Source organism: Micromonospora sp. DT201 (assembly GCF_049841575.1).
In the GTDB taxonomy this organism is placed as follows: domain Bacteria; phylum Actinomycetota; class Actinomycetes; order Mycobacteriales; family Micromonosporaceae; genus Micromonospora.
This window is the reverse complement of the sequence record NZ_JBNCKP010000016.1, coordinates 1-57,203: the sequence shown is the minus strand read 5'-3', so window position 1 is coordinate 57,203 and position 57,203 is coordinate 1. Positions and strand designations below refer to the sequence as shown.

Below are 57,203 nucleotides of genomic sequence, written 5' to 3'. Positions count from 1 at the left end.
GCATCTGGTGTGCTCCCTCCCCGAAGTGGCTTTCCACAAGGACGTCGGTCCGCGCCGATCGTTTGTGACAAAGCACAGGTCGCGGTGGTCCGACCGTTCGCGGTGGCGTTATCCGCCGGCCAACTGCGGGAGCGGCGTGGGGGCGTGCGCATCCACATCCACGCCGGATGCCGGTAGCGGCGGTCAGCCGAGCCGGGCGGCGATAGCGCGGCCCAGGTCCCGGCCGGAACGCCAGGCGCTCTGCACCCGGGGCTTGCCGAACACGTCGCCGGCCAGGCCGATGCCGTCGGCATCCAGGTGGTGGGTGGGACCGGCACTGTCACTGGTCGGCTTCGCGTACGTCCAACGATGCACGTGCACGTCGACGGCCTTCGCGGGCAACCCCAGTAGGTCCCGTACGGCCTGCTCGACCGCCGGGCCGGCAGCGCTGGGCTGGGCCAGGTGTCGGGCGGCGAACTCCGGCACGGTGTGCGCGACGAGCACCGGCGCGCCGTCGCCGCGCCGGTCGCCGTCGTCGCAGACGAGGTTCAGGACCGGATGATCGTTGACGAACGCACCCCGGAAGTCCGGCCAGCGCCGGGTCGGAAAGCGCAGCACCGCGGCCAGGGACGGCGACCAGTGCTGCGCCTGTACGACCTGGGTAGCGTCGGTCAGGGCCGGGTCGAGCAGCAGGGCGGCCTGTGGGCCGGGCATGGCCAGAGCGACCGCAGCGCACGGCTCGCCGTCGACGGCCGGACCGGGTTCCACGCTGAGCACCAGCCGGTCGACGGTCACCGGCACCGCGCCGGCCAGGTGCTCGACCAGCGAGCGCAGCCCTTTCGGGGCGGCGAAGCGCATCGGCCCGGGCACGTCGTGCTGCCCGCTCTGGTCGTACGACTGGAAGGTGTTGGTCCATTCGCGGACCAGGCCGGCGGCGCGCCACTGCTCGACCACGGCGACGAAGTCCGGGTCGGTGGCGGTGAAGTACGCGGCGCCGATGTCCGCGGGCCGGCCTTCGAAGCGTTTGCTGGCCATCCGGCCACCGCAGACATGCCCCCGCTCCCGGACCTGAACTGGCACCCCCGCCCGGGTCAGCTCCACCGCACAGGCCACCCCCGCGATGCCCGCCCCGACCACCACCACATTCGACCGGTCCACGCTCATTCGGTGATCGTAGGTGGCGGCGAGTGGGCAGGCATGACGAGCGGAAAGCGGGGTACTGGCACACCTGTTCGAAGAAAGGATGATGACGATGACTGACCGAGGCAACGAGCAGGCCGACCAGAGCGCCGCGATCAAGGACCCGGACGAGTGGGTCACCGGTGACGAGCCGCCTACCGCGGCTCAGGAGTCCTACCTGAGCACCCTGGCCCGGGAAGCCCACGCGGAGCTGCCGCCCGACCTGACCAAGGCCGAGGCCTCCAAACAGATCGACGAGCTCCAAGCCAAAACAGGCCGAGGCCAGTAACCCCTCGCCCTCGCCCTCGCCCTCGCCCTCGCCCTCGCCCTCGCGATCTTGCACTTTCTGTCGCGATAAAAAGGACATAAGAAACGAACCGACGACAGCAAGTGCAAGATCGCGGGCTCGGGGAGCGGGAACGGAGAGCGGGCTAGCCAGCAACCGGCCGCAGCGCTACGGTCCGCTATTCGGAACGTGTCGGGGTGAAGTGCGCCGGGGGCATGCCACATTCGCGCAGCGTCGGGTCCAGCTCGACGTCGGTGAGCACGCCGGCGGCATTGATCAGGCCGATGTGTGAGAACGCCTGGGGGAAGTTGCCCAACTGCTCGCCGGTCGACGTGTCGATCTGCTCGGCGAACAGCCCCAGGTCGTTGACCCGTCCCGCAAGTGCGCGGAACAGCTCATGCGCCCGCTCCCGCTCACCGCCCAACGCCAGGCAACTCACCAGCCAGAACGAACAGATGACGAAGCCCGCCGGGTCGCCGTCCCAGCGCCGCAGCAGGCCGTTGTGCGACAGCCGCCGCTCCACCGCGCGGACCGTCGCGCGCATCCGCGGGTCGTCGGCTCGCAGGAACCCCACCAACGGCATCACCAGCACCGACGCGTCCAGCTCATCGGAATCAAAAGTCCCGGTGTACGACTGGAGCCGGTCGTTCCACCCCCGCTTCAGCACCTCCGCGCGCACCTCGTCGCGGGCCGTCGCCCAGCGGGCCAGGTCATGCGGCCCGCCGAGCCGGTCGCCGAAGCGGACCGCCCGGTCCAGGGCGACCCAGCACTCCACCTTCGAGGACACGTGGTGGTGTTGGACGCCCCGCTCCTCCCACATCCCCGCGTCCGGTTGCTTCCAGTCCCGCTCGGCCTGGTCGGCGAGCACCCGGAGCAGGTGGTAGACGTCCGAGTCGAATGGCTCCAGCTTGTCGCGCATCAGCCAGGCGGCGTCCATGGCGGCGCCGTAGATGTCGATCTGCCGCTGCTGCCACGCATCATTGCCGATCATCACCGGCGGGCTGTCGTGGTAACCGCCGAGCTGCTCCAGGCGATGCTCGGTGAGGTCCCGCTCCCCCAGCACCCCGTACATGATGGGCACCGGTTTGTCATCGACCCGGCCCATCGCCCGACCCAACCAGTCGAACTGCCGCCGCACCTCGTCATAGCACGCCGACCGCCAGAGCGCCCGCAGTGTGTGGCTGAAGTCGCGCACCCAGACGTAGCGGTAGTCGTAGTTGCGGTCCCCGCCGAGCTTCTCCGGCAGCGAGGTGGTCACCGAGGCCACCACCGCGCCGCTCGGCCGGTATGTCATGCCCTGCACCACCAGCCCGCTGCGCCGCACCTGCTCGGCGTAGAGGCCCTGGTACTCGTGGTCGTCGGCCCAGGACTCCCATCCGGCGATGGTGTCGGCGATGGTCTGATCGGCGTCCGGCACCTCGGGCAATGGGGCGTCGTAGGTCGGGGCGTACCCGAGGGCGAAGTTGTGGGTCGTGCCGGCGCGGACGGTGAACGTCGCCGCGGCCTCGCCGTCGCCGGTCGTCAACCGCACGTCGCTGCGGAACGTGAGTCGCGCGGCCCCGGCAATGGCCTCCAGCATGTCGTCCCGCTCGACCAGGTACGCGACGGTGCGCCCGTACTCGAAGCGCGGCCGGTAGTGCACCCGCATCGGCACCTCACCGGAGAGCCCCTGCACGCTCCGGACCAGCACCTGCGGTGGGCGCATCCCGATGTCGTGGCCACGCGAGCCGGGCTCGAAGGCGAGCGCGTCGGTCAGCGCGACCTCCCCCTGCGGGGTGTGGAAGACGGTCCGCAACACGAGGGTGTTGTCGAGGTAGCAGCGCTCGACGGTGTAGTCGCCCTCCGGTCGGATCGACCAGTGCCCGGCGTCGTCGTCGAGCAGCCGCCCGAACACCGACGGGGCGTCGAATCGGCCCGGGCACCACCAGTTCACCGAGCCCGTGGTGTCCACCAACGCCGAGGTGCGGCCATCGGCGAGGAACCCGTAGTCGCTGATCTGTCCGCTCTCCACCTGACTACCTACCCGAGTCGCCAGAACGCATTCCCCCCAGAGAGGGACGGCACTCAGCGTGCTGGCTCGCGTTACCGGTCGGCGTGCGCGGGAACCCGGGAAGCTGACGAGGGAGGATGCTCATGACGTCAGCTTCGGGGCCGATCGCCGCGTGGCAGCCCGGCACACCAGGTGGCGACCAGCTTCCAACCGGGCCGGCCGGCCGCCTGTCGACGCCGTCCGGTGACGGCCACGGGCCGGAGTCCGGCCCGCCTACCGTGACGATCGGTTCGTATCCGGACTATCCGTCCGCTCAGGGGGTTGTCGACTATCTGGCCGACAACCGCTTCCCGGTGGAACACAGCGCCATCGTCGGCACCAACCTCACCCTGGTGGAAACGGTGCTCGGGCGAATGACCACCGGTCGAGCCGGCCTGCTCGGCGCCGGCACCGGCGCCTGGTTCGGTCTCTTCATCGGCCTGCTGTTCGGCATCTTCACCGTCGGCAACTGGCTGGCCGTGATCCTGGTCGGGCTGGTCATCGGCGCGATCTGGGGTGCCGTTTTCGGCGCGGTCGCACACGCGATGACGGGCGGGCAGCGCGACTTCACCTCGGCCAGCTCATTGCGCGCCGGCCAGTACGCGGTGACCGTCGACGCGCAGCTCGCCGACCAGGCCCGACAGCTGCTGGCTCGGATGCGGATGCCCAACCCGGCCGCGAACGCAGCCTGAGTAAACGACCGACCGGCCGCCCGTCCCGGCAACACTCGGGGCGGGCGGCCGTTCAGTCGTGGTACGCCATCTCGCCGGCCCGCAGCGGCACATCGACCCGGTTCTCTGGTGGTGCCAGTGGGCAGGCCCAGCGGTCGTCGTACGCGCAGCTCGGGTTGTAGAGGTAGTTGGCGTCCAGCCGGACCCGGTCGCCGGGCAGCAGCTCGACGCCCCGACCGAAGGTGCCCTTCACGGTGTCGGTGAGGTACCGACCTCCCCCGTAGGTGTCCTGCCCGCAGGTGCCGTCGCGCAGCGGCACGAACAGCCCACCTCCGTACGCCTCGATCCACCAGAGGGTCAAGGGCCCCCACGGCGTCTCGGCCACCGCGACCCGTCGGTACGCGACCACGCCGTCCGGGCCGCCCGTGTCGACGCGCAGCTCGCCGCTGGCCGCCCGCAGTGGCGCCTCGACCACGGCGTCGGGGTTGGCGGGGAAGTAGCGGACCCCGGGAAAGTCGGCTCGGTCCGCCGCCGGGATCGGGCTCTGCGGGTGGGTGGCGAAGAGTTCGTCGCGCCCCGCGCGGAACCCGGTCAGGTCGACGTCGGACAGGTACAGCCGGGCCACTCTCTCCCGCCAGTCGGCCAGCTCCAGATCATCCACGCCACCGAGCCTATGCCGTGGTGGTGTCGCATCTCAGCGTGGCGGCCAGTTGGCCAGGACGGCGTCGAGGGCGTCCAGGGTGCGGGTCCACGAGTCGTCCGTGGCGCGCGGGGTGTGGCGGAAGCCGCCGGTCTTCTCCAGGCTGACGAAGCCGTGGAACGTGCTGTGCATCATCCGTACCGCGTCGGTCTGGTCGGGCTCGGCGAGCCGGTAGCCGCGCAGGATCGCCCGGGTCATCTCGGCGTGCCGGACGCCCGCGCTCGCGGCGGCCGTCTCCGGGTCGAGGTCGATCTGCATGGCGGCGTACCGGCCCGGGTGCTGCCTCGCGTAGTCCCGGTACGCGTTGGCGAACGCCACCAGCGCGTCCTTGCCTGCCCGGCCGGCGAGCGCGGCGGCGACCCGGTCGGCCAGCTCCGCCAGTGCCAGCAGAGCGATCCTGACCCGCAGGTCGTGTGCGTTCTTGAGGTGGAAGTACAGGCTCGCGTCCTTCACACCGAAGTGGCGCGCGAGCGCGGCGACGGTGACGTTCTCCAGGCCCACCTCGTCGGCCATCTCGGCTGCGGCCAGCGTCAGGCGCTCGACGGTCACCCCGGCACGTACCACGCAGCGTACCCCCACCTAGCCGTAATAATCGTTTGCCTAGGAGGGCTAGGCTACTACCTATGTTGCCCGTTACCGAATCCGCCATCCGGAAGTCCTTCGTCAACTGCACGCAAGGTGAGGCGAAGCGGATGGCCGTACCGAACGATCTCGAGCTGCGCCCCTGGGACGACCTCGACTTCCTCGGCTGGCGGGACCCGGCGGCGCCGCAGCGGGCCTACCTGGTCACCGAATCCGACGGCAGGCTCGTCGGAGTGGTGCTGCGGGCCGCGGCCCACCAGGTCGGGCGCGTACGGCGCAGCATGTGCTCGCTCTGCCTGACCACGCACCTCAGCGACGGCGTCTCGTTGATGACCGCCCGCAAGGCCGGCCCGGGTGGCCGACAGGGCGACTCGGTCGGCACGTACATGTGCTCCGACCTGGCCTGCTCGCTCTACGTGCGGGGGAAGAAGCACGCCGGGCCCCCGATGCCCGAGCCGCTGCCCCAGCCGGAGCGGATCGACCGCGTCAACGCCGCTCTCGCGGCGTTCCTGCGCAAGGTCGCCGAGTGACGGTTCGAGGCGACCGGCGCGGCTGGAACCGCACCACTCGCAACCTGTAGAGCTGCCCCATATCTGGGGCACACCGTGCACAGCCCCATATCTGGGGCAGCTCTACAGGCGCGCCGAAACGTGTTCCCAACCCGGCTAACGGTCGGTGGCGAGGCGGGCGTGCAGGTGTTCGTCGTAGCGGCGGCCGTCGCCGTACTGGTACGACTCGCGCAGCGTCCCCTCGGCGGGATAACCGGCCCGGTCGGCGACCACGCAGGAGGCCGGATTGGCCACCGCGTGACACAACTCGACCCGGTGCAGCCGCAGGTCGGTGAACGCCCAGTCGGTGAGCCGGACGACGGCGCGTACCGCTACCCCGCGCCCACGCGCCGCAGGCAGCGTCCAGTAGCCGATGGAGGCGTCGCTGTCGTGGATACGGTGCAGCGACACCGAGCCCAGCAGTTTGCCGTCGGCCGCCGAGGTCACCGCCATGGAGGCGTGGCTGCCAGCGGACCAGTCGGCCCGGCGGCGGACCCAGAGCAGCGCGACCTCGTCGTCGATCGGGCCGCCACCCTGCGGGTTCCACTGGGCAATGGCCGGATCGAGTAGCGCGTCGCGCACCGCTGGGGCGTCCTCGTCCCGCCAGGGACGCAGCAACAGGTCGGCGGCGGTGAGTTCCACATGTTCCACGAGGCCGGAGTCTGACACATCGCATCGTCACTCGCCTCTGAATTGACGCCGCGCTTCTTCAAAGTTGCACGAATTGGCCCTACGTTGGTGCGGAAGTGATGCAGGCAACCCCCAGCGGCATTAGTTAAATTTTGAAAGAGTGCTACGGTCGTGGACATGACCGAGAGCCTGGACAGCACCCGAGAGGCAGCCTGGCGCGCCTACATCGAGGCCAGCCAGCGTCTCTACACCCAGCTCGAAGAGGACCTGCGCGCCGACAGCGAGCTCAGCTTCGCCGACTACCACGTGCTGGTCCTGCTCTCCGAGGCACCGGGGCAACGGCTGCGGATGGGCGAGCTGGCCAACCGGCTCATCTTCTCGCCCAGCCGCCTGACGTACCAGATCTCCTCCATGCAGCGCCGCGGCCTGGTCAGCAAGGAGCCCTGCCCGGACGACCGGCGCGGCAGCGAGGCGGTGCTCACCGCCGCCGGGCTGCTCGCCCTGTCCGAAGCCGCACCCCACCACCTGGCGTCGGTGCGTGCCCACCTGATGGACGACCTCGACGACGCCGAGGTCGCCTGCCTCACCCGGGTCTTCGACCGGCTTGGTCACCGCCTGCGGGCGGCCCAGGTCACGTCGTCCACCCACGCCACACGTTAAGGAGCCCCCCGATGCCCGCGATCACCGTCGACAACGTCGTTGTCCTGCCGCGCCTGCCCCGACTCGACGAGACGACCAAGTTCCGCAAGGTCCGCACGGTGACCACCGCGCCGACCGGCTTCGAGGGTGAGGGCTTCCCGGTCCGTCGCGCCTTCGCCGGGGTGTCGACCGCCGACCTGGACCCGTTCATCCACCTCGACCAGATGGGCGAGGTGGATTATGCGCCGGGCGAGCCGAAAGGAACCCCGTGGCATCCGCACCGGGGCTTCGAGACCGTCACGTACATCATCGACGGCGTCTTCGACCACCAGGACTCGAACGGCGGTGGCGGCACCATCACCGACGGCGACACGCAGTGGATGACGGCGGGCAGCGGCCTGCTGCACATCGAGGCGCCGCCGGAGCACCTAGTGGTGAGCGGCGGGCTCTTCCACGGCACCCAACTCTGGGTCAACCTGCCCCGCTCGGCCAAGATGAACCCGCCCCGCTACCAGGACATCCGGGGTGGCGAGTCGGCGCTTCTCAGCACGCCCGACGGCGGCGCGCTCATCCGGGTCATCGCCGGTGAGATCGCCGGGCACCGCGGCCCGGGTTCGACCTTCACCCCGATCACCATCACGCACGTCACCGTGCAGCCGGGAGCACAGGTCGACCTGCCCTGGCAGCCCGATTTCAACGCCCTGGTGTACGTGCTCGGCGGTCGCGGCACGGTCGGCATCGACCGGCGACCGGTCCGCACCGGCCAGCTCGCAGTGCACGGTCCAGGCGACGCGTTGCGCTTCAGCGCCGACACCGGGCAGGACAGCCTCACCCCGGCGCTGGACCTCTACATCATGGGCGGCAAGCCGATCCGGGAGCCCGTGGCACAGTACGGCCCATTCGTGATGAACACCCGCGACGAGTTGATCCAGGCGTTCGAGGACTTTCAGGCCGGTCGGCTCGGCGTGATCCCCACCGAGCGTCTGCCGCACACCGGCGGCCAGGGCACCCGGCCCTGAGCACGCACAACCGCTGAGATCGGCGTCGGCGCCTCCGGGTCGTTCCGGGGGCGCCGACGCCGCCTCAGGAGACCGCGAAGATCCCGGCGACTCCCAGAATCACCATCACCAACACCGCTACCAGCGCACCCCGTTCGCTCTCCACCGCCGGCTCGCGATACTCGGTCACGGGATTCGTCGTGTCGCGGGGCATAGTGTGGCCTCCTCGGCTGTTGTCGCGTCGCATCCGTTGGTGTCGGCCAGGTCACCGGTCTGCCCGGGCTGGCATGCGGACCCGCGTCGGGGGTCCTACCGTGAGGACGTTGCCGACCTCCAGGAGGGCTGGACGTTGCCGTCGCAGGACTGGTTCCTCACTGCCCAGGAACGCGCCAACCCGGTCTCTGGGTTACCCGTGTGGACCACGGGAAACCTCGCCGAGCCGTTGATTCACGGTGCCGCGTACTTCGACCGGCTGGTCGACGAGGTGGAGGCCCTGGGCCCCGGTGACCACCTGTTCTTCACCGACTGGCGGGGTGACCCGGACCAGCGGCTGCGCCCGGACGGCCCCACCGTGGCCCAGCTCTTCGCCCAGGCCGCCCAACGCGGCGTGGTGGTCAAGGGACTGATCTGGCGCTCGCACCTCGACGCGCTGGCCTACAGCGAGGCGGAGAACCGCGACCTCAGCGAGACGATCTCAGCGGCCGGCGGCGAGGTGCTGCTCGACCAGCGGGTCCGGCGCGGTGGCTCGCACCATCAGAAACTCGTGGTGCTGCGGCACCCGGGCGCACCCGAACGGGACGTCGCGTTCGCCGGCGGGATCGACCTGTGCCACAGCCGCCGCGACGACGCCGCTCACCACGGGGACCCGCAGCCGGTGCAGATGTCCCCCCGGTACGGGTCCACCCCACCCTGGCACGACGTGCAGCTCGCGGTGCGCGGCCCGGTGGTCGGCGCGTTGGACACCCTGTTCCGGGAACGCTGGACCGACCCGATGCCACTGGATTCGGAGAACCCGATGGCATACCTGCGGGATCGGTTGCGCGGCGAGGACCTGCGCCCCGACCCACTGCCCGAGCAACCGGCCGATCCGCCTCCGTGTGGTCCGCATCAGATCCAGGTGCTGCGCACCTACCCCGCCGTCCGCCCGCGGTACTCGTTCGCGCCCGACGGCGAGCGGACCGTGGCCCGGGGTTACACCAAGGCGGTACACCGCGCCCGCCGGCTCATCTACCTGGAGGACCAGTACCTCTGGTCGGCCGAGGTGGCGGACCTGTTCGCGCACGCGCTGCGGGACAACCCGGAGTTGCACCTGATCGCCGTCGTGCCCCGGCACCCCGACGTGGACGGCAGGCTGGCGCTGCCGCCGAACATGGTCGGGCGCGAGCAGGCGCTGTCGCTGTGCGAGCGGGCTGCCCCGGACCGAGTGCACGTGTTCGACGTGGAGAACCACGCCGGCGACCCGGTCTACGTGCACGCGAAGGTGTGCGTGGTCGACGACATCTGGGCCAGCGTGGGCAGCGACAACTTCAACCGCCGATCCTGGACGCACGACAGCGAGTTGTCCTGCGCGGTGCTCGACGAGACCCGCGACCAGCGGGAGCCCACCGACCCCGCCGGTCAGGGCGACGGTGCGCGAGCCTTCGCCCGGGACCTGCGGCTGCGGCTCTGGCGCGAGCACCTGGACCGTGACCCGGACGGCGCGGACGACGCCGATCTGCTCGACCCGGCGGACGCCGTAGCGGCTGTCACGGCCGCCGCCGAGGCGCTGCAACAGTGGTACGACGACGGCCAGGTGGGCGAACGTCCGCCCGGCCGGCTGCGCCCGCACCGCCCCGAGCGGCTGCCGTGGTATACCCGAGCCTGGGCGTTGCCGGTGTACCGGCTGGTCTACGACCCGGACGGCAGGCCGCTGCGAGCGAGGCTGGCCGGCACCTGGTGAAGTGGCCGGGTCGACTCCGCTGCCGCGCCGGGGACCGGGTACACGCTCAGCCCTCCGGGGTAGGCGAACGAGGAGCGCGGCGAGTAGTAGCCGAAGCCGATGGTCAGCGGGTTGGCCGGGCGGAGCGCGTACGTCGGATGCCCCGGCTGGAGGAACTCCACCGACTCGATCTCGAACGGGGCGACCGGCTCGGCGACGAACGGGTAGACCGAGCTGAGGAGTTGGCCGTCGCGGCGCGTGAAGTAGCGGTGGTGGCCGCTGCTGATCACGTGGCCGGTCTCCCCCACTCGACACCGTGCCCGGATCAACGGCGCTCCGTCGACCTCCGTCTCGGAGAGCAGCTCCTCGCCACTCACCTCGATCTGGGTCCGGCCGGTGAGCACCGGGGCACCGCGAGCGGCAGCGTACTCACGGACTCGCCGGCTGGAGGCCACGTAGGTGGTCCACCAGCCGCCTGGGTTGAGCCCTCCGGGCGCATCGACGCCCAGCAGCGAAATGCCGAGATAGGTGAGCGTATACGCGCCGAAGCCGGAGGTCTGTGTCTCGTCCTCGACGATGTACTGGTTGATGAACACCTGCCGGTCCGGGCGAGGGCACAGCCCGGCCGGAACCAGTGCGGTGACCGCGTCCGGGTCTGCCGGGAGCCAGCTGAAGTAGAGCGTGCGGCTGTTTATGACGAGCTGGGGAGCGGCTGGATCGAGCACGGTGCCTCCGAACCGGGTGTGTACACGCGACGCTACGGCCGGTCCCGCCAGCGGGACAACGACGGATAGGCGACACAACTGCCCAGATGTCGGGTTTCATCTTGACCGCTCGGCCTGAGTCGAGGGGACTGACCGGGCGAGCCGACTGACTGACCGGTGGCAGGGACTGGCCGGAAACCGGGTAATGGTCATCACGACCCTCCGAACTCCCGCCCCATTTGCACCTTTTGTGGGTTAACACACCTTAAGTACATCAGCCTTTCGGCTAGATTTCTGCGAGACGATCAGGTTAAGGTGAGTCCCGAACGGCCCATTGAAGTTAAACCAAAGCGTCACGCCTTTTTGTCCGCGGACGAGGTGCAGGGAGGACCACCCATGACCGCGCCAACGATCAGCGAGCAGCGGAGCACCGCTGCCAAGGCCACCACCAAGCTTGACCCGCGCGCTCTCACCGACAGCGCCGCAGACCTGCTCAACGCCATGGCGGCGCTGCCCGCCAACCACCCGTCGCGCCCCGCGCTGCGGGACCGGGCGATCGAGGCCTGGCTGCCGCTGGCCAACCACCTGGCCCACCGCTACAGCGGGCGCGGCGAGCCGACCGACGACCTGGCCCAGACCGCCGCGGTCGGCCTGATCAAGGCCATCGACAAGTTCGACCCGTCCCGCGGCGTCGACTTCGCCGGGTACGCGATCCCCACCATCATCGGCGAGATCAAGCGGCACTTCCGCGACCGCACCTGGGACATTCGGGTGCCCCGTCGACTCCAGGAGCTGCGGCTGGCCATCTCCGACGCCAACAGCTCACTCCTGCAGACCCTCGGCCGCTCGCCGACGGTCGCCGACATCGCCGCCCACCTCAAGCTCACCGAGGAAGAGGTGCTGGAGGGCCTGGAGGGCGCCCGCGCGTACAACGCGGTGTCGCTGTCCACCCCGACCGGTGACGGCGAGCGCGCTACCGAGCTGGGCGACATGCTCGGCGGCGAGGACACCGAATTCGAGTTGGCTGAGCTGCGGGTCGCCCTCGGCCCGGCGCTGGCCACCCTCGACGAGCGCGAGCAGAAGATCCTCACGCTGCGCTTCTACGGCAACCTGACCCAGTCGCAGATCGCCGACCAGATCGGTGTCTCGCAGATGCACGTCTCGCGGCTGCTGACCCGGGCGCTGACCAAGCTGCGCGGCCAGCTCGACGGCACGTACTAAGTAGTTCGTGGAGAAGGGCCGGGTCTGTCGACCCGGCCCTTCTCCGTGCCCGCGTTGTCCCGCACGTGTGACACCGTGCGCAAGAGGCCCCAAATCAGCTGCGCGGCTGCTCGCCTCGCATCGGCGAGGTCCGGCACCGCTGAGGCGCCCGCGCCGGTGCGAGACTGGGCCGTGCTCTCCGACGTAACCCTGGACCTGCCGGTACGCCCGGTGTTGCCGACGCTGGTCGCGGCACTCGACGCGGCCGGGGCCGGCGTCCTGGTCGCCCCGCCGGGCACCGGCAAGACCACCCTCGCCCCGTTGGCCGTGGCCGACCGGGTGACCGGTCGGGTGGTGATCGCCCAGCCACGCCGGGTGGCGGCTCGCGCCGCCGCACGGCGGATGGCCGAGCTGCTCGGCGAGCGCGTCGGCGAGCGCGTCGGCTACGCGGTCCGCGGCGAGCGCCGGGTCGGCCCAGCAACGCGGGTGGAGGTGGTCACCACCGGCCTGCTGGTCCGGCGGCTGCACCACGACCCGGAGCTGCCCGGCACCGGCGCCGTGCTGCTCGACGAGTGCCACGAACGTCAACTCGACGCCGACCTCGCGCTGGCCTTCACCGTGGAGGCCCGGGCCACCCTCCGGCCGGACCTGTGGCTGCTGGCGATGTCGGCAACCCCGGACACCGACCGGTTCGCCGCGCTGCTCGGCGGGTCCGTCCCGGCCCCGGTGGTACGGGCCGACTCGGCGCTGCATCCGGTTGAGCGGATCTGGGCACCGCCGGCACGCCCGATCGCGCCGCCCGGGGCCGGGCCGGTGGACCGGGCACTGCTCGACCATGTGGCCGCCACCGTCCGGCGGGCGCTGCGCGAGCGCGACGGCGACGTGCTGGTCTTTCTGCCCGGGGCCGGCGAGATCGCGGCGGTCACCGGGCGGCTGGCCGACCTGCGGGACACCGTGGCGCTGCTGCCACTGCACGGCCGTCAACGCGGCACCGAGCAGGACGCGGCCCTGCGTCCCGCTGATCGTCGCCGGGTCGTGCTGGCCACCGCGCTGGCCGAGACCAGCCTGACCGTCCCGGGCGTGCGGGTAGTGGTGGACGCCGGACTGTCCCGGGTGCCCCGCATCGATCTGGCTCGCGGGCTGGGTGCGCTCGTCACCGTGCCGGTCTCTCGAGCTGCCGCCACCCAGCGGGCCGGCCGGGCCGGCCGGGAGGCCCCGGGGTACGTCTATCGCTGCTGGTCGGCGGCGACCCATGAGCGGCTACCCGCCCGGGCCGAGCCGGAGATCGCCACCGCCGATCTGACCGGCTTCGCGCTGGAGTTGGCCGCCTGGGGCCGGCCGGACGGTGTCGGGCTCGCCCTGCCCGACGCGCCACCGGCCGCCGCGATGACGGTGGCCCGGGACACCCTGCGAACCCTGGGCGCGGTCGACGCCGAGGGTCGGATCACCGCGCGGGGTCGGGCGATCGCCGCCGCCGGCGCGCACCCACGGCTGGCCCGAGCGCTGCTCGACGGTGCCGGCCGGGTCGGCGCCGACCGGGCCGCCGAGGTGGTCGCCCTGCTCGCCGAGGAGAGCGCGGCCGGCCCGGGCGACGACCTGGTCGCCGGCTGGCGTCGGCTGCGCGCCGGCGTCGACGCGGGCGCGACCGCCCGTTGGCGCACCGAGGTACGCCGGCTGCGCGGCGCGCTACCCGTCGACGCCTCGCAACGAGCCGGCTCGGGCGCACTGACCGACGATCTCGCCGCCGGGCTGCTCGTCGGTCTGGCGTACCCGGAACGGTTGGCCCGGGTGCGGCGGCCCGGCGGATCGGCGTACCTGATGACCGGCGGGACCGCCGCGGAGTTGGCGGCCGGGTCGGGGCTGGCCGGGTCCGACTGGCTGGCGGTGGCCGTCGCGGACCGCACCCCCGGGACGCCGTCGGCCCGGATCCGCCGCGCGTCGCCGGTGGACGAGGCGACGGCCCGGGAGGCGGCCGGCCCGCTGCTCCGCACGAACCGCGAGGTCGGCTGGTCCGACGGTGACGTGGTGGCGCGGGAGGTGACCCGGCTGGGCGCGATCGAGCTGCTCCAGCGGCGGCTGGACCGGCCGGACCGGGCGGAGGTGGCGGCGGCGTTGCTGACGGGTCTTCGCCAGGAAGGGCTGGGGCTGCTGACCTGGACACCGGCGGCGCGGGCGCTGCGCGAGCGGCTCGCGTTCCTTCGGCACCACCTGGGCGCTCCGTGGCCGGATGTGAGCGACGAGGCGTTGTTCGACGCCGCACCGACCTGGCTGGGTCCGGAGTTGGCCGCTGGCCGGCGCCGGGCCGACCTGGCGAGGGTGGACGTCACGTCGGCGCTGCGCCGGCTGCTGCCCTGGGCGCAGGCCGCCCGCCTGGACGAGCTGGCCCCGGAGCGGATCGAGGTGCCGAGTGGTTCTCGGGTCCGGGTGGACTACACCGACCCGGCCGCGCCGGTGCTCGCGGTGAAGCTTCAGGAGACATTCGGCTGGTCGGCCGCCCCACGCGTCGGCGACGGGCGGGCACCGGTGCTGCTGCACCTGCTCTCCCCCGCGGGCCGGCCGGTGGCGGTCACCGCTGACCTGGCGTCGTTCTGGCGTACCGGCTATCCGCAGGTGCGCGCCGAGTTGCGCGGTCGCTATCCCCGGCACCCGTGGCCGGAAGACCCGGGAACGGCGACGCCCACCCGGCACGCCACGCCACGCCGACGCTGAGCGCCGGCTTACTCCTCCAGGACGTCGGCCACCACCACTGTGACGTTGTCCGGTGCGCCGGCGTGCAGTGCCAGATCTATCAGCTTGCGCGTGCAGGCGGCCCGATCCGGGTAGTCGGTGAGCACCTCGGTGAGGGTGTCCGGGCGCACGACGTTGGAGAGGCCGTCGCTGCACAGCAGCCACCGGTCGCCGGCCCGCGGCACCATCGTCGCGTACGACGGAGTGACCTCGTCGCCCTGCAGCGCCTGGGTGACGACCGCTCGGCGCGGGTGACTGCTGGCCTGGTCCGCGGTGATGACGCCCTGGTCCACAAGCATCTGGACGAACGTGTCATCCCGGGTGACCTGCTTGAGCACGCCCTCGCGGAAGAGGTAGGCCCGGGAGTCGCCGATATGCGCGAGGGCCAGGCAGCTGCCGGTACGGGCGAAGAGCAGGGCGGTCAGCGTGGTGCCCATGCCCTGGCGCTCGGGATCCTCAGCGACCGCCTGCCGGATCCGGGAGGTGGCCAGCGCGATGCCACCTTCGAGTGCGGCCACCAGGGCGTCCTCGGGGGTCTCCACATCCAGCGGGGCGACCGCGTCGATGGTGAGGGCGCTGGCCAGGTCGCCGGCGGCCATCCCGCCCATGCCGTCGGCGACGGCGACGAGCCAACTGCCGGCGTGCAGGGCGTCCTGGTTTCCGCTGCGGATCAGCCCACGGTCGCTCGTTCCCACGGAACGCAGCTTCAGGGTCATGGGAGGCAGCCTGCCAGGCGAAGGGCGCAGTTGTCTCTAGGAGATCAGGACGACGGCGCGTGGCGCGGCCAATCTCACGTCCCCGCGCCGACGCGTCCGTGCCCACTTGAGGGGCTGGCCGCCCTCGTCGGAAGCCAGAACCCATCCAGCCAGATCAATTGACATGGCGATCCGACGCTGGAAACATCGAGCCGTCACCTGGGAGCGCTCCCAGGTATCGGGCACCACCGCCGTCCCACTTCCCGTCCCGGAAGGACTCCCCGTGACGCCATCCCGACGCCGCCTCCTGCTGGCCGCGGCGACCACCCTGGCCCTCACCGGCGCGGGCGCCGGCGCGGCCCACGCCGACCCACCACCGGACGCCCCCGAGCAGATCGACAACGGCGACTTCAGCGCCGGAGTGAGCCCCTGGTTCTCCTTCGGCACCGGCCCGCTCGCGGTCACCGACGGCCGGCTCTGCACCACCGTCGCAGGCGGGTTGGCCAACCCGTGGGACGCCGGCATCGGCCAGGACGGCGTGCCGCTGATCGCCGGGGCCGAATACACCCTCGGCTTCGCCGTGTCCGCCACCCCGGGCGCCGCGGTCAAGGCCGTGCTGCAACTCGGCAGTGCCCCCTACACCACGTACGCGGCCGTGGACGCCACCGCGACCGGCACCGCCCAGCGGGTCGAACAGACCTTCGTCGTCCCGGACGACAACCCCGCCGCCCAACTGATCTTCCAGGTCGGCGGCGCTGCCGAGACGCAGACCATCTGCCTGGACGACGTCTCGCTGCGCGGCGGTGAGCCACCCGAGCCGTACGAGCCGGACACCGGGCCGCGGGTGCGCGTCAACCAGGTCGGCTACCTGCCCAGCGGCCCGAAGAACGCCACAGTCGTCACCGACGCCACCGCGGCGCTGCCCTGGCAGCTGCGCTCAGCCGGCGGTGCCGTCGTGGCCAGTGGCACCACCACCGCACGCGGCGTCGACGCCGCCTCCGGGCAGACCGTGCACACTGTCGACTTCACCAGCTACCGCACCCCGGGCAGCGGACTGACGCTCACCGTCGACGGCGAGACCAGCCACCCGTTCAACATCTCCGGCACCCTCTACGACCAACTGCGCTCCGACTCGCTGCAGTTCTTCTACGCCCAGCGCAGCGGCATCGCCATCGACGGCGACCTCATCGGCGACGAATACGCGCGCCCAGCCGGCCACCTCGGCGTGGCACCCAACCAGGGCGACACCACCGTGCCCTGCCAGCCGGGCGTCTGCGACTACTCATTGGACGTGCGCGGCGGCTGGTACGACGCCGGCGATCACGGTAAGTACGTCGTCAACGGTGGCATCGCCACCTACCAACTGCTGAACACCTTCGAGCGGACCAAGACGGCGGCCACCGCGGCCGGCGGCGCCGAACTGGGCGACGGCACTCTGCGGGTGCCCGAACGCGACAACGGTGTGCCCGACATCCTCGACGAAGCCCGTTGGGAGCTGGAGTTCCTGCTCCGCATGCAGGTGCCGGCCGGCAAGCCACTGGCCGGCATGGTCCACCACAAGATCCACGACCAGAACTGGACCGGGCTGCCGCTCGCCCCGCAGGACGACCCGCAGCCCCGCGAGCTGCACCCGCCGTCGACCGCGGCCACCCTCAACCTGGCCGCCACCGCCGCCCAGTGCGCGCGGCTCTACGCCCCCTACGACGCGGCCTTCGCGGGCCGCTGTGCCACCGCAGCGAAGACGGCCTACGCCGCGGCCAAGGCCCACCCAGCGGTTTACGCCAGCCCGACCGACGGCACCGGCGGCGGCGCGTACGACGACAGCAATGTCACCGACGAGTTCTACTGGGCGGCGGCCGAGCTGTACCTGACCACCGGTGCGCAGAACTACCTGACCGACCTGACCGCCTCACCGCACCACACCGGCAACGTGTTCGACGCACGGGGCTTCGGCTGGCAGAGCGTCGCCGCGCTGGGCCGCCTCGACCTGGCCACCGTGCCGAACGGGCTGCCCGCCGCCGACCTGACCCGGGTTCGCGCCTCGGTCACCACGGCCGCCGACGCGTACCTCGCCGAGCTGCGCCGGCAGGCGTACGGGCTGCCCATGCCCGGGGACGCCGACAGCTACTTCTGGGGCGGCAACAGCAACGTCATCAACAACGCCGTCGTGCTGGCCACCGCCTTCGACCTGACCCGCAACGCCACGTACCGCGACGGCGCCGTACAGGCGATGGACTACATCCTCGGTCGCAACGCCCTGAACATCTCCTACGTCACCGGGTGGGGCGAGCACGCCGCGCAGAACCAGCACAGTCGGATCTTCGGCCACCAGCTCGACCCGAACCTGCCCCGACCGCCCGCCGGCTCCCTCGCCGGTGGCCCGAACGCGGCCCTCCAGGACCCGTTCGTGGCGCAACTACTCACCGGCTGCGCGCCACAGTTCTGCTACGTCGACGACATCAACTCGTACTCGACAAACGAGGTGGCGATCAACTGGAACTCGGCGTTGGCCTGGATCTCCTCGTTCCTGGCCGACCAGGGTGACGCCGGCGCGGTGCCGGCCACCACCTGCTCGGTGGGCTACAGCAACTACGGCACCTGGCAGGGTGGCACCGGGTTCACCGCGCAACTGACCATCCGCAACACCGGTGCCACGGCCGTCAACGGCTGGAGCGTGCGCTTCGCGTTCACCGGAGACCAGCGGGTCCGCGAGGCGTGGCTGGCGAAGGTCACCCAGTCCGGTGCGACGGTGACCGCGCGCAACGAGTCGTACAACGCCAAGATCGCACCCGGCGGCACGGTGACGTTCGGATTCAACGCGACGACCGCCGGCGGTGCCAACCCCAATCCGGGGCTGGTAACCGTCAACGGCGGAGCCTGCTCGCTGACCTGACCGGTACGGCTGGTGGCCGCTCACCCTGGGCGGCCACCAGCGGTTGGCGGTCGGGTGGCGGGCGGTGATCCACACAGTTTCGGCGACATGGCGGTATCCGCCAGGCGGGATACCCCCATGTCGGCGACATGGAGTCGATCATGTTGCGGGTAGCACTATGACCGGCATGACCGACAAGTTGACGAGCACGATCCGCCCCGGTGGGCCTGACGACGCGGGCGCCGTGCTGGGGCTGCTCGACCACGCCATCGCCTGGCTGACGGCACGCGGCCGGACCGGCCAGTGGGGCTCCGACCCGGCGTCGACGGACCCGCGCCGGATCGCTCAGGCCAACGCCTACGCAACTGGCGGCGGCCTGCACCTGGCGATGCTCGGCGACAGCCCGGTCGGCGCGCTGGTGGTCGGCGCTGCCACCGACGACGTTCCCCCGGCCACCGAGCCGGAGCTCTTCGTGCGGCTGCTGGTGACCGACCGCGCGCATGCTGGCCTGGGGATCGGGGCCCGACTCCTGGAGCACGCCGCGGAGTTGGCGCGTGCACGCGGGCTGGGGCTGCTGCGGGTGGACTGCTACGGCGGCGACGATCGGGCGCTGGTCCGCTTCTACGAGAGCTGCGGCTTCACCGCCACCGAATCGTTCACCGTCACGCGCCCGGGCCGTGACCCGTGGCCCGGACAGCTCCTCATCCGCCGGCTCCGCTGAATCCGCCGGCCCCGCTAGATCCGCCGGCTCCGCTGAGCGCTCGGCGGTGAGTCGACGGGCACCGTCTGTGACGGGCGACGCACAGCACGGGGCACCGGTACGCCCGCCTCGAAATTAGGGTCGAGGTGTGCGTACCGAGGCGAGGTTTCGCGGTTGGTTGTCGCCGCTGCCGCCGCCCGGCCTGCTGCGCACGTTGTCGCTGGCCACGCTCGCCAACACGGTCGGCACCGGGCTGTGGGTGACCGGTGTCGCGCTCTACCTCACCCGCGTCGTCGGGCTGAGCCCGACCGAGGTGGGGCTGGGGCTGACCATCGCCGGCCTGGTGGGGCTCACTGCCAGCGTGCCGCTCGGCGGGCTCGCCGACCGGCGCGATCCACGCGCGGTGCGGGCGGTCCTCCAGGTGGCGCAGGCGGTCGTCGCCGCGGCGTACCTGTTGGTCGGCTCGTTCCCGGTGTTCCTGTTGGTGGCCACCCTGGACGCGCTGCTGGTCTCCGGAAACCTGGCGGTCCGGGCCGCGCTGGTCGCGGCGGTCGGCGGCCCGCAGGGCCGGGTGCACGCGTTCGCCACCCTGCGCGCGGTGGCCAACCTGGGCGTGGCGGTCGGTGCGGGGCTGGCCGGGTTCGCGCTGGTGGCGGACACCGGGTGGGCGTACCGGTTGCTGGTGCTCGGCAACGTCGCGACCTATCTGGTCTCGGCGGCGCTGATCATGCGGCTGCCGGCGTATCCGCCAGTTCGGCGAACCGTGCGGCAGAGGCCGGGCCAGGCGTTGCGCGACGGGCCGTTCCTCGCGGTCGCCGGGGCCTCGGCGGTCCTGTCCCTGCACTGGGTGGCGCTGACGCTGGTGCTCCCGCTGTGGGTGGTGGCCCGCACCGACGCGCCACCGGTGACGGTGTCCGCCGTGCTCCTGGTCAACACATTGCTCACCGTGCTGCTCGCGGTACGCCTGAGCCGGGGTGCCCGGCACGCGCTGCCGGCGGCGGCGACGATGCGCCGGGCCGGACTGGTGCTGGCGGCCGGGATGCTGCTCTGGGCCGCGACCAGCGCGGTGCCCACCCCGGCGGCGATCGGATTGCTTCTGGTGGCGACCGTGATCTACACCGTCGGCGACCTGTGGCACGCCGGGGCCGGGGCGGCACTGGCCTACGACCTCGCCGCCCCGGACGCCATCGGCGCCTACCAGGGGGTGGACGGGCTGCTCGCCGGGCTGGCCCGCGCGGCAGGGCCCGCGCTGCTGACCTGGCTGATCCTCGACGGCGGCGCGATCGGCTGGCTGATCCTGGCCGGCCTACTCGCGGTCACCGGTCTGGCCGTGCCACCGCTCACCCGACGTGCCCTGGCCAGCCGTGCCGAACTGCGCCAGACCAGCGGTCAGCCGATCTCCTCGTCGACGTAACACCACCGCCAGGTCTCGCCCGGCTGCACCGAACGGATCACCGGATGGCCGGTGGACTCGAAGTGCTTCGTCGCGTGCTGGTACGGCGACGAGTCGCAGCAACCGACGTGCCCGCAGCTCAGGCAGCCTCGCAGGTGCACCCAGTCGGGGTTGCCGATGGCGACGCAGTCGGGGCATTCCTCCGTGGTGCGCGGCTCGACCGCGCCAGCCTCGGTCAGGTGCTGACAGCTCACTTCTCGACCTCCCGCAGCAACGACTCCTCTAGGTCCAGGTCACGATAGGCCTGCACCAACACCTCCTCGGGGATCCGACCGGAGTCCCGGGCAGCCCGGAAGACGTCCCGCTCGGCGTCGATCATCTCCTGTCGTAGCCGACCGTACGCCTGCGACGGCGTCTCCCGCTCGGTGCCACCGAGCCGCTCCCAGGCCAGGTTGTTGCGATCCTCCAGGGCCCGGCGCAGCCGGTCCACCACCGCCTCCGGGGCGCTGTCGGCCAGCTTGTCGAGGCGCTCCTGGGCGGCCCGGCTGGCCTGTTGCTGCACCCCGGCCGCCGACAACGCGTCCTGCACCGGGTCGTCCTGGGGCAGCTTCAACCGGCGGGCGACAAACGGCAGCGTGGCACCCTGACCGACCAGGGTGACCACGATCACCGCGAAGGCCAGCCAGACGAACAGGGCCCGGGGGTACGGCTCGTCGTCGGCCAGGGTCAGCGGCAGGGCCAGCGCCGCGGCCAGAGTCACCACGCCCCGCATGCCGGCCCAGCCGATGATGATCGGGTACTTCGGTGACGGCCGGTCGTCGCGGCGGCGGACCTGGGGAACCAGCCGGGCCAGGTAGGTGGCCGGGAAGAGCCAGACGAACCGGGTCAGGAAGACGGTGGCGAGCACCGCGAAGGTGATCAGGATGAGCGAGCCGGCCGGCTCGTCGAGGTCGCGCAACACCTCCCGCAGTTGAAGCCCGACCAGCAGGAAGACCAACCCCTCCAGCAGGAAGCGGACCAGCCGCCAGAACGCGCCGATCTGCAGGCGGGACGCTGCCGACAGCAGCTGCGGCAGTTTGTGGCCCAGCACCAGACCGGTGACGACCACCGCGACCACACCGGAGGAGTGCACCGCCTCGGCGGCGAACACGACCGCGAACGGGATGATCAACGACAACGCGTTGTCCAGCAGCGGGTCGGTGATCCGCCGGTGCAGGAAGCCGAAGACCAGCGCGCCGAGCGCGCCGATCAGGATGCCACCACCGGTGGCCCGCAGCACCTCGATGGTGACGTTGGCGGCACCGACGGCCAAGCCGGCGGTGGCCATGGTGGCGACCCGCAGCAGCACCAGCGCGGTGGCGTCGTTGACCAGGCTCTCGCCCTCCAGGATGGTGACCACCCGGCGGGGCAGCCCGACCCGGCGCGCGACCGCGGTGGCGGCCACCGCGTCCGGCGGGGCGACCACCGCGCCGAGGGCCAGGCAGATCGCGAACGGGACCTGTGGCAACAACAGGTGCAGCACGAACCCGACCACGAACGCCGTGAACAGCACCAGGCCAACCGCGAGCAGCAGGATCGGCCGGATGTTGTTCTTGAACGCCGGCACCGAGGTCTCCAGCGCGGCGACGTAGAGCAGCGGCGGCAGGATGCCGACCAGCACCAACTCCGGGTCGAGCTCGACGTGCGGAACGCCCGGCACGAAGGAGAGCGCCAGCCCGAGGACGACCAGCACGATCGGCGCGAGCAGGCCGAGCCGGCGGGCCAGCGCGGCGCCGAAGGTGGCGATCGCCAGGAACACGACGACCGGGAACAGGCTCTCCATGGGGTACGAGCCTAGGGGTCCACCGATACGAACCTCGATCAGCCGGTCGGGCGCAGCTTCGGCAGCACCTCGGCACCGAACGTGTCGATGAAGCCGCGCTGCTCCTGCCCGACGTGGTGCAGGGCGATCTGGTCGAAGCCGAGCTCCACGTACTCCTCCAGCCAACCGATGTGCCGGCCCAGGTCCGCCGAGACGTTCACCACCTCGGCGACCCGCTGCGCCGGCACGTCGGCGGAGACCACGTCGAAGTGCTCGACGGTCTCCAGGTCCCAGCAGACCGGCGGGACGAAGACGTTGCTGCGCCACTGGTCGTACGCGAGAGCCTCGGCCTGCGCCTGCTCCGGCGCCCAGGAGACGTGCACCTGCAGGTGCAGCGGCCCGCGCCCGCCGGCATCCCGGTACGCGTCGATCATCTCGCGCAGGTGCGCCACGGGGGCGTTCACGGTGATCAGGCCGTCCGCCCACTCGGCGCACCAGCGGGCGGTGGCCACGCTGACGGCGGCGCCGACCAGCGCGGGCGGCTCCTCGGGGCGGGTCCACAGCCGGGCCCGGTCCACCCGGACCAGGCCGTCGTGGCTGACCTCCTCGCCGGCCAGCAGCGCCCGGATCACGTCGACGCACTCCCGCAGCCGGGCGGAGCGTACGTCCTTACGTGGCCAAGGGTCGCCGGTGATGTGCTCGTTGCTGGCCTCGCCGGTGCCCAGTGCCGCCCAGAACCGGCCCGGGTACATCGCCCCGAGGGTGCCGATCGCCTGCGCGATGATCGCCGGATGGTACCGCTGGCCGGGCGCGTTGACCACGCCGAACGGCATACCGGTGGCCTGTAGGGCCGCGCCCAGCCACGACCAGGCGAAGCCGGACTCGCCCTGCCGGGCGCTCCACGGGGAGAAGTGGTCGGAGCACATGGCGGCGTCGAAGCCGGCCCGCTCGGCGTGTTTCACCGCCTCCAACAGGGCGCGCGGACCGATCTGCTCATGGGAGGCGTGGAACCCGAACGACGTCATGGGCGCACTTCCTACCCACGACGGCACCGAGTGATGCGTGCCGCGCCCCGAACTACTCGGCGTGCGCGCCCGCGCCGGCCGAGGCGGCGCCCTCACCCACCCAGACCGTCTTGGTGTTGCAGAACTCCCGCATGCCCAGCGCCGACAACTCCCGCCCGTAACCGGAGTTCTTCACACCGCCGAACGGCAACTCCGGATAGGACGTGGTCATCCCGTTGATGAAGACGTTGCCCGCGTCCAGATCGGTGGCGAAACGCTCCTGCTCGGCCGGGTCCCGCGTCCAGGCGTTCGAGCCGAGACCGAAACTGGTGCCGTTGGCGACCTCGATCGCCTCCTCGTACGAGGACACCCGGAACAGTCCGGCGACCGGGCCGAAGACCTCCTCGGTCCACATCCGCATCTGTGGGGTGAGGTCGGTGACGACTGTCGGCGGGTAGAACCACCCGTCGCCGGTTGGCCGTTCGCCTCCGCAGAGCACTGTCGCGCCGTTGTCCGCCGCGTCTCGGACCTGGGCGTGCACCTCGTCGCGCCCACGCTCACTGGCCAGGGGCCCGACGTCGGTGTTCGGGTCCATCGGGTCACCGACCCGCAGCGCGGCCATGTTCGCGGCGAACTTCTCGGCGAAGGCGTCGAAGACGTCGGTGTGCACGATGAACCGTTTCGCGGCGATGCAGGACTGGCCGTTGTTCTGACAGCGGGCGGTGGTGGCCACCTCGGCGGCCCGGTCGACGTCGGCCGAGGGCATCACCACGAAGGGGTCGCTGCCGCCGAGTTCGAGGACCGTCTTCTTCAACTCCCGCCCGGCGATCTGCGCGATGGACCGGCCGGCGGGCTCGCTGCCGGTGAGCGTGGCGGCGCGCACGCGAGGGTCGCTGAGGATCTGCTCGACGGCCTCCGAGCCGACCAGCACGGTGGTGAAGGCCCCCTCGGGGAAGCCGGCCCGGCGAAACACGTCCTCCAGCAGCAGCGCGGTCTGCGGCACGTTCGAGGCGTGCTTGAGCAGCCCGGTGTTGCCGGCCATCAGCGCCGGTGCGGCGAAGCGCATCACCTGCCAGAGCGGGAAGTTCCAGGGCATCACCGCGAGCACGACACCGATCGGCTGGTAGCGGATGAACGCCCGGATCGCCTGCACGGCGGCCGCGTCGGCCGGCTCGTCGGCGAGGAACGCCTTGGCCTTTTCGGCGTAGAAGCGGGCGGCTGTGGCGCACTTGGTCACCTCGGCCTGCGCGGCGACGTACGTCTTGCCCATCTCCGTGGTCATGATCCGGGCGATCTCGTCCCGCTCGGCGTCGAGCAGGTCGGCCGCCGCGTTCATCCACCGGGCGCGCTGGTCGACGGTGGTTTCCCGCAGCTGCCGGTACGCGAGGTCGGTGCGCTCGATGGCACCGTCGAGTTGCTCGGTGGACATCGCCTCATAGGTCTTGAGCACCTGTCCGGTGGCGGGGTTGGTGGTGGCGATGTGGGGCATCTCGTCCTCCTGTCACTCGAACAACGAGTGTCGTACGCCCGGCTCCTCGCGGTGCCGGGCGGCGCGGCGGCGCTGGATCACGACCAGGTCGACCACGGCGACCACGGCGAAGATCGCGCAGAGTACGCCGAGCCAGGCGATGCCGGCCCAGAACGCCAGCACCGCGAAGATCACCATGATCACCAACCCGAAGCCGGCGAGGGTGAGCCGGAGGTTCAGCGCGCTGTTCGCGTGGCCGACCGTGCCACGGGCACGCCGGGGCTGCGATCTCGTCATACCCCTCGACCTACCCCCGATCAGCGCGGTTAACCGGCACCGGGCGCCCGACACCGAGGCGCAGCGGTGTGCTCCGGCACATCCGTTCGCGCCGAAGGCCCGCCGACCGCAGGATGGGCCTATGTCAATGACCCTCGCCGTGCCGGTGACCGTCGCCATCGCCCGCCGTGTCGATCCGGGCCGGGCCAGCGAGATGGTGGCCTGGATGCGGGCCGGCACCGCGCTGGCCGAGGCGTTCCCCGGGTTCCTCGGCGCCGGGTGGGTGCAGAGCGGTCCCGGCTCGCCGGAGTGGCACATGCTGTACCGCTTCGCCGACGCCGAGACGCTGCGCCGTTGGGAGGAGTCGCCGCAGCGGCACTGGTGGCTCAGCTCGGCGCAAGGCATCGTCGAGCACACCCGGGTCGAGCGGCGTACCGGGATCGAGGGCTGGTTCGACCCGCCGCTGGAGCACTCGGTGGAGCCGATTGCGCCCGCGTCGCCGCCGAGGTGGAAGCAGGCGGTGACGATCTGGCTGGCGTTCTTTCCGCTGAGCCTCAGCGCCACCCTACTGACCAGTCATTTCCTCGCCGCTGTGCCGTTGGCGGCACGGGTGCTGCTGATGACGCTCTGCCTGACCCCGCTGATGACCTACCTGGTGCTGCCCCGGATCACCCGGGCGCTGCACTGGTGGCTGCACGGCCAGCCGGCACCGTGGCGGCATTAAAGCATCCTGCCGACACTGCCACCGACACTCTGCCGCATACCCGACAGCAACTTCCCGGTAAACCAGGTCCTACGCATAGAGTTACCGCGCTGTCGCTCTGTGCTGCGGAACGGGGGATGTCATGCCTCGACGGTGGGTTACCGCCCTGGCCTGTCTCGCGGCGCTCGTCGCGCTGGCCTGTGAGGGCGGCACCTCCGCGAAACCCCGCCCCACCAAGAGCAGCCCGCCGTCGAGCGGGCCGGGCGGCATCGCCGCGCTCGGCGACTCGATCAGCACCGGCTTCGCCTCCTGCCTGCTGCTCACCTCCTGCGAGCGCAACTCCTGGTCGACCGGGGACGGCCTGCGGGTGGAGAGCCACTACCAGCGGCTGCTCGAGCAGAATTCGGCGATCCGCGACCGGACGTACAACCACGCCCGCGCCGGCGCCCGCGCGGACGCGTTGGAGGGGCAGGCCAAGGCAGCGGTACGCGACCGCCCCGACTACGTCACGGTGCTGATCGGCGCCAACGACGTCTGCCGGGGCGGAGTCGACGCGATGACGCCGGTGAAGCAGTTCCGGGCCGACGTCGACCGGGGCCTACGGGTGCTGCGGACCGGCCGGCCGAAGGCCCGGGTGCTGGTGGTGAGCATCCCCGACCTGTACCGGCTCTGGGAGGTCGGGCACGACGACCCACGGGTGGGACGCGCGTGGCGACGGGGCATCTGCCCGGCCCTACTGGCCGAGCCGACCTCGACAGCGCCCGCCGACCGGGCCCGCCGAGCCGCCGTCCGGGACCGGATCGACGCGTACAACGCCGAGTTGGTGGCCGCCTGCCGGGCGTACGGCTCACGCTGCCGCCACGACGGGGGCGCGGTACACAAGGTCCGGTTCACCCTGGACCTGCTCAACCCGCTGGACTGGTTCCACCCCAACGCCACCGGCCAGGGCCGGATCGCCGAGGTGACCTGGCGCGCCTCCGGCCTGGCCAACTGACCATTTCGGAGGCGGCCGTCAGCGGTGGCGCGGCTCCGGAACGGCGGTGCCCCGCGAGCGGTAGAGCGCCCGGGAACGCTGCGCCAGGTCCTTCGTCGCCGATGAATTGGCCCAGGTGCCGAGCACGATGGCCGCGCCGGGGACAATCTTGGCGACGATCCGCTTGGCGGCCCGGACGCCGGCCATCTGTGCCAGCCGGACGCCGAGTTGCAGCATTACCCGACCGAGCGGGCGCTGGCCGCCCAGGCCGAAGAGCGCGTCGGCGCGTTCCCGGCCGGCGGCCACGCCGAGCGCCAACCTGGCGCTCTCGGCGACCTTGTGCACGCGCTGAAGGACAAGCAGGTCGGTGGCCCGGTCGCTGTGCAGCGGGTCGACGTCGTACGCGGCGGCGATGTGCAGCACCATCCGTGCCTGGGTCCAGGCCAGCACGCCGACGTCGATCACGGCGCCGGGCAGTCCGGCCACTCCGGAGACCGCGCCGGACAGACGGGCCAGGTTGACGAACTTGCGGGCCGCCTGGTCGGCCAGGACGTCGGCCGACACCCCGGGCTGCTCTGCTCGGGCCCGGCCGGCCCATTGCACGGCTTCCGGCCCGAGTCGGCGCACCGCCTCCAGCGCGAGGTGCTCCGGGGCGTACTGCGGGTCGTCGCGCATCCGGTCCCAGAGACGGGCCGGCGGACCCTCGGGGGCGTCCGCCGACCCGGCTGGCAGGTTGACGGGCGGCTGGGGGGTGGGGGTGGCGGGCTGGCCGCCGACGGGTGGAGTGTCGGTCACCGGGTCTCCCCAGGGTGGAAGCGGTGGACAGGGCGGCCGATGAAGCTTTTCAGCGGCGGCGGTTGGACAGCCGGGCCGCCAGCCCCTTGAGCTTCTGCTGGTTGCCGGGCTTGGCCATCTCCCGACGACCTCGCTCGACCAACTGCTGCCCCTTCGGCGATCTCAGGAACGTGGTGATCCGTTGCATCAGTGACATGGCGTCCTCCTGTCGATGATCCCTCTGTCATGTGTACCCCGAACCCGCAACACATGTACCCGGGATGCGACAGCCTCAACCTTGACCGTCCATAGTGGGCGGAAGGTTACCGCCCTGCCGGCACGATGGCGTCGACGACCCGGGTGGCCCGCCCCTCGTGCTGCTGGTAGTACTCGGGGAACGCGGAGACCTGCACCGCCTGAGCAGCGTCGGTGAGCCGCATCTGCTCCCAGCCGGGCACCTGCTCCAGCGCGGTGAGGAACTGTCGGGTGGCGAACTCCGGGTCCATCAACTGACCCACTGGGCCCCAGCCGCTGCTGGAACGCTGCTGGAACAACCCGACCGAGTCGCTGTCCCAGCCGACGCCCTGGTGCGGGTAGTCCTGCGACTCGGGCAGCACGCCGCTGGCCACGTTGTAGAGGTTGCTCTCCTGCATGGCGGTGGCGACCGCGATCACCAGACCCCGGCGGGGCACCCCCATCTTGCGGCCGGCGCGGACGATCGCCTCGGCGTTCTTCATCTGATCCTTGTCCAGCCCGGCGACGGGCGCCGGGTGGGTCGGGCGGGCCGGGGCGACCTTGCGGGCCGGTGCCGTGGTGTCCGGGTCACTGGGGGTCGCCGTGGCGGACGGGGTGGCCGTCGGGGCAGCAGCGCGATCGAGACCACGGGAGGCGGCGCTCTGCTGCTCGGCGCGCTGCGCCAGCTCCGAACTCGCGAGCGAGGCGCCTCGGGTCGCCGCGCCCGGCTTCTCGTCGCAGACCTGCGCGACGGCGGTCAGGCCGAGGCAACAGACCACACCGGTGGCCAGTGCCACCTGCGCCCGGCGTCGACCGGTCAGGTCCCGGACGTACGCCCGGAGCCGGCTCGCGGCGGTTGTCCGTTCGGTTGAGGTGCCATCCTCCAAATCGGCGGTGGGGCCGCTCGGGGCGTACGGGTCGTCGAGGGTGCCGTCGTCACGCATCAACCGAGGCTAGGCAGGTGGAAACTCCGATCACGCACGGTGATCACGTGGTACTCACCACAGATCGGGCCCGTCCTGGTGGACGACCCGGACGGGTCGACGCGCCCGGGGAACGTACCTCGCGTACCGGATGAAGCTGGCGTCGCACGCAGGCGGACACGGCGGACGACAGGCCGGGACATCGGACCTCCAGACCTGACATGATCGACAAACTCGGCCTTTGGGCCGAACGAGCCCTCGGCCGATCGGCCATCAGGACCGACCTGGCGGCGTAATCAGGTGATTAGTCCGGTCGCGCCCATCCCCCAGGCGACGGATCGCCCGGCGCAGGAATGCGCCAGGATGGCGGGTACGTTGCCCGAACGGGTGCCCTCCGTCGCGTCGGCACCCTGCAGGCACATTTCAGGGAGGTCCGCACCGGTGCTCGACCCACACGAGCTCTACCAGCTCACCGACGATCTGCCCGACCTCGGGCAACCGGTTCTGATCCAGGCCCTCACCGGGTTCGTGGACGCCGGCAACGCCAGCCGGCTGGCGCGCGAGCAGCTGCTCACCTCGCTGGAGGGGCGGCCGATCGCCACCTTCGACATCGACCAGCTCTTCGACTACCGGTCGCGACGACCGGTGATGACATTCGTCGAGGACCACTGGGAGAGCGTCGACGCGCCCAAGCTGGAGTTGCACCTGCTGCAGGACGACGACGAAACCCCGTTCCTCCTACTCACCGGCCCCGAGCCGGACCTGCAGTGGGAGCGTTTCGTGGCCGCCGTCGCCGGGCTGGCCGCCCGCCTGGACGTCCGGCTCACCGTGGGGCTCAACTCGATCCCGATGGCGGTGCCGCACACCCGGCCGACCGGGGTGACCGCGCACGCGACCCGCCCCGAGCTGATCGCCGGGTACGAGCCATGGCTGCAACGCGTCCAGGTGCCCGGCAGCGTCGGTCACCTGCTGGAGTTCCGCCTCGGCGAGCAGGGCCGCGACGCATTGGGCTTCGCCGCCCACGTGCCGCACTACGTGGCGCAGACCGAGTACCCGGCCGCCGCCGAGGTGCTGCTCACCTCGGTGTCGCGCAGCACCGGGCTACTGCTTCCCGGCGACGGGCTGCGCTCGGCCGCCGAGGTGGTCCGGGTGGAGATCGACCGCCAGGTCGCCCAGACCGAGGACGCCGCCGCCCTGGTCCAGGCACTGGAGGAGCAGTACGACGCGTTCGCCCGAGGTCGGGGCGAGAAGAGCCTGCTCGCGCCGGATGCCGGGCCACTGCCCACGGCCGACGAACTCGGCGCGGAACTGGAGCGGTTCCTCGCCGAGCAGACCCGACCCGGCGACACCCCGGGCAGCTGACCCGGCGTACCGGGGGCGGATGCGGCAGGCTGGGGGCATGCGTCTGACGACCTGGAACGTCAACTCGGTGAAGGCCCGCCTACCCCGACTGCTGGAGTGGCTGGCCGACACCGGGCCGGACGTCGTCTGCCTGCAGGAGACGAAATGCCCGGACGGCGCCTTCCCGGTGAGCGAGGTGGGCGAGCTGGGTTACACCGTGGCCAGCCACAGTGACGGCCGGTGGAACGGGGTCGCCATCCTGTCCCGGGTCGGGCTGGACGACGTCCGGGTCGGGTTCGCCGGCGAACCCGGCTTCCCCGACCCGGAGGCCCGTGCCATCTCCGCCACCTGCGACGGAGTGCGGGTCTGGTCGGTGTACGTGCCCAATGGCCGAACGCCCGAGGACCCGCACTACGCGTACAAATTGGCCTGGTTCGCGGCGCTGCGTGACGCGTTGGACGCGGAGTTGACCGGCGGGCTCCCGCTGGCGGTCTGCGGCGACTTCAACGTCGCCCCGACCGACGCCGACGTCTGGGACCCGGCGGTCTTCACCCACTCCACGCACGTCACCCCTGCCGAGCGGGCGGCCCTCGCCGCGCTGCGCGATCTGGGCCTCAGCGACGTCGTGCCCACCCCGATGAAGGGGCCACACCCCTTCACCTACTGGGACTACCGGGCCGGGATGTTCCACCAGAACAAGGGCATGCGGATCGACCTGGTGTACGCGTCCGCGCCGTTCGCTCGGGCGGTCAAGTCGGCGTACGTGGACCGGGAGGCCCGCAAGGGCAAAGGCCCCTCCGACCACGCGCCGATCGTGGTCGACGCGGACCTGGTGCCGGTGGTCGAGGCGTTCTGAGCCGGCCGCCGCTGGTTAGGGTGGGGGCATGGCAGTCGTGAAGATCAACGCAATCGAGGTCCCGCCCGGTGCCGGCGACGAGCTGGAGAAGCGGTTCGCCGCTCGAGCCAGCACTGTGGAAAACTCCCCCGGCTTCCTCGGCTTCGAGTTGCTCCGCCCGGTGGCCGGCGAGACCCGCTACTTCGTCTATACGAAGTGGGAGAGCGAGGAGGCGTACCAGGCGTGGGCCGCCGGCCCGTCGCGCGCCGCCCACGCGGCCGCCCCCGGCGAGAAGCCACGCCCGCCGGTCTCCAGTGGTGCCAGCCTCCTGGAGTTCGAGGTGGCACTGCACGTCCCCCACCCGTAACCAGCCCGCAGGCGCTTGATCGACTCCACATCGGCGATGTTGGGGTGTCCAGCGGCCGGGATACCCCAACATCGCCGACATTGTGACGATCAAGCCCGGCCCACCGGTCACCACCGGCGCGAACCTGTTGAAGTTCGAGGTGGCCCTGCCCGTCCCCCACTCCTGAAGGTGCTCGACCGGGGCCCCGGGCAGGAATCGGCCCATCCCGGTCCGTTGCGTTGATAGCGTCGAAGTCGCCTGAGCCGTAGCTGGTCACCCGTTGCGCTGCCCTGACGAGCCGTCGACACAGGCGGTCTGAGGAGTCGCGGGGGTCCGACCATGTTCGACGGGTTCGAAGAATTCGACATCGACACCTCCGGCGCGACGATCCACGGACGCCGTGGCGGGAGTGGGCCTCCCGTTCTGCTCCTGCACGGCATTCCCGAGACGCATCTCATGTGGCATCAGATTGCGCCGCAACTTGCCGAGAACTTCACAGTCGTCGCCACCGACCTGCGCGGTTGGGGCGACAGCGGCAAACCGCCGAGCACCGCGGATCACGAGCCGTACGGCATGCGAGCCATTGCCCGCGACCAGATCGAGGTGATGCGGAGTCTGGGCCACGAGCAGTTCCGCCTCGTCGGCCACGACCGCGGGGCCCGCTGCGCGTACCGTCTCGCGCTGGACGCACCCGACACTGTCACTCGGCTCGCCGTCATGGACGTCGTTCCCATCGGCGACGTCTACAACCGCGCCGACAAGACGTTCAGTCTCTCCTACTGGGTCTGGTCCTTCCTGGCGGCACCGGCACCGGTGCCCGAGCGGTTCATCGATGCAGCGCCCGCGGTGCTCGTCGACTTCATGCTCGACACCTGGCCCGAGGTGAAGGACGCCTTTCCGGCGCAGGTGCGGGCCGCGTACGTCAAGCAGTTCAGCGACCCCGCGACGGTCCACGCGATCTGCGAGGAGTTCCGCGCGGCGGCGACGCTGGACTACCAGCAGGACGAGGCGGACCGAGGTCACCGGAAGATCGCCTGCCCGGTGCTGTTTCTCTGGAGTCAACGCGGTCAGGTCGCGAAGCTCTACGGCGACCCGCTCGCGATCTGGCGGGAGTGGGCCGATGACGTACGCGGCGAGCCGATCCCGGTCGGGCACTTCATTCCGGAAGAGGCCCCGGAGCAGACCCTTCAGCAACTCCTGTACTTCCTGAGCTGATGGCCGGGCCAGACCTGACTTCCTGAGCTGATGCCGGGCCACACCCGCGGACTCCACCGGTTGATCCACTCCAGATCGGCGACATGGGTGTATCCGAGCTGCGGGATACCGCGATATCGCCGATACCGTGTGGATCAACCGGGTTCGACGGCCGGGCTTACTCGCATCAGGGCTTGCGGGAGGACTGCAGGGTGGCGAAGGCGATGACGTTGTCGGCGTAGCCGGTACGCCCGCCGATGAACTGCCCGCCGCAGGTGATCAGCCGCAACCCCGGTGGCCCGTCATGGCCATAGATCCGCTCGGCGGGCAACTGGTCCTTCGGGAAGTGCTCGACGGTGTCGACCTTGAACACCACCACCGACTCGTCCGCCCGGGCCACCTCGATCAGGTCGCCGGGGTGCAGCTTGCCCAGGTTGTAGAAGACCGACGGGCCGGTCTTGGTGTCGACGTGGCCGACGATCACCGCCGGACCAGGCTCGCCGGGCGTGGGCCCACGGTCGTACCAGCCGGTCTCGTTGTGCCGTTCCAACGGCGGCACGGCGATCGAGCCGTCCCGTGCCTGCCCGACGGGTGCCACCGGCGCGGTGACCTTGATCGCCGGGACCGAGAGGCGCACCGGCCGACTCGCCGACATTCCGACCGACTCGCTGCGGGCCGGTCGGTCACCACCGACCGGGGCCAGGTCGAACGGCCCGACCGAGCGGCCCAGGCCCGCCCCGGTCGCGAAGACCCCGGCCAGCACCAGCACCACGGCCAGCGGCACCGACCAGGGGCTTCGGCCGGACGGACGGCCGGACGGACGGCTACGCCGAGGCGTCACGGCGGTCGGCGGGCGAGCAGCCACCGCCGGGCGATCGGCCACCAACGGGCGGTCGTCCCGCGGTAGGCGGTCGTCCTCCGGCCAGCGGTCGTCCCGTGAGGGGCGCGCACCGGAGGACGGGCGCGCACCGGGAGACGAGCGCGCGTCTGGCGACGAGCGCGCACCAGGAGACGGGCCCGCACCGGGAGACGGGCGCGCACCGGAGGACGATCGGGCGTCTGGCGACGGGCGCGCACCGGCCGGCGGGCCGGAGGCGCCCGGCTGGCGGGAACCGGGCGGCGGCGGGGGGTGGAAAATCTCCATGGCCGGCTCAGCGGCGCGCAGCGCCGCGAACGGCACGTGGTCGGCGGAGGGCCATTACGGCGAGGATCAACCCGGTGATGGTCAACGCCGCACCGCCGGGCAGCAGCAACGTGTCGGTCATTCCGTCGGAGCCCCCACCGAAGCCGGTGGCCGGCCCTCGACTGGGGTAAGAGGGAACCTTCTTGACCACCTGGAGCATGGTCGAGGCGGTCTCGCCGTCGCGGCACTCCAGCTTGACCCGGTAGTTGCCGGCACGGGTGCGCTCCCGCACCATCGGCGCTGCGGTGAGCAAGCCGTTCTGCGGCTGGACGCCGACCGCACCGAACGCGTCGGAGACGACGGTGGCACCCACCGAGTTGTCCCGGCAACTGGCCCGGATGCCGACCAGATAGCCGGGCTGCACCGTGCTGGGGCTCACCTCGACGAAGATGTCCACCGGCGGCGCCGGCTGGGAGGGGCCGCCCGGCGGGCCCTCGGGCTGGGGCCCGGGCGCGGCCAGCACGGCAGCGGCCAGCACGGCAGCGGTCGGCACGGCAGCGGTCGGCACGAGCGTGTTGGGGACGGCGTGGGCGGGCGTGGCGGCCAGCAGGGGGCCGGCGAGCACGGTCACGAGCGACAGGGTCACGCCGCTTCGGGTCACTCTCACGATGCCCCCTCTCGACGCCGTGCGGCCGCGTCGGGCAGCGGAGCACCCGACCTGCCGTACCAGTTGGATCCTCTCATTTCCGGTCGCACATCACATCCGATTCGCTGGCGGCATCGCGTAGTCTCGGGTCGCTGTGACCGCCACTGACCATGACCCCGCCGTCCCGCCCGCGAGCCGGACGATCCGCACGTTCCACCCCCGTCGGGGTCGAATGAGCGACCGGCAGACCGACGCGCTGAGCCGGCTCTGGCCCGCGTACGGCCTGGATGTGCTGGACGGACCGGTCGTGCCCGTCGACCTGGCCGACCTGTTCGGTCGTCGGGCGCCGGTGGTGTTGGAGATCGGCTCGGGCATGGGCGACAGCACCGCTGCGATGGCTGCCGCTGACCCGGATCGAGATTATCTGGCGGTCGAGGTGCACACGCCGGGAATCGCCAACCTGCTGGACCTGGTGGACCGCCATGGCCTGCGGAATGTGCGGGTGGCCCGGGGCGACGCGTTGTCCCTGGTCAGCGGCTTGCCCGAAGACGTGTTGGACGCTGTGCACGTCTACTTCCCGGACCCGTGGCCGAAGGCCCGCCATCACAAGCGGCGGATCATCCAGCCGGCGCACGTGGCACTGCTTCGGTCCCGGCTGCGGCCCGGCGGCACGCTGCACTGCGCGACCGACTGGGCCGAGTACGCCGAGGCGATGCGGGAGACCCTGGAGGCGGACCACGGGCTGGTGGACGCGTACGGCGGCTTCGCGCCGCGTCCGGCGCACCGCCCGGTGACGAAGTTCGAGCGGCGGGCGATCACGGCCGGCCGACCGGTCGCCGACCTACTCTACCGCCGACGGTGACCCGCGGGCCGGCCACGCCACCCGGACGGCAGCCCGGCGGGCCGGCCACAACGCCCCGACGGCAGCCCGGCGGGCCGGCCACAACGCCCCGACGGCAGCCCAGCGGGCCGTCCACGACGCCCGATCGGGAGTCCGGCGGAGGTTGGGTTGGCGCGCAGGGGCATGATCCAGGCACCATGGACAGGCTATGACGCTCACCGCCGCGCTGCCGACAAGCGCCGACCCCGACACCCTCTACGACGCGTTCGCCAGTTGGGCGAAGGAGCGCGGCCTCGACCTCTACCCCCATCAGGAGGAGGCGGTCATCGAGATCGTCTCCGGCGCCAACCTGATCATGAACACTCCCACCGGCTCGGGTAAGAGCCTGGTGGCGATCGCCGCGCACTTCGCGGCCCTCGCGGACAACCGGACGACCTTCTACACCGCGCCGATCAAGGCGCTGGTGTCGGAAAAGTTCTTCGCTCTCTGCGAGGTCTTCGGCGCCGAGAACGTCGGCATGCTCACCGGCGACGCCAGCGTGAACGCCGATGCCCCGATCATCTGCTGCACCGCGGAGATCCTGGCCAACCTGGCGCTGCGCGAGGGCACCAAGGCCGACGTCGGCCAGGTGATCATGGACGAGTTCCACTTCTACGCCGAGCCCGACCGGGGTTGGGCCTGGCAGGTGCCGATCATCGAGCTGCCGCAGGCCCAGTTCATCCTGATGTCCGCCACCCTGGGGGACACGACCCGGTTCGTCGACGACCTGACCCGGCGTACCGGTCGGCCGACCGCCGTCGTGCGCTCGGCGGAGCGGCCGGTTCCGCTGATCTTCTCGTACGCGATGACGCCGATGCACGAGACGCTCGAGGAACTGCTGGAGACCAAGCAGGCCCCGGTGTACGTGGTGCACTTCACCCAGGCTGCCGCGCTGGAACGTGCCCAGGCGCTGATGAGCGTCAACGTCTGCAGCCGCGCCGAGAAGGACATGATCGCCGAGGCGATCGGTGGTTTCCGGTTCACGTCCGGCTTCGGCAAGACGCTGTCCCGGCTCGTCCGGCACGGCATCGGCGTGCACCACGCCGGCATGCTGCCCAAGTACCGTCGGCTGGTCGAGACCCTCGCCCAGGCTGGCCTGTTGAAGGTCATCTGCGGCACCGACACCCTCGGCGTCGGCATCAACGTGCCGATCCGCACCGTGTTGTTCACCGGCCTGTCCAAGTACGACGGGATTCGTACCCGGCTGCTCAAGAACCGGGAGTTCCACCAGATCGCCGGGCGGGCCGGTCGGGCCGGTTACGACACCATCGGTCGGGTCGTGGTGCAGGCCCCCGAGCACGTCATCGACAACGAGAAGGCCCTCGCCAAGGCCGGCGACGACCCGAAGAAGCGGCGCAAGGTGGTCCGCAAGAAGCCGCCGGAGGGTTCGATCGGCTGGGGTCAGCCCACCTTCGACCGGTTGGTCGACGCCGAGCCGGAGCCGCTCACCTCCAGCTTCCAGGTCAGCCACTCGATGCTGCTCAACGTCATCGGCCGGCCCGGTGACGCCTTCACCGCGATGCGGCACCTGCTCACCGACAACCACGAGGACGCCGCCGCACAGCGCCGGCACATCCGCCGGGCGATCGCCATCTACCGGGCGCTGCGCGCCGGCGGGGTCGTCGAGGAGCTGCCCGAGCCGGACGAGACGGGCCGACGGATCCGTCTCACCGTCGACCTCCAGCTCGACTTCGCCCTCAACCAGCCGCTCTCCCCCCTGGCCCTGGCCACCATCGAGCTGCTCGACGCCGAGTCCCCGTCGTACGCGCTCGACGTGCTGAGCGTGATCGAGTCGATCCTCGACGACCCCCGGCAGATCCTGTCCGCGCAGCAGTTCAAGGCGCGCGGTGAGGCGGTCGCCGCGATGAAGGCAGAGGGCATCGAGTACGAGGCACGCCTCGAACTCCTCGACGAGGTGACCCACCCGAAGCCCCTCGCGGAGCTGCTGGAGGCCGCGTACGAGATGTACCGGCAGGGACATCCGTGGGTCGCCGACCACCAGCTCTCCCCCAAGGCCGTCGTCCGCGACATGTACGAGCGGGCCATGACCTTCACCGAGTACGTGCAGTTCTACGGGCTGACCCGCTCGGAGGGCCTCGTCCTGCGCTACCTGGCCGACGCGTACAAGACGCTGCGGCAGACCGTGCCCGAGGACGCCAAGACCGAGGAGCTGATCGACCTCATCGAGTGGCTGGGCGAGCTGGTCCGCCAGGTCGATTCCAGCCTGATCGACGAGTGGGAGCGGCTGCGCAACCCGTCCGACGTGGCCGAGGTTGCCCAGGCGCACGCTGCCCTGACCGACCGGCCACCGGCGGTGACCCGCAACGCACGGGCATTCCGGGTGCTGGTGCGCAACGCGCTGTTCCGCCGAGTGGAGCTGGCCGCGCTGCGCCGCTGGGACCTGCTCGCCGAGCTGGACGCCGGCGACGGCTGGGACTACGACGCATGGGCCGAGGCGTTGGCGCCGTACTTCGAGGCGTACGACTCGCTCGGCGTCGGGCCGGACGCCCGCGGGCCCGCGCTGCTCATGATCGAGCAGGGCCGGGAGCGGTGGACCGTGCGGCAGATCTTCGACGACCCGGACGGCGACCACGACTGGGGCATCAGCGCCGAGATCGACCTGGTCGCCTCGGACGAGGTCGGCGCCGCGGTCGTCCGGATCACCGACGTCGGCCAGCTCTAGCGAAGCATCTCGACAGGGGGTCGTCCGTACGCTGGGCGGCCCCCTTTGTCGTGTCTTCCGCACCCTCATTTTCACTGGGCGATGTCAGACCCGTCGATTAGAATGTATGTACTAATCGAGTTCCTGACCTGCAGGATTACGACTCGGGAGGACGCCCGTGACCGCGCCCGCCACCACGTCCCTCACGCCCTACGCCACCCTGCTCGGCTTCACCCGCTACGTCGACCGCACCGGCCCCACGAAGGCGACCTTCGTGGGTGGTCTGCGCAAGCAGCGGGCCAGCCGGTCCGGCTTCAACCCGCACGGCCAGTTCGTCAAGGCGCTCAAGGCCGACATCGCCTTCCACACCGGCGGCACCCACCTGACCGGGGTGGTCGACCTGGTCAAGCCACGATGGCGCCCGCTCTACCAGGCGCTCGTGCCCGGTGCCACGGCCTGGCTGCACTCCCTCGGCGAGCCGGCCGCCGTCGACCTCGCCCAGACTCGCGACGCCCTGGCCATGCTGGGCGACCTACCCGTCAAGATCAACCCCCACTTCGGGGTACGCCACGCCGACGGTCGCGCCGAAGCGGTCCGCCTGCACTTCGACGAGACCCCACCGAGCGCGGAGTCGGTGCTCGCGACCCTGCACCTGATGGCCCGACACATGGACGCGGTGCTCCCGCACGCCGAGCCGGTCCTGGTCGACGTCCGCCGGGGCCAAGCCCACCGCATGCCTACCGACGCCAAGCCCGACCAGATCGAACGCTGGCTGTCCGGCGAAGCCGCCGCATTCCGCGCCATCTGGTCTACCGCCGCCTAACCACCCTCCGCACCTCCGCACCCCCGCACCTGACCGGGCCACCGCACCACCGCACGACCGCACCCCGGCACCCCGGCACCTGACCGGGCCGCCGGTCAACGTCTGGTTCGCCTATACCCCGCCAGCCCCACCCGCCCGCGCCCGCCTACGCCCCACGCTTCCAAGATCCGCGCAACTTCGGTGATGCTGCTGCCTCGGATTGCCGCGAGGCAGCAAGAACAGTGAAGTTGCGCGGATCTTGGCGTTGAAGGGCCCCGGCTAGGGTTATCCACAGGGGCTGCCGGCGAGCGCATCCGCCGGTCAAGGTGTCGTCATGCCTGTTCCCCCACGCCGGCCGCCGAGCCTGCAGGGACGCGTCTTCCGCGGCTCCCACATCGTCGCCCAAGGCCTACTGACCCGGACTGAGTTGCGCAGCGCCGCATGGCGTCCCCTGTTCCGGGATGTCTACGCCGATGCACAGTTGGCGGTCACCCACCGCACCCGTTGTGCCGCTGCCGCGCGGTGGGTGCTGCCACCAGGTGTGGTCATCGCTGGTCGCAGCGCGGCGGCGCTCTACGGCGCGGCGTCAGTCGCCGACCATGAACCCGTCGACGTGGTCGTGCCCGCCGGTCAGCGGTTTGGGCCGGTGTCGGGGCTCGTTGTGCACACCAGCGCGATCGAAGCGACCGACGTTGCGGTACGTCAAGGCATCCCGCTGACCACGCCGACCCGCACATGCTGGGACCTGGCCCAATGGCTGCCGACGGAGGAGGCCGTCGCGATCGTGGATCGCCTCGCCGGCCAACGGCTGGTGGCGCTTCCTCAGCTGCGCACGGACTCCCGGGCTCGGGTCGGCAACCGGGGCTGGAAGCGGATGGCGCGGGTAGTTGAGCTGGCCGACGCGGGCTCGGAGTCTGCCCCGGAGTCCCGGCTCCGCGTACGGATCGTGCTCGCCGGGCTGCCGATGCCCGTGACCCAGTTCGTGGTCGAGAGCGCCGGGAGGTTCGTGGCCCGCCTCGACCTGGCCTGGCCGCACCTCAAGGTCGCCGTCGAGTACGACGGGTTGTGGCACGACGATCCCGAGCAGTTCCACCGAGACCGGCGCCGCCTCAACCGCCTGCTCGGTGAGGACTGGATCGTTCTGCACGTCACCGCGAAACGATTCCGGGAGGACTTCGACGGCTTCCTCGCCGAACTCCGCCAAGCCCTGACGTCCCGCTCCCACTCTCGCCTCCGCTGACCTGGACACGCCAAGATCCGCGCAACTTCAGGGATCCTGCTGTCTCACCAGCTCGTGAGGCAGCAGTTTCCCCGAACTTGCGCGGATCTTGGGGCCAGCGCGGACGCGGCGGCGGTGTTAGGCGGCGGGGAGGTACTTGCTCAGGTCGTCGAGGATCTTGTTGGCGGCGCCGACGCCGATGCCGGTCATCCAGACCTCGTCGGAGACGGGGTACGCCTTGCCGGCCTTGACGGCGCTGAGCCCCTTCCAGAGCGTTCCGCCGGCCACCTTGGTCTGCTCGGCAGCGGCCTTGTCGCCGTACGCGGTCACGAAGATGACGTCACCGTCGACCTCGTTGATCCGCTCGGGGCTGACCAGGTCGAAGCGCTTGTCTTCCTTGTTGGCGAGGAGCTGCCGCTCGGGGCGGCCCAGCCCGGTGTCGCCGATGACGATGCCGGAGAAGGAGTCCGGGCCGTACACCCGGATGTTGCCGGGCAGGAACCGCACGATCGACACCTTGCGCGCGGCGGCGTCGCCGAGGGTGGTGCCGAAGTCCTTGGCCCGCTTCTCGTACGCGCCGAGCAGATCCTTGGCCTGCTGCTCGCGGCCGAGCGCCTTGCCGTCGAGGAGGAAGTTGTCCTTCCAGGTGATGCCCACCTTGTCGGTGAACACGGTCGGCGCGATGGCGGCCAGCTCGTCGTAGAACTTCTCCTGGCGGAACTTGCTGCCGAGGATGAGGTCTGGCTTCAGCGCGTTGATCGCCTCCAGGTCGGGCTCGGCGAGCACCCCGACCTCCTTGATGCCGGCGAGCTTGTCCGCGCCGAAGTAGGTCGGCCAGCTCTTGGCCTCACCGGCGGTTGCGGCGCCGACGGGCGTGATACCCAGCGAGAGCGCAGTGTCGATCTTGTCGGTGTCGAGCACGACGACGCGCTTGGGCTCGGCCGGGACCTTTGTGGTGCCCATGGCGTGGGTGATCTCCCGGGTCTCCCCGGTGGTGGGGCCGGCGACCGGGTCGCTCTCACCGCAGGCGGTGAGTCCGACGCCGAGGGCGGCGGCCGCGGCAAGAGCGGCGACGAGACGACGCATCAGAGTCCTTTCGAGGGGTACGAGCCGGTGAGCGGGGTGGCCGCGTCACCGGTGGCGGATCGGGCGTCCGGCACGGAAGCCGTCGACGAGTCGGGGTCACCCGCATCAGCGGACGCGACGACCGGGCCACCCGCGCCGCCAGCAGCGGCGACCGGGCCACCCGCAACACCGGCAGCGACAGTCGGACCACCCGCGCTGCCAGCAGCGACAGCCGGAGCAGCAGCGTCGGTGGACGGGGTGACCGGGGTGGAGTTGCCCCCCGTGTACGCGGGCACCACCAGCGGCGCGCCGGTCACTGGGCAGGGCACGACCACGCAGGCCAGCCCGAAGACGTCGCGGACCAGGTCGGCGGTGAGGATCTCCCGGGGCGGCCCGGAGGCCACCACGGAACCGTCGCGCATCGCGACCAGGTGGTCGGCGTAACGCGCGGCCTGGTTCAGGTCGTGCAGCACGGCGACCACGGTGCGGCCCCGCTCGACGCGCAGCCGGTGCAGGAGGTCCAGCACCTCCACCTGGTGGGCCAGGTCGAGAAAGGTGGTCGGCTCGTCCAGCAGCAGGGCGTCGGTGTCCTGGGCGAGCGTCATGGCGATCCACACCCGCTGCCGCTGACCACCGGAGAGGCTGTCCACCGGCCGGTCGGCCAGGTCGGTCACGTCGGCCAGGGCCATCGCCTGGTCCACCGCCGTGCCGTCCTCCGACGACCACTGCCGCCACCAACGCTGGTACGGCTGTCGGCCGCGGCCGACCAGGTCGGACACGGTGACGCCCTCGGGCACCAGCGGGCTCTGCGGCAGGACGCCGAGCCGGCGGGCGACCTCCCGGGTCGGCAGGTCGCGGATCGCGGTGCCGTCCAGCAGCACCGTGCCCCGGCGCGGGGTGAGCAGCCGGGCCATCGTGCGCAGCAGGGTGGACTTGCCGCACGCGTTCGGCCCGACGATCACGGTAAACGCGTCGGTCGGCAGGTCCAGGTCGAGCCCGTCGAGCACGGTCCGCTCGTCGTAGCCGGCGACCAGGTCGCGGGTGGAGAGCATCACAGGACTCCTTGAGGGCGTCACGACGACCGCCGACGGCCGCGCAGCAGCAGGAAGATCAGGTACGGGCCGCCGATCGCGGCGGTCAGCACGCCGGCGGGCAGCTGCGTGGGTGCGAACAGCCGTCGGCCGGCCAGGTCCGCCAGCACCAGCAACAGAGCGCCGAGCAGCGCCGAGCAGACCAGCGGTGGCCGTTCGGCCCGTACCAGCCGACGGGCCACCTGGGGGGCGACCAGCGCCACGAAGTCGACGGCACCGACCTGGGCGGTGACCATCGCGGCGACGAGCACGCCGGTGCCGGCCAGGCCGATTCGGCGGGCCACCGGCCGCAGCCCGACGCCTCGGGCGGTGTCGTCGTCCAGGGCGGTGCTGTTCAGCGCCCAACCGGCCCAGGCCAGCACCGGCAGCAGCACCAGCAGGGTGCCGGCGATCCAGGCGGCCTCGGTCCAGCCCTTGCCGGCCAGGGTGCCGATCAGCCAGATCTGCGCGCGCAGCCCGTCGATCGGGTCGGCGGTGAGCATGACCACCTCGGTGAGCGCCCGGAAGGCGAAGGCGACCGCCACGCCGGCGAGCACGAACCGCTGTGCGGCCAGCCCGTGCCGGGCACCGAGGGCGAACAGCAGCACCGCGGCGAGCAGCCCGCCCAGCAGTGCGGTGGGTGCCACGAGCACGGCGGCCATTCCGCTGGTCAGGGCCACGGTGGCCGCGAGGCCGGCACCCTGGGTGATGCCGATGACGTCGGGGCTGGCGAGCGGGTTGCGGGCGACGCTCTGGATCAGCGTGCCGGCCACCCCGAAGGCCGCGCCGGCCGCCGCCGCCAGCACGACCCGCGGCAGCCGAAGATCGAAGACAACCAGGTCGTACGGGGTGCCGGCACCGGAGAGGGCGCGCAGCACGTCGACCGGGGCGACGTACGGGGTACCCAGCGAGAGGCTGAGCACGACGGCCAGGACGAGCAGCGCGGTCAGCGCGGCGGCCACCAGCACCGAGCGTCGGCGGATCAGCAGGCTGACCGGGCCGATGCGCAGCAGCGACCGTCCGGGCAGCGGGGCGTGGCCGGCACCAGACGAGGCGGTAGGCATCAAGGCCGACGGGCCAGCCGGGTCGGAGGGACGGTGTGCGGTGGTCACGCGGTCACCACCCGGGCTCGGCGGACGAGGACGGCCAGCAGCGGCGCACCGATCAGCGCGGTGACGATCCCGGCTGGTATCTCGCCGGGCGGGGCGACGAGTCGGCCGACGACGTCGGCGCCGAGCAGCAGCGCTGGCCCGAGCAGGGCGGACACGGCGAGGGTCCAGCGGTGGTCCGCGCCGACCAGGGCACGCGCCAGGTGCGGCACGGCCAGCCCGACGAAGGCGACCGGCCCGGCCGCCGCGACCGCCGCACCGGTCAGCAGCACGGCGGCGAGGCCACCACCGAGGCGGACGAGGCCGATCCGGTGGCCGAGGCCGCGAGCCACGTCGTCGCCGAGGGCCAGCGCGTCCAGACCTCGGGCCACCAGGGCGGCCAGCACGAGGCCGGCGAGGACGAAGGGCAGCACCTGCGCGGTGACCGACAGGTCCCGGCCGGCCAGCCCGCCGACCACCCAGAACCGGTACTCCTCGAAGGTGCGGGCGTCGATGCTGAGCAGCGCGTACACCCCGGAGGCCAGGCTGGCGTCGATCGCCGCGCCGACCAGCGCGAGGGTGACCGGGCTGGCACCCTCGCGGGCTCGGGTGGCGATGGCGAAGACCAGCAGCCCGGCGATCAGTGCCCCGGCGATGCCGAACCAGACGTAGCCGGCGAGCGTGCCGATGCCGAAGACGGAGATGGCGAGCACCACACCGAACGACGCGCCTGCGCTGATGCCGAGGATGCGGGGCTCCGCGAGGGGGTTGCGGGTGAGCGCCTGGAACAGCACGCCCGCCACGGCGAGGGCGAGGCCGACGGCGAGGCCGAGCGCGGTACGCGGCATCCGCAGCTCGCGGACGATGGTGCTGGCGTCGCCGCCGTCCGGAGCGACGAGCGCGTGCCAGACCTGGTCGACGCCGAGTTGCCGGCTGCCGAGCGCGAAGCTGGCCAGCACGGCGAGTAGCAGCACCAGCGCGGCACCGACGGTGACGGCCACCCGGCGACCGGTGCGAGTGCTGGCCCGACTCCGGGTCGGCCGACTGGCGAGGGCGGTCACGAATCTCCTGCACGTTCGAGCTTAGGTTCGCCTAACCTTAGCCGACCTGCGGAAAGTGGCCTAACCGACGTCTGTCGATGCCGTTCCGGCTTCCGGGGGCGTGCCCAGCGAGCCACCGTCCCCGGCCTCCGCACCACCGCGCGGCAGCACGTTCAGCGGCCGCATCATCTCGTTGTCCTCGTGTTCCAACAGGTGACAGTGCCAGGCGTAGCGACCCGGCAGGTCGAACTGCGCCTTGATCCGGGTCACCTCCCACGGGTACGCGAGCACCGTGTCCATCCGCCCCCGCTCCCCCGCAGCCGGCTGCACCCGGCCCGAATGCCCGCGGCCGAGCACCTCGAACTGGGCCTGGTGCAGGTGGATCGGATGGACGAGCCGGGTGAAGTTGCGCACCTCCCACACCTCGGTGGCGCCCACGGTGGGCTGCTCGGTCGCAGGATCACTCCAGCGCATCGGCCGACCCCGACCACGCTCGTCGAGGGTGCCGAGCAACATCACCATCGACCCCGACGGGCCGGACATCCGCTCGTTGAGCGACAACCGCCGGACCCGGTCGGCCGCCGGCAGCTGGGGAGGTGCCGGCAGCCGCAACTGCTCCGGCGGCACACTCGGATCCGGGCCGGTCGCCTCGGTGACCACGAAGCGCAGCACCTGACCAGTGGTCCGCGGGTCGGCCGGCGGAAAGTCCACCCCGGGCCGACCACCGCGGTACGCCCAGTCGGGCCCCTCGTTGACGAGGTACAGCTCGGTGCCGGCGGGCACGTCGGTGAAGTCGACGATGACGTCGGCCCGCTGGGCGGGGCCGAGGATCACGCGTTCGTGTGACACCGGCTCGGGCAGGAACCCGCCGTCGCCGCCGATCTGCCAGATCGGCAGCACCGGGCGGGCCGGCCGCGCCGTGGCATGGGCGGCCACGCTCAGCAGCAGGAAGCGGTTGTTGCAGCCGTTGAGCAGGCGGAACCGGTAGCGCCGCCGCTGCACCGTCAGGCTGGGCCAGGTGCGGCCGTTGACCACGATGGTGGAGCCGGTGCCGGGCGACGAGTGCCCGCCCGGGTAGAGCAGGTCGCCGTCCGCGGTGAAGCTGCGGTCCTGGATCATCAGCGGAATGTCGTGGTAGCGGGCGTCCGGCGGGTCGTCGTGCGCCGGCCCCGGGCCGGGCAGCACCCCGTCCGGCAGGTCGCCGGCGCCGCCGAGCAGGTAGAACCCGGCCGGCCCGGCGTAGACGTTCTGGGCGGTGACCCCCAACGTGTGGTCGTGGTACCAGAGGGTGGCGGGCGCCTGGTCGTTGGCGTACTCGAAGGTGGCCGAGCCCGGCGCCCAGCGCAGGCTCGAACGCTCGCCGAAGCGGGACCGGAACTCGTCGTACGCGCTGCCGCAGACGGCGAAGTCGGACGGCAGGTCGCGCGCCACCGGCAGGAACCACGCCTCGGAGTGCCCGTCGCTCTCCTGCGCACTGTGCCCACCGTGCAGATGCACCACCTGGGGCACGGGCCCGCGGTATCCCCGCGGGTCGCCGTCACGGTGGCCGTGCTGGTCCCGATCCGTGTTTCCGCCGGCCGGGTTGGCCCAGTGCAGGGTGGGGTCGACCGGCAGCAGGTGCGGCAGGAAGTCACCCCGAGCGTCGACGAGCTGGTTGACCCAGGTCACGCGGACCGGGTGGTTCACCCGCGCCACGATGCTGGGCGCCGGGTAGCCGAAGCTGCCAGGGTGGGCCGTCGAGCCGTAACCCCACACCGTCGTACGCGGCCAGGACGGCGGCAGGATCTGCTGGCGGAACTGCCGTACCGCGATGAGGTACGTGTCCCGCTCCGGACCGGTCGACACCGCTGGCATGGCGGGTGGGATCCGCAGCGGCGCGACGTACTTCGGGATGTCGGCGGCGCGCAGCGGCGCCGCCCCGGCGAGCGTGCGGCCCGCGGCCGTGGAGCCCGCCGGGACCAGCACCGCGGCACCACCGGCGGCACCGGCGGCGAGCAGCCCTCTTCTGGTGACCATGTCACACCTCCCATTCGCGTCCGACCCTCGATAAGAGAATGAGTTTCGTGGACGGGAACAAGTGCGACAGAACGCCAATTACACCCGTAAGAGGAACATTCCCCTTCGCTCGCACCATAGGGTGTGACCATGCGATTCGACCAGCACACGGTCGTCCTCCTGGTCCGGCCGTCGGATCCGCCGGAGCTGCCGCAGGACGCGCTCGACCGGCTGCAGAGCGCCCACCTGGCCCATCAGGCGGGGTTCGTGGAGCAGGGGCTGGTGCTGGCGGCCGGGCCGCTGCTGGACGCGGACGACGGCCAACTGCGGGGCTTCCTCGTGTTCTCGATCTCCCCGGAGGAGGTGCGCGGGCTCTACGCCGACGATCCGGCTGTCCGCGCCGGCCTGCTCGTCGCACGGGTGACGAGTTGGATGGTGCCGGAGGGCAACGTGCGGTTCGAGAGCGTGCCGATGCCCCGGTCGATGCTGGAGGCGGCCGCGGGCGACTGAGGCCAGCCGAGCAGACGCTCGATGGCCAGCCGAGCAGACGCTCGATGGTCAGCCGAGCAGGCCCCCGATCGGGACCACCCGCAGGTCGTCCACCTTGCCGACGATCACCCGCAGCGACGGGAAGTAGGCACCGAGCACCTGCCCACACCTGTCGCAGGGCTCGACGACCTCGCGTCCCCGGTCGGTGACCGTGACGATCGTCTCCAGCTCGGTCACGCCCTGCGTGGCGGCGGCACCGATCACGACCAGCTCCGCGCAGGTGTCCCCGCTGTCGTGCTGGACGTTGACGCCGGAGAACACCCGCCCGTCGGCGGTCCGGGCGGCCGACGCGACAGTGTGGCTCTGGCTGCGGCAACGCAGTTTGGCCACCGCTGTGGCGGCCTGCACCAACGCCCGGTCGGTGTCCTGCATCGTCATCCCGGCCCCCCGCACTCGATGTCGGCCGCAACTCTAGGTCGCATGCCGGGCCGCCTGAGGACCGGCCGCGCGATAACCCGGGAGCGGTACGCCGCCGGGCTGCCTATCCTTGGGCACGACATGCAGAATCCAACCGCCTCCGCCGCGACCGACCCGGTTCGCGAGTTGCACCGCCGCCTCTCTCCTCTGATGTTCCGCGACCAGCGCCGGCTCCAGCGGCGGCTGGACGGTGCCCGTAAGCTGCGTGACCCGCAGCGCCGAGAGGCCGCGTTGACCGAGATCACCGCCGAGGTTGACCGGGCCGAACAGCGCCTGGCCGCCCGCCGGGCGGCGGTGCCCGTGATCACGTACCCGGCGGGGTTGCCGGTCAGTGAGCGCAAGGACGACATCACCGCCGCCATCCGTGATCACCAGGTGGTGATCGTGGCGGGCGAGACCGGCTCCGGCAAGACCACTCAGCTGCCCAAGATCTGCCTGGAGTTGGGGCGCGGGGTGCACGGCCTGATCGGGCACACCCAGCCACGACGGTTGGCGGCCCGGACAGTGGCCGACCGGATCGCCGACGAGCTGGGCACCGAGTTGGGTGACGTGGTCGGCTACAAGGTGCGTTTCACCGATCAGGTCAGCGAGCGCAGCCTGGTCAAGTTGATGACCGACGGCATCCTGCTGGCCGAGTTGCAGACCGACCGGATGCTGCGCCAGTACGACACGTTGATCATCGACGAGGCGCACGAGCGCAGCCTCAACATCGACTTCATCCTCGGGTACCTGCGGGAGCTGCTGCCCCGACGACCCGATCTCAAGGTGATCATCACGTCGGCGACCATCGAGACCGACCGGTTTGCCCGACACTTCGCCGGCCCACCCACCGCCGACGAGCCGGAAGGCGTACCAGCGCCGGTGGTCGAGGTCTCGGGGCGGACCTACCCGGTGGAGGTGCGCTACCGGCCACTGCTCGAGCTCGCCGAGGGCGAGGAGGACGGCGAGGGCGACGAGGAGACCGTCCGCGACCAGATCCAGGCGATCGGCGACGCCGTCGAGGAGTTGGCCGCCGAAGGCCCCGGCGACATCCTGGTCTTCCTCAGCGGTGAGCGAGAGATCCGGGACACCGCCGACGCGCTCGGCAAGCTGGTGCAGACGAAACGCTCGCTGCTCGGCACCGAGATCCTGCCGCTGTACGCGCGGCTCTCCAGCGCCGAGCAGCACCGGGTCTTCGCCGCGCACAGCTCACGCCGGGTGGTGCTCGCCACCAACGTCGCGGAGACGTCGCTGACCGTGCCCGGCATCAAGTACGTGGTGGACCCGGGCACCGCCCGCATCTCCCGCTACTCCAGCCGCCTCAAGGTACAGCGGCTGCCGATCGAGCCGATCTCCCAGGCGTCGGCCAACCAGCGCAAGGGCCGCTGCGGCCGCACCTCGGACGGCATCTGCATCCGCCTCTACGACGAGCAGGACTTCCTGTCCCGCCCCGAGTTCACCGACCCGGAGATCCTGCGGACCAACCTGGCGTCGGTCATCCTGCAGATGACCGCGATCGGGCTGGGCGACCTCGCCGCGTTCCCGTTCATCGACCCGCCGGACCGGCGCAACATCACCGACGGTGTCAACCTGCTGCACGAACTGGGCGCGTTGGACCCGACCGAGGCCGACCCGGCGAAGCGGCTCACCGCGCTGGGCCGGCGCCTGGCCCAGCTGCCGGTCGACCCGCGCCTGGCCCGGATGGTGGTCGAGGGCGAACGCAACGGCTGCGCGACCGAGGTGTTGGTGATCACCGCCGCGCTCTCCATCCAGGACCCGCGGGAGCGGCCGGCGGAGAAGCAGGCCCAGGCCGACCAGGCGCACGCCCGGTTCGCCGACAAGGAATCGGACTTCGTCGCCTTCCTCAACCTGTGGCGCTACCTGCGTGAGCAGCAGCGGACGCTGTCCTCCAGCGCGTTCCGCCGGATGTGCAAGGCGGAGTACCTGAACTACCTGCGGATCCGCGAGTGGCAGGACATCGTCAGCCAGTTGCGTCAGGTGCTGCGTACCCCGGCCGACGGCGACCGGCGCGGCGGGCGGTCGGCGCGCGACACCTCAGGCGACGCGGACGCCGGCCGGGGCGAGAGCCGCCGGGGCGGCGCGGACCTGCCGGAGGAGATCGACACTCCGAAGGTGCACCAGTCGCTGCTGCCCGGTCTGCTGTCCCACATCGGCCTGAAGGACGCGCAGAAACACGAGTACCTGGGTGCGCGGGGCGCGAAGTTCGCCCTCTTCCCCGGCTCGGCGCTGTTCAAGAAGCCGCCGCGGTGGGTGATGGCCGCCGAGTTGGTGGAGACGTCCCGGCTGTGGGGCCGGATAGCCGGCCGGGTCGAGCCGGAGTGGGTCGAGCCGCTCGCGCAGCACCTGGTCAAGCGCAGCTACAGCGAGCCGCACTGGGAGAAGAAGCAGGCCGCGGTGATGGCCTACGAGAAGGTCACTCTGTACGGCGTCCCGCTGGTCACCTCCCGCAAGGTCAACTTCGGGCGGATCGATCCGACGCTGAGCCGGGAGTTGTTCATCCGGCACGCCCTCGTCGAGGGCGACTGGCAGACCCATCACCAGTTCTGGTCGGACAACAAGCGGCTGCTCGCCGAGATCGAGGAGTTGGAGAGCCGGGCCCGACGCCGGGACATCCTGGTCGACGACGAAACCATCTTCGGCTTCTACGACCAACGGATCCCAGCCGACGTGTCTTCCGGCCGGCACTTCGACAGCTGGTGGAAGACGACCCGCCGGGAACGGCCCGACCTGCTCACCTTCACCCGCGACGTGCTGGTCAACGACGGCCGGCCGGGGGTCGACGAGGGTGACTACCCGGACGAGTGGCAGGCCGACGGGGTGAGCCTGCCGCTCACCTACCGCTTCGAGCCGGGCACGCCGACCGACGGCGTCACCGTGGACATCCCGCTGCCGCTGCTGAATCAGGTGCCGGCGGAGAGCTTCGGCTGGCAGGTGCCGGGGCTGCGCGAGGAAACGGTGATCGCGCTGATCCGCTCCCTACCCAAGGCGGTGCGCCGCAACTTCGTACCGGTGCCGGACTACGCCCGGGCCGCCCTCGCGGCGATCAAGCCCGGGGAGGAGTCGCTGCTAGACGCGCTCACCCGGGAGTTGCGCCGGATGACAGGTGTGACCGTGCCGCGCGACGCCTGGGAGCCGGGCAAGCTCCCCGCCCACCTCCGGGTCACCTTCCGAGTGCTGGGCGACGACGACAAGCCGGTCGCCGAGGGCAAGGACCTGCCGGCCCTGCAACGTCAACTCCGCCAGGAGGTACGCCAGGTGGTGGCGGCCGCCGCGCCGGAGGTGGCCCGTACCGGGCTGCGGGAGTGGAGCATCGACACCCTGCCGCGGACCATCGAACAGGTCCGCGCCGGTTACGCGGTGACCGCGTACCCGGCACTGGTCGACGAGGGCGCCACGGTGGGGGTGAAGGTGTTCGACTCCCCCGCCGAGGCGGAGGCGTCACACTGGGCAGGCACCCGCCGGCTGCTGCGGCTCACCGTGCCGTCCCCGGCGCGGTTTCTGCAGGGGCGGCTGAGTAACGAGGCGAAGCTGGCGCTGAGCCGCAACCCGCACGGCGGCGTGCAGGAGCTGATCGAGGACGCGGCGGGCGCGGCCATCGACCGGCTGATCGGTGCCGCCGGTGGGCCGGCGTGGGACGCTGCCGGGTTCGCTGCGCTACGCGAGAAGGTCCGCGCCGACCTGATCGACACCGTGGTCGAGGTGATGGACCGGGTACGCAAGGTCCTCGCCGCCGCGTACATCGTGGAGCAGCGGCTCGGCGCCACCCGCAACCTCGCCGTGGTGGCCGCGCTTGCCGACATCCGCAATCAGCTCGCCGGGTTGGTGCACGCGGGTTTCATCACCGAGACCGGGTACGCCCGGCTGCCCGACCTGCTGCGCTACCTCAGCGCCATCGAGCGCCGACTGGACCGGCTGGGCGGCAACCCGCAACGGGACCGCCAGCAGCAGGACCGGGTCGCGGTGGTGCAGAAGGAGTACGCCGACCTGCTCGCCAACCTTGCCCCGGCACGCCGGCAGGAGACGGCCGTCCGGCAGATCCGCTGGATGATCGAGGAGTTGCGGGTGAACGTCTTCGCCCAGGCGATCGGCACCCCGTACCCCGTCTCTGAGCAGCGGATCTACCGCGCGATGGACGACGCCGAGGGCCGCTGACCGGGCCGCGCCCGGTCAGCGGCCGAATCAGTGCGAGTGAACGGAGAGCGCCCGGGCCGCTGGGACGCTGCGGACGGCGTTGGTCAGGGCGGCGCTTCGGGACTCCGCAGCGGCGGGCGCCCACCAGGCCCAGTTCTCCCGGTACCAGTGGAAGACCTCGGCCAGCCCGTCCTCGAACCGAATCTGCGGCTCGAAGCCGAGCTCGTCGGAGATCTTGTGGTAGTCCAGCGAGTAGCGCTGGTCCTGTACCTTGCGGTCCGCCACATGCCGGACCCGGTCCCAGTCGGCACCGGCCAGCCCGAGGATCCGCTCGGCCAGTGCGTGGTTGGTGAGCTCGATGTCGCCGCCGATGTTGTAGACCTCACCAGCGCGGCCCTTGGCCAGTACCAGCGCGATTGCCAGGCAGTGGTCGTCCACGTGCAGCCATTCGCGGACCGCGCTGCCGTCGCCGTGCAGGGTGATGTCCTGACCGGTGAGCAGGCTGGTGACGAAGCGCGGGATGACCTTCTCCACGTGCTGGTAGGGGCCGTAGTTGTTGGCGCACCGGGTGATCGACACGTCCACGTCGTACGTGCGCCAGTAGGAGCGGACCACGTGGTCGCTGGCGGCCTTGGACGCCGCGTAGGGGGAGTTGGGCTCCAGCACACAGCTCTCGTTCCAGGAGCCCTCGCTGATCGAGCCGTACACCTCGTCGGTGGAGACGTGCACGACCCGGCCGACGCCACCGCGGGCGCACGCCGCCAGCAGGTGGTGCGAGCCCATCACGTTGGTCTCGAAGAACGGTGCCGGGTCGTCGATGGACCGGTCGACGTGGGACTCGGCGGCGAAGTGCACCACGGCGTCATGCCCCGGCACCACGTCGGCGAGTAACTGTCGGTCGCAGATGTCCCCGCGGACGAACGTCAAGCGGGGGTGCGTAGCCGGCAGGTTGGCCCGATCACTGGCGTAGGTCAGCTTGTCGATCACGGTCACGTCGCAGTGCTCGAACCCGACGTAGCGCCCGCCGAGCAGACTCCGCGCGAAATGCGACCCGATGAAGCCAGCGCCACCGGTAACCAGGATTCTCATCTATAGCCTCCCTGCCGGTGGGGGGGAACGTCCACCGGTGAGCTCTCCTGAGATGAATGGGGCTTTTGCCCATGCAAGAACCCACCATAGGTGACGGTCATCCATACTGACGGTGATATTGCAGGCTTAAGGGCGAATTAACCCAGCGGGTCGAAAACCTGACCGATCAGAGCGGATCCACACCCGGTGGTAGGTCGTCACGGTCGATCGCCGACTGTATGTAGTCGAGCAGGATCCGCCGGAGTTCCCGGCCAGCGTGGGTCGGCACGACGTCGCGCCGACGGGCCACCGCGATGGTCCGCCGCACCCCGGGCGGGGCGAGGGGGGTGATCCGCACGCCCGGCCGGCGGGCCAGCACGATGCCCGGCACGAGCGCGATGCCGAGGCCCGCCTCGACGAAGCTGAGCACCGCGTCCATCTCGCCGCCGTCCACCGCGAACGTCGGCTCGAAGCCCGCCTCGCGGCACGCCTGGATGGTGGCGTCGCGCAGGTCGTACCCCTCGCGGAACATCACCATCGGCTGGTCGCGCAGGTCGGTGATGTGCAGCTCCCCGGCTGCCGACGCGGTCGGCACCTCCTCCACCGAGGCCACCACCAGGCTCTCCCGCAGGATCGGGTCGACGCGCAGGCCCGGGTCGGCGCCCTGGGCCGGCATGATGATCAGGGCCAGGTCGAGGTCGCCGCGGAGCAGGTCGCGCACCAGGTCCTGGGACCCACTCTCCTCGACCCGGAGGTCGACGGTGGGGTGCGCGTCACGGAACCGGCGCAGCACCGGCGGAGCCAGGGAGGTGGCCAGGCTCGGGGTGGCCCCGAGCCGGACCCGCCCCCGGCGCAGCCCGACCAACTCCTGCACCTCCCGGGTCGCGGTCTCCACGTCGGCGAGGATCCGGGTGGCCAACGGCAGCAGCACCTCGCCCGCTGCGGTGAGGGCGATATTGCCCCTTAGCCGCTCGAACAACGGCGCCCCGAGGTCGGCCTCCAGAGCGTGAATTTGCTTACTGAGAGAGGGCTGAGTTATGCCGACGATGTCGGCGGCTTGGGTGAAATGTCGTACTTCGGCCACCGCAACGAAGTACCGGAGCTGATGGAGCTGCATCTAAATAGCTTACGGCTATCAACACTGCGTGTTTGATGCATTGGACGACTGATCGAAGTGCTCCTAGCGTCGGTCCTGTGGTAATCACGAAAACTCGGTCGCCCATCCGCTCGAACGTCGGCCTCAAGGCCGTCATGGCGGTGACGGGCATCATGCTGGCGCTGTTCCTCATCGCGCACATGTTCGGAAACCTGAAGGTGTTCACGGGGGAGACCTCGTTCGACCACTACGCGCACTGGCTGCGCGACATCGGCAAGCCGCTGCTGCCCGGCGTCTGGTTCCTGTGGATCCTGCGCACCGGGCTGACGGTGGCCGTCGTCGCCCACATCGTCGCCGCCACGGTGCTGGCCCGGCGTGCCCGCGCGGCCCGCCCGGTCAAGTACGCCCACCGCAAGAAGGTCAACGGCAGCTACGCGGCCCGCACGATGCGCTGGGGTGGAGTGATCATCCTGCTCTTCGTGATCTACCACCTCCTGGACCTCACCACCGGCACGCTCAACCCGGTCGGCAACGAGAGCAAGCCGTACGGCAACGTCGTCGCCGACTTCGCGCCCGAGCGCTGGTACGTCACGCTCTTCTACACGCTCGCCATCCTCGCGGTCGGCTTCCACCTGCGCCACGGCGCGTACAGCGCGTTCCGCAGCCTCGGCCAGCAGACGCCCCGCGGCGAGCGCCGGGCGCGCACCGCAGCGCTGATCTTCGCCGTGCTGCTCTGCGCCGGGTACCTGGTGGTCCCGTTCGCCGTACTCACCGGATTGGTGTCCTGACATGGAACTCTTCACCGAGGGCGACCCGATCGCCGACACCAAGGCTCCCGCCGGCCCGATCGAGAAGCGCTGGGACACCCGACGCTTCGAAGCCAAGCTGGTCAACCCCGCCAACCGCCGCAAGATGACGGTGATCGTGGTGGGCACCGGCCTGGCCGGCGGTTCGGCCGCGGCGACCCTGGCCGAGCAGGGCTACCACGTCAAGTCCTACTGCTACCAGGACAGCCCGCGCCGGGCGCACTCCATCGCGGCGCAGGGCGGCATCAACGCGGCGAAGAACTACCGCAACGACGGCGACTCCGTGCACCGGCTGTTCTACGACACCGTCAAGGGCGGCGACTTCCGCTCCCGGGAGTCGAACGTGCACCGGCTCGCCGAGGTCTCGGTCAACATCATCGACCAGTGCGTCGCCCAGGGTGTGCCGTTCGCCCGCGAGTACGGCGGCCTGCTCGACACCCGCTCCTTCGGCGGCGCCCAGGTGCAGCGCACCTTCTACGCCCGGGGCCAGACGGGCCAGCAGTTGCTGCTGGGCGCGTACCAGGCCCTCGAACGGCAGATCGGCCTCGGCAACGTCGAGATGAACACCCGGCACGAGATGCTGGAGCTCGTCCTCGTCGACGGCAAGGCCCGGGGCATCGTCGTCCGCGACCTGGTCACCGGCGAGATCAGCACCGAGATGGCCGACGCCGTGGTCCTCGCCTCCGGCGGCTACGGCAACGTCTTCTACCTCTCCACCAACGCCAAGGGCTGCAACGTCACCGCCACCTGGCGGGCACACCGCAAGGGCGCGTACTTCGCCAACCCGTGCTACACGCAGATCCACCCGACCTGCATCCCAGTCTCCGGCGACCACCAGTCGAAGCTGACCCTGATGAGCGAGTCGCTGCGCAACGACGGCCGGGTCTGGGTGCCGAAGACCAAGGGCGACGACCGCAGCCCGAAGGACATCGGCGAGGACGAGCGGGACTACTACCTGGAGCGGATCTACCCCTCCTTCGGCAACCTGGTCCCCCGCGACATCGCCTCCCGCGCCGCGAAGAACGTCTGCGACGAGGGCCGGGGCGTCGGACCGACCAAGCTCGGCGTCTACCTCGACTTCGCCGACGCGATCAACCGGCTGGGCCGCAAGGCCATCGAGGCCAAGTACGGCAACCTCTTCGAGATGTACGAGCGGATCACCGGCGAAGACCCGTACGAGGTGCCGATGCGCATCTACCCCGCCGTGCACTACACGATGGGCGGCCTGTGGGTCGACTACGACCTCCAGTCGAGCATCCCCGGCCTGTTCGTGATCGGCGAGGCGAACTTCTCCGACCACGGCGCGAACCGGCTCGGTGCCTCGGCGCTGATGCAGGGCCTCGCCGACGGCTACTTCGTGCTGCCCACCACCATCGCCAACTACCTGGCCTCGGGTCCGTTGGAGAAGGTCGACGCCAGCCACCCGGCGGCGGTCGAGGCACGCACCGAAGTCGAGGACCGCGTCCAGCGGCTACTCGCCATCAACGGCGACCGGACCGTCGACTCGTTCCACCGCGAGCTGGGCCAGATCATGTGGGAACACTGCGGCATGGAGCGCAGCGAGGCCGGGCTGCGCAAGGCGATCGACGAGATCCGCGCCCTCCGCGAGTCGTTCTGGGAGCGGGTCAAGGTGTCCGGGACCGGCGAGGAACTCAACCAGTCACTGGAGAAGGCCGGCCGCGTGGCCGACTTCTTCGAGCTGGCCGAGCTGATGTGCATCGACGCCCTGCACCGCGAGGAGTCCTGCGGCGGCCACTTCCGGGCCGAGCACCAGACCCCCGACGGTGAGGCGCAGCGCGACGACGACCGGTTCTCGTACGTGGCGGCCTGGGAGTTCACCGCCACCGGTGAACCGTCGGTGCTGCACAAGGAAGACCTGAACTTCGAATACGTCCACCCCACGCAGCGGAGCTACAAGTGAACCTGACCCTGCGCATCTGGCGCCAGAAGGGCCCTGAGGACAAGGGTCGGATGGTGACCTACCCGGTCGACGACGTGTCCCCGGACATGTCCTTCCTGGAGATGCTCGACGTGCTCAACGAACGACTCATCCTCGCTGGCGAGGACCCGGTGGCGTTCGACCACGACTGCCGCGAGGGCATCTGCGGCATGTGCGGCCTGATGATCAACGGTGACGCGCACGGGCCGCAGCGCGGCACCACGGCGTGCCAGCTGCACATGCGGCAGTTCTCCGACGGCGAGACGATCGACATCGAACCGTGGCGGGCCAGCGCCTTCCCGGTCGTCAAGGACCTGGTCGTCAACCGGAACGCCTTCGACAAGATCATCGCTGCAGGCGGTTACGTCACCGCGCCGACCGGCAGCGCGCCCGAGGCGCACTCCACCCCGGTCGCCAAGGCCAACGCCGACGCCGCTTTCGAGGCGGCGGCCTGCATCGGCTGCGGCGCATGCGTGGCGGCCTGCCCGAACGGCTCCGGCATGCTCTTCACCGCCGCCAAGCTCACCCAACTCTCGCTCCTGCCACAGGGCCAGCCGGAGCGGTACACCCGGGTGATCGGCATGGTCGACGCACACGACGAGGCCGGCTTCGGCGGCTGCACCAACGCCGGCGAGTGCACCCCGGCCTGCCCGAAGGGCATCCCGCTGAACACCATCGGCCGCCTCAACCGCGACTACCTCGCGGCGACGGCCAAGGGAGCGGGCAACACCCCCGGCTCCTGAAAACCACCGCGCCACCCCAGACCGCCGTACCCCGCACCATCGGGGGTACGGCGGTCTGCCGTTCGGCGTTGGTCGGCCGTTCGGCGTTGGTCGGCGTCGCGTTGAGCGGCCTTGCGATGAACGGCATGGCGGTGGGCGGCGGTTACGGCGAGCGGGCGGCCGCGGTGGGGCTGGGGCGACCGTCCCCGGCTCCGGGCGGTCAGGCTTGATCCCTCCGCCGGGGACGGTCGCCCCAGCCCTGACCTTGGTCGCGGCTCGTCCGCGAGTTGCGGTCCTATTTGCGGTACGGCGGTAGCTTCCGATCCTCGGATTGCTGGTGAAGCCCAGCCCGGCGCGACCCCAAGCAGGGCGACCCAACCGAGCCCGCTCCAACCGAGCCCGATCCAACCGAGCCCAGCCCAGCCCGGCCCAGCCCGGCCGAGTGCCTGATCGACTCCAGGTCGCCGATGTGGCGGTGTCCCGGCGCGGCGGTTTCAAGCGGCGGTTGCAACCAGGTGTTTGTGGAGTACTTCGGCCGGATTATGCCAGTCGAGGGTTTTTCG

Annotated in this window: 51 protein-coding genes and 1 pseudogene (1 of these 52 running past the window's edge); 26 read left to right on the top strand and 26 right to left on the bottom strand. The window is 71.2% G+C overall.

All coding sequences use genetic code 11. The annotated features are described in order from the left end of the window. Together ACLQ28_RS23650 and ACLQ28_RS23645 are read right to left on the bottom strand one after the other, a co-directional pair. Positions 1–4, bottom strand: the 5' portion of a protein-coding gene (locus tag ACLQ28_RS23650; RefSeq protein ID WP_425688459.1) for an NAD(P)-dependent oxidoreductase. Its footprint begins 677 nt before the window's first position; only the first 4 of its 681 coding nucleotides appear in the window; it begins with the start codon at positions 2–4; its stop codon lies beyond the left edge, outside the window. Between the two features lie 179 nt (positions 5–183). Continuing rightward, positions 184–1,143, bottom strand: a complete 960-nt coding sequence (locus tag ACLQ28_RS23645) for an NAD(P)/FAD-dependent oxidoreductase (protein ID WP_425688458.1) — start codon at positions 1,141–1,143, stop codon at positions 184–186. Between the two features lie 88 nt (positions 1,144–1,231). Here ACLQ28_RS23645 and ACLQ28_RS23640 point away from each other — a divergent pair, with 88 nt between their 5' ends. Next, on the top strand, positions 1,232–1,447 hold the full coding sequence (locus ACLQ28_RS23640) for a DUF3072 domain-containing protein (protein WP_425688457.1): 216 nt from the start codon (positions 1,232–1,234) through the stop codon (positions 1,445–1,447). A gap of 175 nt (positions 1,448–1,622) precedes the next feature. Here ACLQ28_RS23640 and ACLQ28_RS23635 read toward each other — a convergent pair whose 3' ends face one another. Further along, positions 1,623–3,455 carry a glycoside hydrolase family 15 protein gene (locus ACLQ28_RS23635; protein ID WP_425688456.1) on the bottom strand — a complete coding sequence of 611 codons (1,833 nt, stop codon included), beginning with the start codon at positions 3,453–3,455 and terminating at the stop codon, positions 1,623–1,625. Positions 3,456–3,577: 122 nt separating this feature from the next. On the opposite strand from ACLQ28_RS23635, the gene ACLQ28_RS23630 reads away from it, so the two are divergent. Further along, positions 3,578–4,165, top strand: a complete 588-nt coding sequence (locus tag ACLQ28_RS23630; protein ID WP_425688455.1) for a general stress protein — start codon at positions 3,578–3,580, stop codon at positions 4,163–4,165. A 52-nt stretch (positions 4,166–4,217) separates the two neighbouring features. Here the strand turns inward: ACLQ28_RS23630 and ACLQ28_RS23625 are convergent, their stop codons facing one another. Both ACLQ28_RS23625 and ACLQ28_RS23620 read right to left on the bottom strand, forming a co-directional pair. After that, positions 4,218–4,805: a DUF1684 domain-containing protein gene (locus ACLQ28_RS23625; RefSeq protein ID WP_425688454.1), complete on the bottom strand. Its 588-nt coding sequence runs from the start codon at positions 4,803–4,805 to the stop codon at positions 4,218–4,220. 33 nt (positions 4,806–4,838) lie between these two features. Continuing rightward, positions 4,839–5,393 (bottom strand): TetR/AcrR family transcriptional regulator, encoded by a 555-nt coding sequence (locus ACLQ28_RS23620; RefSeq protein WP_425688453.1) that lies wholly within the window; start codon positions 5,391–5,393, stop codon positions 4,839–4,841. Positions 5,394–5,467: 74 nt separating this feature from the next. On the opposite strand from ACLQ28_RS23620, the gene ACLQ28_RS23615 reads away from it, so the two are divergent. Further along, entirely contained in the window at positions 5,468–5,956 is a 489-nt protein-coding gene (locus ACLQ28_RS23615) for an FBP domain-containing protein (protein WP_425688452.1), read from the top strand. Between the two features lie 135 nt (positions 5,957–6,091). Here ACLQ28_RS23615 and ACLQ28_RS23610 read toward each other — a convergent pair whose 3' ends face one another. Continuing rightward, positions 6,092–6,625 carry a GNAT family N-acetyltransferase gene (locus tag ACLQ28_RS23610; protein WP_425688451.1) on the bottom strand — a complete coding sequence of 178 codons (534 nt, stop codon included), beginning with the start codon at positions 6,623–6,625 and terminating at the stop codon, positions 6,092–6,094. Between the two features lie 156 nt (positions 6,626–6,781). On the opposite strand from ACLQ28_RS23610, the gene ACLQ28_RS23605 reads away from it, so the two are divergent. From ACLQ28_RS23605 to ACLQ28_RS23595, 3 genes are all read left to right on the top strand, one after another. Further along, the gene (locus ACLQ28_RS23605; protein WP_425688450.1) at positions 6,782–7,264 is read left to right on the top strand and encodes a MarR family winged helix-turn-helix transcriptional regulator; all 483 of its coding nucleotides are present in this window, start codon (positions 6,782–6,784) and stop codon (positions 7,262–7,264) included. Between the two features lie 11 nt (positions 7,265–7,275). Next, a complete protein-coding gene (locus ACLQ28_RS23600) occupies positions 7,276–8,262 on the top strand; it encodes a pirin family protein (RefSeq protein ID WP_425688449.1) in 987 nt (328 codons plus the stop codon). A gap of 328 nt (positions 8,263–8,590) precedes the next feature. Continuing rightward, a complete protein-coding gene (locus ACLQ28_RS23595) occupies positions 8,591–10,180 on the top strand; it encodes a phospholipase D family protein (RefSeq protein ID WP_425688565.1) in 1,590 nt (529 codons plus the stop codon). Here the strand turns inward: ACLQ28_RS23595 and ACLQ28_RS23590 are convergent. After that, complete coding sequence (locus tag ACLQ28_RS23590; protein WP_425688448.1) at positions 10,129–10,884, bottom strand: hypothetical protein; 756 nt, start codon at positions 10,882–10,884, stop codon at positions 10,129–10,131. The two genes, ACLQ28_RS23595 and ACLQ28_RS23590, sit on opposite strands and share 52 nt — an antisense overlap. A gap of 375 nt (positions 10,885–11,259) precedes the next feature. On the opposite strand from ACLQ28_RS23590, the gene ACLQ28_RS23585 reads away from it, so the two are divergent. Together ACLQ28_RS23585 and hrpB are read left to right on the top strand one after the other, a co-directional pair. Continuing rightward, positions 11,260–12,084, top strand: a complete 825-nt coding sequence (locus ACLQ28_RS23585) for a SigB/SigF/SigG family RNA polymerase sigma factor (protein WP_425688447.1) — start codon at positions 11,260–11,262, stop codon at positions 12,082–12,084. Between the two features lie 171 nt (positions 12,085–12,255). Further along, positions 12,256–14,772 carry an ATP-dependent helicase HrpB gene (gene hrpB / locus ACLQ28_RS23580; RefSeq protein WP_425688564.1) on the top strand — a complete coding sequence of 839 codons (2,517 nt, stop codon included), beginning with the start codon at positions 12,256–12,258 and terminating at the stop codon, positions 14,770–14,772. A gap of 8 nt (positions 14,773–14,780) precedes the next feature. Here hrpB and ACLQ28_RS23575 read toward each other — a convergent pair whose 3' ends face one another. Further along, positions 14,781–15,506, bottom strand: a complete 726-nt coding sequence (locus tag ACLQ28_RS23575) for a PP2C family protein-serine/threonine phosphatase (protein WP_425688446.1) — start codon at positions 15,504–15,506, stop codon at positions 14,781–14,783. 262 nt (positions 15,507–15,768) lie between these two features. Here ACLQ28_RS23575 and ACLQ28_RS23570 point away from each other — a divergent pair, with 262 nt between their 5' ends. The 3 genes from ACLQ28_RS23570 (at position 15,769) to ACLQ28_RS23560 (ending at position 20,471) form a co-directional block, all read left to right on the top strand. Continuing rightward, positions 15,769–18,378 (top strand): glycoside hydrolase family 9 protein, encoded by a 2,610-nt coding sequence (locus tag ACLQ28_RS23570; protein ID WP_425688445.1) that lies wholly within the window; start codon positions 15,769–15,771, stop codon positions 18,376–18,378. Positions 18,379–18,544: 166 nt separating this feature from the next. Next, positions 18,545–19,078: a GNAT family N-acetyltransferase gene (locus tag ACLQ28_RS23565; protein WP_425688444.1), complete on the top strand. Its 534-nt coding sequence runs from the start codon at positions 18,545–18,547 to the stop codon at positions 19,076–19,078. A gap of 127 nt (positions 19,079–19,205) precedes the next feature. Further along, the gene (locus ACLQ28_RS23560; RefSeq protein ID WP_425688443.1) at positions 19,206–20,471 is read left to right on the top strand and encodes an MFS transporter; all 1,266 of its coding nucleotides are present in this window, start codon (positions 19,206–19,208) and stop codon (positions 20,469–20,471) included. Here ACLQ28_RS23560 and ACLQ28_RS23555 read toward each other — a convergent pair. The 5 genes from ACLQ28_RS23555 to ACLQ28_RS23535 are packed head-to-tail and all read right to left on the bottom strand — an operon-like array spanning position 20,447 to position 25,020. Then, positions 20,447–20,704 (bottom strand): UBP-type zinc finger domain-containing protein, encoded by a 258-nt coding sequence (locus ACLQ28_RS23555; RefSeq protein ID WP_110562035.1) that lies wholly within the window; start codon positions 20,702–20,704, stop codon positions 20,447–20,449. The two genes, ACLQ28_RS23560 and ACLQ28_RS23555, sit on opposite strands and share 25 nt — an antisense overlap. Then, a complete protein-coding gene (locus ACLQ28_RS23550; protein ID WP_425688442.1) occupies positions 20,701–22,272 on the bottom strand; it encodes a Na+/H+ antiporter in 1,572 nt (523 codons plus the stop codon). Before ACLQ28_RS23550 ends, ACLQ28_RS23555 begins: the two co-directional genes overlap by 4 nt. A gap of 38 nt (positions 22,273–22,310) precedes the next feature. Continuing rightward, entirely contained in the window at positions 22,311–23,276 is a 966-nt protein-coding gene (locus ACLQ28_RS23545; RefSeq protein WP_425688441.1) for a TIGR03885 family FMN-dependent LLM class oxidoreductase, read from the bottom strand. A 52-nt stretch (positions 23,277–23,328) separates the two neighbouring features. Continuing rightward, on the bottom strand, positions 23,329–24,744 hold the full coding sequence (locus tag ACLQ28_RS23540; RefSeq protein WP_425688440.1) for an NADP-dependent succinic semialdehyde dehydrogenase: 1,416 nt from the start codon (positions 24,742–24,744) through the stop codon (positions 23,329–23,331). A gap of 12 nt (positions 24,745–24,756) precedes the next feature. Beyond that, positions 24,757–25,020: a DUF6343 family protein gene (locus tag ACLQ28_RS23535; protein ID WP_425688439.1), complete on the bottom strand. Its 264-nt coding sequence runs from the start codon at positions 25,018–25,020 to the stop codon at positions 24,757–24,759. A 121-nt stretch (positions 25,021–25,141) separates the two neighbouring features. Between ACLQ28_RS23535 and ACLQ28_RS23530 the strand changes: the two genes are divergently transcribed. Then, positions 25,142–25,723, top strand: a complete 582-nt coding sequence (locus ACLQ28_RS23530; protein ID WP_425688438.1) for an antibiotic biosynthesis monooxygenase — start codon at positions 25,142–25,144, stop codon at positions 25,721–25,723. A gap of 121 nt (positions 25,724–25,844) precedes the next feature. Further along, positions 25,845–26,696 carry a GDSL-type esterase/lipase family protein gene (locus tag ACLQ28_RS23525; RefSeq protein WP_425688437.1) on the top strand — a complete coding sequence of 284 codons (852 nt, stop codon included), beginning with the start codon at positions 25,845–25,847 and terminating at the stop codon, positions 26,694–26,696. 18 nt (positions 26,697–26,714) lie between these two features. On the opposite strand, the gene ACLQ28_RS23520 is transcribed toward ACLQ28_RS23525, so the two are convergent. The 3 genes from ACLQ28_RS23520 to ACLQ28_RS23510 all read right to left on the bottom strand — a co-directional run bounded on the left by ACLQ28_RS23520 (position 26,715) and on the right by ACLQ28_RS23510 (position 28,627). Further along, positions 26,715–27,470 carry an EcsC family protein gene (locus ACLQ28_RS23520; RefSeq protein WP_425688436.1) on the bottom strand — a complete coding sequence of 252 codons (756 nt, stop codon included), beginning with the start codon at positions 27,468–27,470 and terminating at the stop codon, positions 26,715–26,717. A 49-nt stretch (positions 27,471–27,519) separates the two neighbouring features. Then, on the bottom strand, positions 27,520–27,666 hold the full coding sequence (locus ACLQ28_RS23515) for a hypothetical protein (RefSeq protein ID WP_167457721.1): 147 nt from the start codon (positions 27,664–27,666) through the stop codon (positions 27,520–27,522). A gap of 106 nt (positions 27,667–27,772) precedes the next feature. Further along, positions 27,773–28,627 (bottom strand): peptidase M23, encoded by an 855-nt coding sequence (locus tag ACLQ28_RS23510; RefSeq protein WP_425688435.1) that lies wholly within the window; start codon positions 28,625–28,627, stop codon positions 27,773–27,775. A gap of 420 nt (positions 28,628–29,047) precedes the next feature. Between ACLQ28_RS23510 and ACLQ28_RS23505 the strand changes: the two genes are divergently transcribed. From ACLQ28_RS23505 to ACLQ28_RS23490, 4 genes are all read left to right on the top strand, one after another. Continuing rightward, positions 29,048–29,968, top strand: a complete 921-nt coding sequence (locus ACLQ28_RS23505; protein WP_425688434.1) for a proteasome assembly chaperone family protein — start codon at positions 29,048–29,050, stop codon at positions 29,966–29,968. A 37-nt stretch (positions 29,969–30,005) separates the two neighbouring features. Beyond that, the gene (locus tag ACLQ28_RS23500) at positions 30,006–30,803 is read left to right on the top strand and encodes an exodeoxyribonuclease III (RefSeq protein WP_425688433.1); all 798 of its coding nucleotides are present in this window, start codon (positions 30,006–30,008) and stop codon (positions 30,801–30,803) included. A gap of 28 nt (positions 30,804–30,831) precedes the next feature. Continuing rightward, entirely contained in the window at positions 30,832–31,149 is a 318-nt protein-coding gene (locus ACLQ28_RS23495) for an antibiotic biosynthesis monooxygenase family protein (RefSeq protein ID WP_425688432.1), read from the top strand. Positions 31,150–31,467: 318 nt separating this feature from the next. Then, positions 31,468–32,343 carry an alpha/beta fold hydrolase gene (locus ACLQ28_RS23490; protein ID WP_425688431.1) on the top strand — a complete coding sequence of 292 codons (876 nt, stop codon included), beginning with the start codon at positions 31,468–31,470 and terminating at the stop codon, positions 32,341–32,343. Positions 32,344–32,509: 166 nt separating this feature from the next. On the opposite strand, the gene ACLQ28_RS23485 is transcribed toward ACLQ28_RS23490, so the two are convergent. Beyond that, entirely contained in the window at positions 32,510–33,208 is a 699-nt protein-coding gene (locus ACLQ28_RS23485) for a class F sortase (RefSeq protein WP_425688430.1), read from the bottom strand. A 265-nt stretch (positions 33,209–33,473) separates the two neighbouring features. Then, a complete protein-coding gene (locus tag ACLQ28_RS23480; RefSeq protein WP_425688563.1) occupies positions 33,474–34,115 on the bottom strand; it encodes a hypothetical protein in 642 nt (213 codons plus the stop codon). Positions 34,116–34,245: 130 nt separating this feature from the next. On the opposite strand from ACLQ28_RS23480, the gene trmB reads away from it, so the two are divergent. From trmB to ACLQ28_RS23460, 4 genes are all read left to right on the top strand, one after another. After that, positions 34,246–34,953, top strand: coding sequence for a tRNA (guanosine(46)-N7)-methyltransferase TrmB (gene trmB / locus ACLQ28_RS23475; RefSeq protein ID WP_425688429.1), 708 nt, complete (start codon positions 34,246–34,248; stop codon positions 34,951–34,953). Between the two features lie 187 nt (positions 34,954–35,140). Further along, entirely contained in the window at positions 35,141–37,654 is a 2,514-nt protein-coding gene (locus ACLQ28_RS23470) for a DEAD/DEAH box helicase (RefSeq protein ID WP_425688428.1), read from the top strand. A 157-nt stretch (positions 37,655–37,811) separates the two neighbouring features. Beyond that, complete coding sequence (locus ACLQ28_RS23465; RefSeq protein ID WP_425688427.1) at positions 37,812–38,456, top strand: hypothetical protein; 645 nt, start codon at positions 37,812–37,814, stop codon at positions 38,454–38,456. A gap of 313 nt (positions 38,457–38,769) precedes the next feature. After that, entirely contained in the window at positions 38,770–39,675 is a 906-nt protein-coding gene (locus ACLQ28_RS23460) for a hypothetical protein (RefSeq protein WP_425688426.1), read from the top strand. A 117-nt stretch (positions 39,676–39,792) separates the two neighbouring features. Here ACLQ28_RS23460 and ACLQ28_RS23455 read toward each other — a convergent pair whose 3' ends face one another. The 5 genes and pseudogenes from ACLQ28_RS23455 to ACLQ28_RS23435 all read right to left on the bottom strand — a co-directional run bounded on the left by ACLQ28_RS23455 (position 39,793) and on the right by ACLQ28_RS23435 (position 45,933). Next, entirely contained in the window at positions 39,793–40,740 is a 948-nt protein-coding gene (locus ACLQ28_RS23455; protein WP_425688425.1) for an ABC transporter substrate-binding protein, read from the bottom strand. A 236-nt stretch (positions 40,741–40,976) separates the two neighbouring features. Continuing rightward, positions 40,977–41,771 (bottom strand): annotated as a pseudogene (locus tag ACLQ28_RS23450) (ABC transporter ATP-binding protein); the annotation flags it as partial. A gap of 20 nt (positions 41,772–41,791) precedes the next feature. Then, complete coding sequence (locus ACLQ28_RS23445) at positions 41,792–42,901, bottom strand: FecCD family ABC transporter permease (protein ID WP_425688424.1); 1,110 nt, start codon at positions 42,899–42,901, stop codon at positions 41,792–41,794. After that, entirely contained in the window at positions 42,898–43,938 is a 1,041-nt protein-coding gene (locus ACLQ28_RS23440; protein ID WP_425688423.1) for a FecCD family ABC transporter permease, read from the bottom strand. Before ACLQ28_RS23440 ends, ACLQ28_RS23445 begins: the two co-directional genes overlap by 4 nt. A 60-nt stretch (positions 43,939–43,998) precedes the next feature. Beyond that, positions 43,999–45,933, bottom strand: a complete 1,935-nt coding sequence (locus tag ACLQ28_RS23435; protein WP_425688422.1) for a multicopper oxidase family protein — start codon at positions 45,931–45,933, stop codon at positions 43,999–44,001. 129 nt (positions 45,934–46,062) lie between these two features. Between ACLQ28_RS23435 and ACLQ28_RS23430 the strand changes: the two genes are divergently transcribed. After that, positions 46,063–46,422, top strand: coding sequence for a YciI family protein (locus tag ACLQ28_RS23430; protein WP_425688421.1), 360 nt, complete (start codon positions 46,063–46,065; stop codon positions 46,420–46,422). 48 nt (positions 46,423–46,470) lie between these two features. On the opposite strand, the gene ACLQ28_RS23425 is transcribed toward ACLQ28_RS23430, so the two are convergent. After that, complete coding sequence (locus tag ACLQ28_RS23425) at positions 46,471–46,839, bottom strand: cytidine deaminase (protein ID WP_425688420.1); 369 nt, start codon at positions 46,837–46,839, stop codon at positions 46,471–46,473. Positions 46,840–46,959: 120 nt separating this feature from the next. Here ACLQ28_RS23425 and hrpA point away from each other — a divergent pair, with 120 nt between their 5' ends. Then, entirely contained in the window at positions 46,960–51,030 is a 4,071-nt protein-coding gene (gene hrpA / locus ACLQ28_RS23420) for an ATP-dependent RNA helicase HrpA (RefSeq protein ID WP_425688419.1), read from the top strand. Positions 51,031–51,057: 27 nt separating this feature from the next. Here hrpA and rfbB read toward each other — a convergent pair whose 3' ends face one another. Continuing rightward, on the bottom strand, positions 51,058–52,098 hold the full coding sequence (gene rfbB, locus ACLQ28_RS23415; protein ID WP_425688418.1) for a dTDP-glucose 4,6-dehydratase: 1,041 nt from the start codon (positions 52,096–52,098) through the stop codon (positions 51,058–51,060). A gap of 166 nt (positions 52,099–52,264) precedes the next feature. Then, positions 52,265–53,194 carry a LysR family transcriptional regulator gene (locus tag ACLQ28_RS23410; RefSeq protein WP_425688417.1) on the bottom strand — a complete coding sequence of 310 codons (930 nt, stop codon included), beginning with the start codon at positions 53,192–53,194 and terminating at the stop codon, positions 52,265–52,267. An 83-nt stretch (positions 53,195–53,277) separates the two neighbouring features. On the opposite strand from ACLQ28_RS23410, the gene ACLQ28_RS23405 reads away from it, so the two are divergent. From ACLQ28_RS23405 to ACLQ28_RS23395, 3 genes are read left to right on the top strand one after another with little or no spacing between them, the layout of a single operon-like run. After that, positions 53,278–53,961, top strand: coding sequence for a succinate dehydrogenase cytochrome b subunit (locus ACLQ28_RS23405; protein WP_425688562.1), 684 nt, complete (start codon positions 53,278–53,280; stop codon positions 53,959–53,961). 1 nt (position 53,962) lies between these two features. Continuing rightward, positions 53,963–55,900 (top strand): fumarate reductase/succinate dehydrogenase flavoprotein subunit, encoded by a 1,938-nt coding sequence (locus ACLQ28_RS23400; RefSeq protein WP_425688416.1) that lies wholly within the window; start codon positions 53,963–53,965, stop codon positions 55,898–55,900. Then, positions 55,897–56,661, top strand: a complete 765-nt coding sequence (locus tag ACLQ28_RS23395; RefSeq protein WP_425688415.1) for a succinate dehydrogenase/fumarate reductase iron-sulfur subunit — start codon at positions 55,897–55,899, stop codon at positions 56,659–56,661. The genes ACLQ28_RS23400 and ACLQ28_RS23395 overlap by 4 nt, the downstream gene beginning before the upstream one ends. Positions 56,662–57,203 lie beyond the last annotated feature (542 nt).

Excerpts from the sequence above, each read along its gene's own strand:
- ACLQ28_RS23645 (WP_425688458.1), bottom strand. The coding sequence starts at position 1,143 with ATGAGCGTGGACCGGTCGAATGTGGTGGTGGTCGGGGCGGGCATCGCG.
- ACLQ28_RS23640 (WP_425688457.1), top strand. The coding sequence starts at position 1,232 with ATGACTGACCGAGGCAACGAGCAGGCCGACCAGAGCGCCGCGATCAAG.
- ACLQ28_RS23630 (WP_425688455.1), top strand. The coding sequence starts at position 3,578 with ATGACGTCAGCTTCGGGGCCGATCGCCGCGTGGCAGCCCGGCACACCA.
- ACLQ28_RS23615 (WP_425688452.1), top strand. The coding sequence starts at position 5,468 with ATGTTGCCCGTTACCGAATCCGCCATCCGGAAGTCCTTCGTCAACTGC.
- ACLQ28_RS23605 (WP_425688450.1), top strand. The coding sequence starts at position 6,782 with ATGACCGAGAGCCTGGACAGCACCCGAGAGGCAGCCTGGCGCGCCTAC.
- ACLQ28_RS23600 (WP_425688449.1), top strand. The coding sequence starts at position 7,276 with ATGCCCGCGATCACCGTCGACAACGTCGTTGTCCTGCCGCGCCTGCCC.
- ACLQ28_RS23585 (WP_425688447.1), top strand. The coding sequence starts at position 11,260 with ATGACCGCGCCAACGATCAGCGAGCAGCGGAGCACCGCTGCCAAGGCC.
- ACLQ28_RS23575 (WP_425688446.1), bottom strand. The coding sequence starts at position 15,506 with ATGACCCTGAAGCTGCGTTCCGTGGGAACGAGCGACCGTGGGCTGATC.
- ACLQ28_RS23565 (WP_425688444.1), top strand. The coding sequence starts at position 18,545 with ATGACCGACAAGTTGACGAGCACGATCCGCCCCGGTGGGCCTGACGAC.
- ACLQ28_RS23550 (WP_425688442.1), bottom strand. The coding sequence starts at position 22,272 with ATGGAGAGCCTGTTCCCGGTCGTCGTGTTCCTGGCGATCGCCACCTTC.
- ACLQ28_RS23545 (WP_425688441.1), bottom strand. The coding sequence starts at position 23,276 with ATGACGTCGTTCGGGTTCCACGCCTCCCATGAGCAGATCGGTCCGCGC.
- ACLQ28_RS23540 (WP_425688440.1), bottom strand. The coding sequence starts at position 24,744 with ATGCCCCACATCGCCACCACCAACCCCGCCACCGGACAGGTGCTCAAG.
- ACLQ28_RS23535 (WP_425688439.1), bottom strand. The coding sequence starts at position 25,020 with ATGACGAGATCGCAGCCCCGGCGTGCCCGTGGCACGGTCGGCCACGCG.
- ACLQ28_RS23530 (WP_425688438.1), top strand. The coding sequence starts at position 25,142 with ATGTCAATGACCCTCGCCGTGCCGGTGACCGTCGCCATCGCCCGCCGT.
- ACLQ28_RS23525 (WP_425688437.1), top strand. The coding sequence starts at position 25,845 with ATGCCTCGACGGTGGGTTACCGCCCTGGCCTGTCTCGCGGCGCTCGTC.
- ACLQ28_RS23515 (WP_167457721.1), bottom strand. The coding sequence starts at position 27,666 with ATGTCACTGATGCAACGGATCACCACGTTCCTGAGATCGCCGAAGGGG.
- ACLQ28_RS23510 (WP_425688435.1), bottom strand. The coding sequence starts at position 28,627 with ATGCGTGACGACGGCACCCTCGACGACCCGTACGCCCCGAGCGGCCCC.
- ACLQ28_RS23500 (WP_425688433.1), top strand. The coding sequence starts at position 30,006 with ATGCGTCTGACGACCTGGAACGTCAACTCGGTGAAGGCCCGCCTACCC.
- ACLQ28_RS23495 (WP_425688432.1), top strand. The coding sequence starts at position 30,832 with ATGGCAGTCGTGAAGATCAACGCAATCGAGGTCCCGCCCGGTGCCGGC.
- ACLQ28_RS23490 (WP_425688431.1), top strand. The coding sequence starts at position 31,468 with ATGTTCGACGGGTTCGAAGAATTCGACATCGACACCTCCGGCGCGACG.
- ACLQ28_RS23470 (WP_425688428.1), top strand. The coding sequence starts at position 35,141 with ATGACGCTCACCGCCGCGCTGCCGACAAGCGCCGACCCCGACACCCTC.
- ACLQ28_RS23460 (WP_425688426.1), top strand. The coding sequence starts at position 38,770 with ATGCCTGTTCCCCCACGCCGGCCGCCGAGCCTGCAGGGACGCGTCTTC.
- ACLQ28_RS23455 (WP_425688425.1), bottom strand. The coding sequence starts at position 40,740 with ATGCGTCGTCTCGTCGCCGCTCTTGCCGCGGCCGCCGCCCTCGGCGTC.
- ACLQ28_RS23435 (WP_425688422.1), bottom strand. The coding sequence starts at position 45,933 with ATGGTCACCAGAAGAGGGCTGCTCGCCGCCGGTGCCGCCGGTGGTGCC.
- ACLQ28_RS23430 (WP_425688421.1), top strand. The coding sequence starts at position 46,063 with ATGCGATTCGACCAGCACACGGTCGTCCTCCTGGTCCGGCCGTCGGAT.
- ACLQ28_RS23425 (WP_425688420.1), bottom strand. The coding sequence starts at position 46,839 with ATGACGATGCAGGACACCGACCGGGCGTTGGTGCAGGCCGCCACAGCG.
- hrpA (WP_425688419.1), top strand. The coding sequence starts at position 46,960 with ATGCAGAATCCAACCGCCTCCGCCGCGACCGACCCGGTTCGCGAGTTG.
- rfbB (WP_425688418.1), bottom strand. The coding sequence starts at position 52,098 with ATGAGAATCCTGGTTACCGGTGGCGCTGGCTTCATCGGGTCGCATTTC.
- ACLQ28_RS23410 (WP_425688417.1), bottom strand. The coding sequence starts at position 53,194 with ATGCAGCTCCATCAGCTCCGGTACTTCGTTGCGGTGGCCGAAGTACGA.
- ACLQ28_RS23400 (WP_425688416.1), top strand. The coding sequence starts at position 53,963 with ATGGAACTCTTCACCGAGGGCGACCCGATCGCCGACACCAAGGCTCCC.